The following is a 56,386-nucleotide window of genomic DNA, read 5'->3' as shown; positions in this document are numbered from 1 at the left end:
TCGGGCGGACCGTGCGGTTCGGCCGACAGTGCAGTCTACGCGGCCTGATCGGCGCGCAGTGACAGACACCACGTAAGGAAGGTTAACCGTGGGCGAGTCGGGGCCGATACCGCGCCCGTACGAATCGGCTCGTACGGGCGACGTCGATCAGCTCGCACGGGCGATGTCGAGGGTCTCGCGCGCCTCCTCGCTGCGATTACGGCGGCGGCGCATACGCGCGACCGCCGCCGGTAGTCCGAGCTTGGTCAGCTCGTTGACCTCGGCGTTGCTGGCCTTGTCCAGGTAGGCCTGGACTTCCTCGTCGGGCTCGAGAAGTTTGCGCAGACGGTTCTCCACCCGTTCCATGCCGAGTGCGAACAGCATCAACACCACTGGGAAGAGCACCACAGCGAGTCCTTGCATGCCGGGTAGTTAACACTGTCGAGGTCTCAGATGGAATACGGGAGTAGAACTGAGAAGGCAACGTTGTCGGACGGTTCCGTATGGTGGACGGGTGCGTACCTCCCCCTCAGAAACCGTCGGAAGCGACATTTCCGGCACTGCCGAGGCGGCTGTCGTGCGTCCGGCCACCGGCGGGGCGCGCACCCGTGAATCCCGTACCCGACCGGCGGAAACACGTTTGGGTCTGGTGCGCCGCGCGCGCCGGATGAACCGGCTTCTGGCACGTGCATTTCCCGACGCCCATTGCGAGTTGGATTTCGGTACTCCGCTGGAACTCGCGGTGGCCACGATCCTGTCCGCGCAATGCACGGATGTGCGAGTGAATATGACCACTCCGGCGCTGTTCGCCGCCTATCCGGACGCCCGGGCATATGCCGAGGCCGACCGTGCGGAGCTGGAAGAACTCATCCGGCCCACCGGTTTCTACCGCAACAAGGCGAATTCACTCATCGGCCTCGGACAGGCACTCCTCGAACAACACGACGGTGAATTACCTCACACGATGGCGGAGCTGGTCCGTTTACCCGGCATCGGCCGAAAAACCGCCAATGTGATTCTCGGTAACGCATTCGGAATTCCGGGTATCACCGTCGATACGCATTTCGGCCGGTTGGTGCGCCGCTGGGGCTGGACCACCGAGGAGGACCCGGTAAAAGTCGAACACGCGATCGGCGCGCTGATCGAGCGCAAGGAGTGGACGATGCTGTCGCACCGGGTGATCTTCCACGGGCGCCGCGTCTGTCATGCCCGGAAACCGGCGTGCGGGGTATGTCTGCTGGCCAAGGACTGCCCCTCGTTCGGTGCCGGGCCCACCGATCCGGAAGCGGCGGCCAAGCTCGTGAAGGGACCCGAGGCGCCGCATCTGCTCGAACTGGTGGGCCGGTGAGCCGCGTACCGGTTTTCTGGAAATGGGCGTTGACGGCGGTGATCGTGGCCTTGGCGGCTGCTGTCGCTTTCTGGCCGCGCGGTGGTTCGGAGAACGCCGGCCCGGCAACCGGGCCCACCCGCACGATCGAGCCCGGGCTGCGGGCCGCGTCCGGGGCCGCGCCGTGCCCCGCCGCCTCGGCCGCGGCGCAGCCGCCGGGGCCGCTGACGGATCTGGTGCTGAACTGTCTCGCCGATGCCTCACCGGCTTACCCGGGCCGTCTCACCGGTCGGCCCCTCGTGCTCAACCTGTGGGCGTACTGGTGCCAGCCGTGCCGTACCGAGCTGCCGATCTTCCAGGAATACGCCGACCGGGCGGGTGCCGCGGTGCAGGTGCTGACGGTGCACAGTGATCCGGACGAGGCCAAGGCGCTCGCGCTGCTGGCCGCGCTGAACGACGACCTGCGGGCGCAGGGGCACGCCGAGCTGCACCTGCCCGGTCTGCAGGACCCCGAAGCCCGGGTCCGCGCCGCCGCGCAGGCCCCGACGGCCCTGCCGATCACCGTCCTGGTCCGCCCGGACGGTTCGATCGCGGACTATGTCGCCCGTCCGTTGCGCGACGCCGACGATCTCGCCGCCAGTGTGGCCGGCGCCCTGGGAGTCACCGTATGAGCGAAGAACACCTGCCGCCCTGGCTGAGCGGGGCGGCCGGGCCCGCCCGGCCCGATTTCTCGGACACCTTGGGCCGGACGCGGACCCTGCGCCGCCCGGTGGCGGGTGAGGTCCGCGAGGCCGCGGTACTGGTGCTTTTCGCGGGTGATCCGGCCGGCGACCCGGATGCGCCCGGCGGGCTGCCCGCAGATGCCGAGGTGCTGCTCACCCAGCGTGCGTCGACCATGCGCCAACACCGCGGGCAGGTGGCCTTTCCCGGTGGCGCCGTGGATCCCGGCGACGACGGTCCGGTGGACACCGCGCTGCGGGAGGCATGGGAGGAGACCGGCCTGGACCGGACCGGCGTGCAGCCGATCACCACACTGCCGAAACTGTTCGTCCCGCCCTCGCGTTTCGACGTGACCCCGGTCGTCTCCTACTGGCGGACCCCGAGCGAGGTCCGGGTGATGGACCGGGCGGAGACCGATCGGGTGGTGCGGGTACCGATGGCGGAACTCCTCGACCCGGCCAACCGGTTCCTGGTGCGCAGTGCGCTCGGGTACCGGAGTCCGGCCTTCCAGGTGGACGGAATGTTGGTCTGGGGGCTCACCGGCGGCATACTGGCCGGACTCGTGACTTCACTGGGCTGGGAATCGGAATGGGACCGAACCGACGTGCGTGATCTGGAAGAGGCCTTGGCCGCGGTGGGGATGGTGCTGTGAGCTCCTCGGCGTGGCTCGACATAGCGGTTGTCATATTGGCGCTCCTGGCCGCCTCCTCGGGGTGGCGGCAGGGCGCGGTGGCCTCCGCGCTGGCTTTTCTCGGGGTGGTGCTGGGCGCGGTCGCCGGCATCCTGATCGCCCCGCACATTCTCGTGCACATCGACGAGGGCCGCAGCCGGGTACTGGCGGGCGTCCTGCTCATCGTGCTGCTGGTGATCGTCGGTGAAGTCGCCGGCATGGTGCTGGGCCGGGCGGCGCGCAGCGGGATGACCCATCCGTTCGCGCGCGGTGTCGACAGTGTGGTGGGCGCGGTGCTGCAGACCGGCGCGGTGCTGGTGACGGCCTGGCTGCTGGCGCTCCCGTTGGCGACCTCGTCGCAGCCCGCCATCGCCTCGGCCATCAACAGTTCCCGTGTCCTCGCCGACGTCAACCGGGTCGCCCCCGACTGGTTGCGCCACTTGCCCAACGAGTTCTCCAAACTGCTCAACACCTCGGGCCTGCCGGATGTGATCGGTCCGTTCGGGCGCGCGCCCATCGCCGCGGTGGAACCGCCGGATCCGAGCGTGCTGGCCAGTCCGGTGGCCGGTTCCCTGCAGCAGAGCGTGCTGCGTATCCGCGGGGTGGCGCCGAGCTGTCAGCGGGCACTGGAGGGTTCCGGGTTCGTGGTGGCGCCGGAGCGGGTGATGACCAATGCCCATGTGGTGGCCGGAACCACCAGTGTGACGGTGGATTCCGCGGCCGGGCCGCTGGATGCCACGGTCGTCGAATTCGATCCGTCCATGGATATCGCGGTGCTGTCGGTGCCCGGGCTGGTCGCTCCGGTCATCCCGCAGGCGCCGGAACCGGCGGGATCGGGTGAGAGCGCGATCGTGCTCGGCTATCCCGGCGGTGGTCGGTACACGGCGAGCGCGGCCCGGGTGCGCGAGACCCTGGACCTGACCGGTCCCACCATCTACCGGGACGGCACGGTGGAGCGTGAGGTGTACACCGTGCGTGGGTCGGTACGGGCCGGGAATTCGGGTGGCCCCCTGGTCGATACCGAGGGCAAGGTACTGGGCGTGGTGTTCGGTGCCGCGGTCACCGACGACGACACCGGCTACGTGCTCACCCTCGACGAGGTCCGGGAACGTATCGATATCGCGCCGTCGGCCAGTTCGCCGGTGGACACCGGTCCCTGCGTACTGAGCTGACGGCCCGCGGCGGCCGGGCCGCATCCGGCGTACCTCCGCCCCCGCTCTGCGGTGCGTCCGGTTGCGGACGGGTTCGGCCGGGCAGCGGCTCTCAGACAGCGCGGCCCGGTCTTCGCCGGTCCGTTCCGGCGAGCAGTTTCGCGATCTCCGCGGTGACCGCGTCCGGGTTCTCCTGATGCGCGAAATGCGCGGCGTCCCGGATGGTGACCACCCGGCGGTGCGGCGACAGCTCCGGGCCGCTGTGCACGGTGGCCGGCAGGATGTAGCGGTCGAACTCGCCGCGCATGGAGACCACCGGGATATCGATCGGCCGACGCATCACGGCCATGAACCGGCGACCGTCGGCGCGCCACTGGCTGCGGAAGGCCCAGCGCCGGTATTCCAGCCCGCAGTGGGCGGCCCCGGGAATCCGGATGGCCGAACGCATCCGGTTCGCGCTGTCGGCGAATTCCGCGGTACGCGCCCAGGACCGCGCGCCGCGGTCGGCCAGGATCCGCAGCGCACCCGCACCGTCGTCGCGGGTGAGCCGGTGTTCGGGGTAGCGGGGGAGCTGATCGCGCAGGAACTCCGGTAACCACGCTCGACGTTGGGCGTTGTCGCGCAGCACCGAACTCTTCAGGGCCGCCGGATGCGGTGAGGACACCACGGCGATCGACCGGACCAGCCGCGGGTGCAGCACGGCGGTCGCCCAGCAGACCAGGCCGCCGTCGGCGTGCCCGACCAGGGTCGCGCCGGTGTGCCCGAGGGCGCGGATCAGGCCGGCGATATCACCGGCCAGCGTCCAGCCGTCATAGCCGCGCGGTGGTTTGTCACTGTCGCCGTAGCCGCGCAGATCGACCGCGACCACATGATTACCGAGTTCGGCGAGCGCGGTGAGCTGATGGCGCCACGACCACCAGAAGTCCGCGAACCCGTGCAGCAGGACGACCAGCGGCGCCTCGGGATGCTCCGGCCCGGCGCTCGCGATGTGCAGCCGTATTCCGTTGGCGTGCACATCGCGGTGCGTCCAAGGGCCGCCGAAGCGCACGCTGGACGGGTCCGGTGGAAAGTTCGACGCCACGTCGTCCGAGCGTAGTGAACGCCGGGGCGTCGCCGTGTGCCGGTCCCGCCTACCGCTGCGTGGTCTTCTCCAGCGCGCTCGGCTCGTCGTGGCTGCCGAACCCGGAGGGCAGAACCGTGCGGGTCTGCCTGAGCGAATCGATGGTCTTCTCCGGTGCGCGCAGCTTCTTCACCTTGCGGTAGCCGAGGAACGCCAGCAGCGCGGTCACCAGGATCATGAGCGCGAAGACGATCCAGAACGCGGCCCATCGGGTGAGCCAGATGTCCAGCGTCTCGGCCACGGCGAAGAAGAAGAAGAAACTGCTGAACAGCAGCACGGTCAACGCGCCGATGAAGAAGACGCTGCCCTGCAGGCCCTTCTTGATCTCACCGGTCACCTCGGCCTTGGCCAGGGCCACCTCGGCGCGGACCAGGGTCGAGACCTGCTCGGAGGCGTCGCGGACCAGACTGCCGAAACTGGCCGATGCGTGCGGGTCGATCTCGGACAGCGGAATCGAGGTGACCGTGCCGCCTCGTACACCGTCTCCGTTACCGCCCTGTGTGACACTCACGTGGTCGACCCTCTCCCTGTCCCGATCCTGCTCGGTCTTACTGTTCTGGTTCTAGCGCATCCGCGTCACGCCGTGCTCGGTGGACACGCCCACGCCGCAACAGTAGCGCCGAACCGGCCAGCGATGCGGCCATGGACGTCACCAGGACCGCGGCCTTGGCGAGTTCGGCGGAATCGGGATAGTCCTCCAGTGCCAGTTCCGCCACCAGCAGGCTAACGGTGAACCCGATCGCGCCCAGCACCGACAGGGCGAACATGTCCCGATAACCCAGATGCGCGGGGCGTTCGGCGATTCCGGTGCGGACGGCCAGCCAGCTGATCCCGAAGATGCCGGTGGTCTTGCCGATCAGCAGACCGAGAATGATCGCCAGCGACAGCCGATCGGTGAACAGATCGCCGAAAACTTCCGCGTTGATCGGTACGCCGGCCGCGAAGAGCGCGAACAGCGGCACGCACAGCCCGGCCGAAATGGGTTGGAAGCGGTGCTCCCAGCGGGCGGCGGGGGCTTCGGCCTCACCCTCGTCCGGGCGGACCCGGGTGAGCAGACCACAGGCGACGCCCGCCAGCGTCGGATGGATATGCGCTTCGTGCAGCGCATACCAGCAGACCAGGGCCAGCGGAATGTAGATCAGCGGAGAGGTCCACCGTTTGTGCTGCGCGAACCACCAGCCCGCGCAGCAGGCCAGTGCGGCCGCCAGCCAGGTGAAAGCCAAGCCGGTGGTGAACAGTACCGCGATGAGCACGATCGCCATCAGATCGTCGACCACGGCCAGGCTCAGTAGGAAGACCCGTGCACTGGCCGGGATCCGGGAACCGGTCATGGCCAGTACCGCGAGGGCGAAGGCGATATCCGTGGCGACCGGAATAGCCCAGCCGCGGTCCATTCCGTCGACCCCGAAACCCACCGTGTAGGCGATCACCGCCGGCGTCACCACCCCGCCGGCGGCCGCGATGATCGGGAGCGCGGCGCGTTTGCGGTCGGCGAGTTCGCCCACGACGAGTTCGCGTTTGAGTTCGAGCCCGGCCACGAAGAAGAAGACAGCGAGCAGTCCGTCCTTCACCCAGTCGGCCAGGGTGAGGTCCAGGTGCAGCGGCGGGATCGTCAGATGGGTTTCGGTGAGTGTGAGGTAGCTCTGGCCCCACGGCGAGTTCACCCAGAGCAACGCCACCGCGGCCGCGATGAGCAGGAGTGCGCCACCGACGGTTTCGGTCCGCAGATATCGGGCGAGTTCCTGCCGGGGGTTGGTGACCACGGGAAAACCTTTCGGTCGCACGGACGTCTACCGCGCCCGCCGGGAAAGTCTCTTTCCGCAGACGCGCGCCCATCTCGCCGACCAGACTTCCCGGCACACCTTCCGCAATTCTATTGGCGACGCCTCCGACGCCGGGGGCGGGGTCCGCGCGACGCCGCGCACCGAGGTCCGCGCGACGCCGCGCACCGAGGTCCGGGCGGTCGGCCGAGAGCTCGGGCTGCGGGAGGAGATCGTGGCGCGGTAGCCGTTCCCGGGCACGGGGATCCGAATCAGGTCGGAGTTCGAGCCGACCGGTAAGGCGTAACGGCTGCCGTCCACGCGCCTCGCCGGTCGCGGTATCGCGGTCGTCTGCGGCCGGCCATGCGGAGAGGATGGGAAATGCGTGTGATCCCCCTAGACCGACCGGGAAGGTGCACGGTACTGCCGGGGCGTGGTGACTGCTGTGCTGCGAACAGTCGCCGGCAGCACCCCCGCGAAACGGGCTCGCCCCCGCGAGTCGGCCGACGGAAAGAGGCCGTGGCTCGCGTGGGCGGGTGCCCGGAGCGGTCTCGGTCAGTCGGCCCGACCGGCTCGGATGGCCTCGAAGACCTGCGGATCGACCAGGGTGGAGGTATCACCGAGTTCCCGGCCCTCGGCGACATCGCGCAACAACCGGCGCATGATCTTGCCGCTGCGGGTCTTGGGCAATTCGGGCACCACGTGGATCTCCCGCGGACGGGCGATCGGGCTGATCTCGCGCGCCACCTCGGCCTTGAGTTCATCGACCATCGTGGCCCCGGTGTCGGCTGCCCCGGCGGTGAGGATGACGAAGGCCACGATGCCCTGACCGGTCGTCTCGTCGCTGGCGCCGACCACCGCCGCCTCCGCCACACCGGAATGCCCGACCAGCGCCGATTCCACTTCGGCGGTGGAGATGCGGTGGCCGGAAACATTCATCACATCGTCGACCCGGCCCAGCACCCACAGATCGCCGTTGACATCGAGTTTGGCGCCGTCACCGGCGAAGTACCAGCCCTGGTCGCCGAAACGGTCCCAGTAGGTGGCCCGGTACCGCTCCATATCGCCCCAGATGCCCCGCAGCATCGACGGCCACGGCTGGTCCAGGACCAGATAGCCGTTGGCCTCGGTCTCACCACGCCGCACGGCCTTGCCCTCTTCGTCGACCACCGCGGCCGAGACACCGGGTACGGGAGTCATGGCGGCGCCCGGTTTGGTCGCGGTGATACCGGGCAGCGGCGAGATCATGATGGCGCCGGTCTCGGTCTGCCACCAGGTGTCCACGATCGGAGCGGTGCCGGAGCCGATCACGTCCCGGTACCAGCGCCAGGCCTCCGGGTTGATCGGTTCGCCGACCGACCCGAGCACGCGGATGCTGGACAGATCGTGCGCGTCGGGGATCTGGCGGCCCCATTTCATGAAGGTGCGCACCAGCGTCGGCGCCGTGTAGTAGATCGTGACGCCGTACTTCTCGATGATCTGCCAGTGCCGGTGCTCGTCGGGGAAATTCGGCGTGCCCTCGTAGAGCACCTGGGTGGCGCCGTTGGCCAGCGGGCCGTAGACGATATAGCTGTGCCCGGTCACCCAGCCCACATCGGCGGTGCACCAGTACACATCGGTTTCGGGTTTGTGGTCGAAGACCACCCGGTGGGTGTAGCTGGTCTGGGTGAGATAGCCGCCGCTGGTGTGCAGGATCCCCTTGGGCTTACCCGTGGTCCCCGAGGTGTACAGGATGAACAGGGGATGTTCGGCGTCGAAGGCCTGCGCCTCGTGCACCGGATCGGCCTGCGCGACCGTCTCGTGCCACCACAGGTCGCGGCCCTCGGTCCACTCCACTTCGGTGCCGACCCGGCGGACCACCAGGACGTGCTCGACGCTGGAGGGCACATCGCCCTTGGCGAGCAGGGCCTCGTCGACGGCCTCTTTCAGCGGTGCGGGATTACCGCGTCGCCATTGCCCGTCGACGGTGATGACCAGGCGCGCTTCGGCGTCGTCGATCCGCTGGCGCAGTGCGGTGGGCGAGAAACCGGCGAAGACCAGCGAATGCGGCAGCCCGAGCCGGGCACAGGCCAGCATGGCCACGATGGTCTCGGGGATCATCGGCATATAGATCGCGACCCGGTCGCCCGCGGTCAGCCCGAGTTCGGTCAGATAGTTGGCGGCCCGGCTCACCTCGGCGAGCAGGTCGGAATAGGTGACTGTGCGGGAATCGCCCGGTTCACCCTCCCAGTGCAGCGCGACCTTGTCGCCGCGCCCCGCCAGCACATGGCGGTCCACGCAGTTGTAGGCGACATTGAGCCGGCCGCCGACGAACCATTTCGCGACCGGCGCGTCGGTCCAGTCGAGTACCTGGTTCCACCGCTCGTGCCAGTGCAGGTGGTCGGCCTGCTCGGCCCAGAACGCTTCGCGGTCCTGCGCGGCCCGCTCGTAGATACCGGCATCGACATTCGCCGCGGCAGCGAACTCCGCACTCGGCGGGTAGGCGTCCGGGTGATCGGCGGTTTCGGTCATCTGAGTCACTTCCTTCGCATTACCTGCACCATAAGGGGCCAACTGTGACCCTAGACTCTCGCTCCGGGCCGCCGAGGTGATCCCGGGACGAATGGTCGCCGGTGCCCGGTGAGCGGCAGGCGGCGGCCGACGAACGGCCGTCCGGCGGCGCGGTCGTCGGTGCCGGAGTTCACGAACCCGGCAGGATCGCGCACCCGGCCCTATAGTCTGCTGACAACTCTGCGGGGTGCCGAGGCCGTGGTCGTGACGAGCCGGGAGGGTGTGTGAGGGGATCGTCGTGGGTGCTGCGGGCGGCCGCCCTGGTAGTGGTTCTGGTCGGCGCGACGGTACTGCCGGCCTGCGCGGTGACACCGGCCCTCGGCGCATCGATCGCGGTCAACGGGTCCGAACCGCAGAACCCGCTGGTGCCGTCGAACACCAACGAGAACGGCGGCGGGCGCATCGTGGACCGGTTGTTCGCCGGATTACGTCGCATCGCGGCGGACGGCGGTCTGCACGACGAGGTCGCCGAATCCATCGAAACCACAGATCAGCAGTTCTACCGCATCAGGTTGAAACCCGGCTGGACGTTCTCCGACGGTTCCCCGGTGACCGCACATTCGTTCGTCGACGCCTGGAATTACGGCGCCCTGGTCACCAACGCGCAGCTGCAGAGCTACACCTATGCGCCGATCGCCGGATTCGAGGACGTGCAGGCCGACCCGCCGCGGGCACAGACCATGTCCGGCCTGCGGGTGCTCGACGATCTCACCTTCACCGTCGCCTTGAAAGAGCCCACGATCGACTTCCGGACCCGGCTGGCCTACGCCCCGTTCTATCCGTTGCCCGCGGCGGCGTACGCGGATATGGAGGCGTTCGGGCAGCGGCCGATCGGTAACGGCCCGTACCGCTTCGCGGCCGCCGACGCCTGGCAGCACGATGTGAAACTGGATCTGGTGTCCAACGAGAGCTACCGGGGCGGGCGTCCGGCTCGCAACAAGGGCCTGACCTTCGTGTTCTATTCGGACTTCGACGCCGCTTACGCCGATCTGCTGGCCGGCAACCTCGATGTACTGGATACGGTGCCCGCCAGCGCGCTGACCGTGGTGGACGACGATCTGGGAGAGCGGGCGGTCTCGGCGCCGACCGCGCAGAACCAGTGGATCGGCACCCAGCCGGGCCTGCCGCATTTCGGCGGCGAGGAAGGCCGGTTGCGCCGGCACGCGATCTCGATGGCCATCCAGCGGCAGGCCATCGGCGACAAGATCTTCCGGGGCACCCGCGCTCCCGCCCGCGACTACACCTCGCGGGTGCTCCCGGGCTACGACGGTGATCTGCCGGGCGCGCGGGTGCTGGACTACAACCCCGACGAAGCGCGGCGGCTGTGGGCAAAGGCCGACGAGATCTCGCCGTGGTCCGGACGTTTCGAGATCGCCTACAACGCCGACGGCGACCATCAGGCATGGGTGGACGCGGTCGCCAACAGCATCAAGAACACCCTGGGTATCGAGGCCGTGGGCGCGGCCCTGCCGACATTCAAACAATTGCGCGATCAGATCACGGGCCGGACCGTCGGAAAAGCGTTCCGGTCGGGCTGGCAGGGCGACTATCCGACCATGCTCCAGTTCCTGGAGCCGGGTTTCCTCAGCAACTCCGAGACCAACGACTTCGACTATCACAGCCCCGAATTCGACGCGCTCATCGCGGCCGCGGAGGCGGCGCCGACGGAGGCCGAGTCGTGGGCGCTGGTGGCTCGCGCGCAGACGCTGCTCCTGCGGGATATGCCGACCATCCCGATCTTCGACTACGTCAATTCGGCGGGGTACTCCGAGCGGGTCCGCGGTGTCGCCTTCGCCTGGAACGGCCTGGCCGATTTCGAGAACATCGAGCTGATATGACTGCCGCCCGCGAACCCTCGTCCCGACCGCAGGAGTGCCCATGGCGTGGTATGTAGTGCGGCGGCTGCTGCAGATGATCCCGGTGTTCTTCGGCGCGACCCTGCTCATCTACTTCTTGATCTACAAGATCTCCGGCGGCTCGGTCGCCGCGCTGGCCGGTGACCGAACCCTCACGCCCGCGCTGGAGGCGCAGCTGAAGGCGCGCTACCACCTCGACCGCTCTTTCCTGGTGCAGTACCTCTACTATCTGAAGGGCATCTTCACATTCGATCTCGGCACCACATTCTCCGGTCGTTCGGTGAAAGACGAACTGGCCCGCGCGTTTCCGATCACTCTCCGGCTCGCGGTACTGGCACTGGTATTCGAGGCGGTGTTCGGGATCCTGTTCGGCACGCTGGCCGGACTGCGGAAGGGCAAGCTGTTCGACTCCACCATGCTGGTACTGAGCCTGGTGGTGATCGCGGTGCCGGTGTTCGTACTCGGTTTCCTCGCGCAGTACCTGCTGGGCGTCGAATGGGGGATCGCGCCGGTCACCGTCGGCGCCGATGCGAGCTGGGGTCGCTTGATCGTGCCGGCGCTGGTGCTCGGCTCGCTGTCCTTCGCCTATGTCCTGCGGCTGACCCGCAACGCCGTGGCGGAGAACCGGGACGCCGATTATGTGCGTACCGCCACTGCCAAGGGCCTACCGAGGCGCCGGGTGGTCCGGGTGCACATCCTGCGCAATTCGCTCATTCCGGTGGTCACCTTTCTCGGCGCCGATCTGGGCGCGCTGATGGGCGGTGCGATCGTCACCGAGGGGATCTTCAACATCCCGGGTGTCGGCGGCACCCTGTATCAGGCGGTCGTCCGCGGTGAGGCTCCGACCGTGGTCTCCTTCGTCACAGTCCTCATCGTGGTGTTCCTGCTCGCCAACCTGCTGGTGGACCTGCTGTACGCCGTGCTCGATCCGCGGATTCGCTATGCCTGAACAGGAGTGCGGTCATGTCCGATGAGAAGCCGGCCGGCCCGATCAGGCCCGACCGGCAACGCTGGGTCGCCGCGGCGGACGCGGTGACCGTCGAAACCACCGATCGCTTGCGCGTGGCGGGCACACCGCGGGGGTTCTGGGGGCAGGCCTGGCACGGTCTGCGCCGCAACCCACTGTTCCTGATCTCGATGACGATCATCGCGCTGGTTCTGGTGGTCGCGGCCTTCCCGGGGCTGTTCACCGATCAGGACCCGCGCTACTGCGTGGTCGACAACAGTCTGCTTCCGCCGAGTTCGGCGCACTGGTTCGGATTCGACCTGCAAGGGTGCGATATCTATGCCCGCACCGTCTACGGGGCTCGGGCCTCGGTCCTCGTCGGCGTCGGGACAGCCCTGCTGTTCGTGCTGATCGGCGCGACACTCGGCGCGCTGGCCGGTTACTACGGTGGGCTGCTCGATTCGGTGATATCGCGGATTTCCGAAATCGTCTATGCCATCCCGTTGATGCTCGCCGCCATCGTGCTCATGCAACTGTCGACCACGCGCACGGTCGGGCTGGTGATCGTCACCCTCGCCGGTTTCACCTGGCCGCAGGCGGCCCGGATCGCCCGTGGCGCGGTCATCGCCGCGAAGAACAGCGAATACGTGCTGGCGGCCCGGGCCCTCGGCGTCTCCCGCCTCGGCATCCTGGTCCGGCATGTGCTGCCGAACTCGCTGGGCCCGGTGATCGTGGTGACCGCGATCTGGCTCGGGGTCTTCATCGTCACCGAGGCAACCCTATCGTTCCTCGGTGTCGGCCTGCCGCCCACCGAGGTCTCCTGGGGCGCCGATATCGCCACCGGCCAGCAGCAGTTGCGCGGCGGCTCGCTGATCCTGTTCTATCCGGCCACCGCGCTGGCACTGACAGTGCTCGGTTTCATCATGCTCGGTGACGCGCTGGGCGACGCCCTGGATCCGAAGGGCCGGGCGTCGAAGTGATCCTCACTGTGCACGAGCGAATTCGAGGCGGGGAGCGGATATGAGTGACGACGCCCATGCGGAGCGTCCGCTGTTGCGGATCCGGGATCTGCGGATCGCGTTCGGGGACGGGGACCACCGGGTGGACGCGGTCCGCGGTATCGACCTCACGGTGTATCCGGGGGAGACGGTGGCGATCGTCGGCGAGAGCGGTTCGGGGAAATCGACCACCGCGCACGCGATCATCGGCCTGCTTCCGCGCGCCGGCCGGATCGTCGGCGGCGGTATCGAATTCGACGGAGCCGAACTCACCGGTGCGGCCGAATCACGCTTGGTGGAACTGCGCGGCACGAGAATCGGTTTCGTACCGCAGGATCCGATGTCGAACCTCGATCCGGTGCACAAGATCGGCTTCCAGATCCGGGAGACTCTCGCGGCCAACGGTATCGCGCGTGGCCGGGCCGCCCGGGACCAGGCGGTGGAACTGCTGCGTTCCGCGGGAATACCGGACCCCGAGCAACGGATCGACCAGTATCCGCACGAACTTTCCGGCGGCCTGCGGCAGCGCGCGTTGATCGCGATGGCCCTGTCGGGGCGGCCCGCGCTGCTGATCGCCGACGAACCCACCTCGGCCCTCGATGTCACCGTGCAGCGCCGGATTCTCGACCATATCGACAGCCTCACCGGTGAATTCGGCACCGCGATGCTGCTCATCACCCATGATCTCGGGCTGGCCGCCGAACGGGCCGAACATCTGGTGGTGATGTACCGCGGCCGGGTGGTGGAATCGGGACCCGCGCTGGAACTGCTGCGCGACCCGCGGCACGAGTACACCCGCAAACTGGTCGACTCGGCGCCCTCCCTGGCGGCCGCCCGGCGGCCGGAACGAGTGCGCGAGCCCGCCGCCCGGGACGCCGTCCTGGTGGCGGACCGGCTCACCAAGAGGTTTCGGACCCGCGGTTCGGTGCCGTGGCGGTCGGGGGAAGCCGTTGCGGTCGAGAACGTTTCGTTCACACTGCACCGCGGACGCACCACCGCCCTGGTCGGTGAGTCCGGGTCCGGCAAGTCCACGGTCGCGCAGCTGGTGCTCGGCCTGCTGGAACCCAGCTCCGGGTCGGTCGTCTTCGACGGCGCGGATATCGGTCGTCTGAGAGGCCGTGAGCAGATCCGGTTCCGCCGCCGGGTACAACCGATCTTCCAGAACCCGTACGCCTCGCTGGACCCCATGTACTCGATTCATCGGTGTATCGACGAACCGCTACGAACCCACGGGCTCGGCACCCGCACCGAACGGCAGAGCCGGGTCCGTGAACTGCTGGAGCACGTCGCACTGCCGAGCAGTGTGCTGGCCCGCTACCCCAACGAGCTGTCCGGCGGTCAGCGGCAGCGGGTGGCCATCGCGCGCGCCCTGGCCCTGGAACCGGAACTGCTGGTCTGCGATGAGGCGGTGTCCGCGCTCGACGTACTGGTCCAGCAGAACATCCTCGACCTGCTCACCCGCCTGCAGGACCAACTCGGCCTGACCTATCTGTTCATCACCCACGACCTGGCGGTGGTGCGTCAGCTCGCCGACGAAGTCCTGGTGATGCACCGGGGGCGGGTCGTCGAAGCGGCACCGACAGCGCAGATCTTCGATTCTCCGAATGCCGAGTACACCCGCCGCCTGCTCGAGGCCATCCCCGGTCGCGAACTGCTCACCGGCTGATCCTGCCGCCCGTGGCGGTGGTTCTCGCCGCGGGCCGGCGCCCGAGCCGGAACCCGGCGCGGTAGCGTGCTGATCCGTGACCGATCCGCTCGCGCCGCTCATCGAACTGCCCGGTGTCCGGGCCGCCGCCGACAAGGCCCGCGACGCGCTGGCCGAGGTCCATCGGCACCGGGCCAACCGCCGCGGCTGGGCGACCACCGCCGCCGAGGCATCGGTACGCGCCGCACGCTCGTCGGCGGCACTGGAAGGCGGCAGTACGGAACTGCCGGCCGACGGCACGATCACCGACCCGATCCTGACCGGCGCGTTGCGGGTGGGACAGGCACTCGACGGCGACGCACTGCGCAACCTGGTCGGCATCTGGGAACGCGCGCCGCTGCAGGCACTGGCCCGGTTACATCTGCTGGCGGCCGCCGACCTGGTGGCCGACGAGAGCGAATTGGGCCGCCCCCGCGCCGACGGAGGCGTCGCCGAACGCCTGGACATGCTGGCACAGACGCTGCTGAGCACCTCCGCCCCCGCGCCGGTCATCGCGGCCGTGGTGCACGGTGAGCTGCTGACCCTGAAACCGTTCGGTTCGGCCGACGGAGTGGTCGCGCGGGCCGCCTCCCGGCTGGTGACGGTGGCGAGTGGGCTCGATCCCCGTTCGCTCGGCGTGCCCGAGGTCTTCTGGCTACGCCGTCGCCAGGCCTACCTCGACGCGGCGGCCGGGTTCGGGTTCGGGACCGCCGACGGTGTCGGCGGCTGGGTGCTGTTCTGCTGCGCTGCGCTCGAGGACGGCGCGCGGGAAGCGACTTCCATAGCGGACGCCGCCACCGGTTGACCGGGCCTCTGCGCCCGGGCGTGGACCTTCCCGGAACGTCAAAGCGGGCGGCGTGGTCGTAAGACCTCACCGCCCGCGAGCACGGACTACCCGGTTACCATGCGTGCTGGTTTGGGTTGTGTTCTCCGGCCTCGGCGTTCCTCCGGGCTCCGCAGCAGCTCATCCCCGCAGCTATGCGAGGCCATCGCCGGCAACGGACCGGATTTCGCAGGCCCACAACGCTTCTGCCCTTGTCGCGGCGAGCTCCGCGTGGGTGCCTGGAGTCCGTGCTGGGAAGGGTGGGACGGGAGACTGAGCCTTCTCTTCCGGCTCCGCCTTGGCCTTCCTTCCTTCCGTGCCTCCATTTTTACACTGTGACTGCACTCACATCAAGGGTTGAGGCAACTTCGTAGAACAAATGGAGATCGGGCACAACGGTCGGAGTCTTATGCTATAAGCCCTGGTCGTGCGGGTGATCATCGCCGTCGCAGTATTCGGTAGGTCACCGCCCCCGCGACAAGGGCGCTGGCCGCGACGGCGAGTCCGGTGGCCACGGGTTTCGACGGCGCATGGAAGCGTGACCACAGCGAGACCGGGTTGGAGAAGCCGAGTATCGGCCAGCCCCGGCTCGTCGCCTCGCGGCGCAGACCGCGGTCGGGATTTACCGCGGTGGGGTGGCCGACGGCGGTGAGCATCGGCAGATCGGTGATCGAATCGGAATACGCGTAGCAGCGTGAGAGGTCGTAACCCTCGGCCGCGGCGAGCTTCTCGATCGCGGTGACCTTTCCGTCGCCGTAGCAGTAGAAGTCGACCGCCCCGGTGTACTTGCCGTCCACGACCTCCATCCTGGTCGCGGCGGTATGGGTGGCGCCCAGCGCTTCGGCGATCGGTGCCACCACTTCCTCGCCCGAGGCGGAGACGATCACTACATCGTGTCCGCGAATGCGGTGGTCCGCGATGAGATCCACGGCCTCCGCGTAGATCAGCGGGTCCACCAGCTCGTGCAGGGTATCCGCCACGATCGAGCGGATCTGGGCGACATCCCACCCGGCGACCATATCGGTGATGTGAGCCCGCATCCGCTCCATCTGATCATGATCGGCGCCGGAGAGCAGGAACATGAAGTGGGCGTAACTGCTCTCCAGTACGGCCCGCCGATTGATCAGCCCCTGGTCGAAGAACGGTTTGCTGAACACGTAGGTGCTCGATCTGGCTATCACCGTCTTGTCCAGATCGAAGAAGGCGGCGATGCGGCCGTTCTCGCGGTGCCGATCGCCGGGAGATGGTGTCGTTTTACCGGAGCCCGTCACCGCTCCAGGATAGGCAACAGCGCGTTGCGTGTCGTGCCCACTTTGCGCACATCTGCGCGCTGACCAGTGGTTTTACCGCCCGGTGGGAGGTGAGGGTGACCTGTGGAACTTCTTTGGCGTCGGGCTTGCGTTCCGGCCCGTTCTTGGGTGTAGTATTGCTGGCACCTGGACATGTTCCAGGCGTGTTCAGCCCGACCCCCCGGGGCTGAACCCCGACGGCCCCAGCCTCCTCCCCCCCCGGCTGGGGCCGTCCTCTATTCACAGGGCGGTCGCCGGAGCGAAAAAGTTCTCCACAGCCCGCGAGTTGTCCACAATCGCCGCGGCCACCGGTCCCAGCAGGTCCGATCGGGCGACGCTGGGTCCATGGATCACGACGCGACACCCACCGCCGGAGAGCCACCCGCGGTACTGGTGCTCATCCGGGACGAACGGTTACGCGAGGAAGTTCGCCGGGTCGCCGCCGCGGCGGGCCGGCGAATCGATGAATCCGAACCGCCCGTCGGCCGGCACCCGTGGTCGGCGGCACCGCTCGTGGTGCTCGACACCGAGGCCGCCGTGGTGTCCGCGGGCACGGCGCCCCCGCGGCGCAGCGGAGTGGTGACCGTCACCGACGGTGAACCCGGATTGGCCGATTGGCAGGCGGCCGCGGTGATCGGGGCCGAACGGGTGATCGCCCTCCCGGCCGCCGCGGTCACGCTCATCGAGAAATTCGCCGAATACGGGGAACAGCGCACCGATGGCGGAGTGGTGATCGCTCTGGCCGGCGCGGGCGGTGGCGCCGGGGCATCGGTTCTCGCCGCCGCGACCGCGCTGCGCTCGGCCAGCGCCGGGTTCCGGCCGCATACGGTCCTGGTCGACGGCGCGCCCCGCGGCGGCGGCCTCGATCTGCTGCTCGGTATCGAGGGCGCGCCGGGCCTGCGCTGGCCGGATCTGGTCGTGGACGATGGCCGCGTCGCCGCCGCCGAACTGCACAATGCGCTCCCCGCCGCGGGCGGCGGGCTCTCCGTGCTGTCCGGTGGCCGCGGCCGGGGACGGACCGGCCCCATCGGAGCGGCCGCGATGCACGCGGTCGTCGAAGCCGCACGGGGTGCGGGTGATCTCGTGGTCTGCGATATCTCCAGCGAGCGCGGGCCACAGACCGACCGGATCCTCGATGCCGCCGACCTCGTGGTGCTCGTCGTGCCCGCGCAGTTGCGCGCGGTGGCGGCAGCCGGTGCCGCGGCGGAATGGATCGCGCAGCGCAACCCGAACCGCGGTCTGGTGGTGCGCGGTCCGGCGCCCGGCAACCTGCGCGGCCACGATATCGCCGCCGTACTGGAACTGCCGCTGCTGGCGGCGGTCCGGGCGCAACCAGGGCTGGCCGCGCGGCTCGAACGTCGCGGTCTGCGGCTACGGCGCGGCCCCCTGCGGGACGCCTGCGATGCGGTACTTGCGGTGCTGAGCCCACCCGACCCGCGGCGGGCAGGATGAGCGCCGAACATCCGGGGGTGGTGACGACCGAACTGCTGGAACGGGTGCGCGAACGGCTGGCCGGAGACCGCGCGGAGCCCGAGCCCGCACGGGTCGCGGCGGCCATCCGTGCCGAAGCGGGCGGAATGCTGGGCGATACCGATCTGCTGCGCGCCTTGCGGTTGCTGCAGACCGAACTCACCGGAGCGGGTGTGCTCGAACCGCTGCTGCACGACCCCACGGTAGCCGATGTGCTGGTCACAGCTCCGGACGCGGTATGGATCGATCGGGGCCGGGGGGTCGAGCGGACCGCGACGACCTTTCCCGACGAAGCCGCCGTGCGGCGGCTCGCACAGCGCCTGGCGCTCTCGGCGGGCCGTCGCCTCGACGATGCCCAGCCCTGGGTCGACGGGCAATTGTCCGGCCGGGAACTGGTGCTGGGACAGAGCTTCGGCGTCCGGCTGCACGCCGTGCTCGCCCCGATCGCTCGCGGTGGCACCTGCCTGTCGCTCCGGATCCTGCGCCCGGCCACCCAGGGCCTGGACGCGCTCGCCCGGTCCGGCGCGGTGCCCTCCGGCGCGAAAATCCTGCTGCAACAGATCGTGCGTGCGCGCCTGGCCTTCCTCGTGGTCGGCGGCACCGGCGCGGGGAAGACCACCTTGCTCTCCGCGCTGCTCGCCGAGGTGGACAAAGGGGAGCGCATCGTCTGTGTCGAGGACGCGGCCGAACTCGCGCCCCCGCATCCGCATGTGGTCCGATTGGTGGCCCGGCCGCCCAATATCGAAGGGGCAGGGGAGATCACCTTGCGTGACCTGGTCCGGCAGGCGTTGCGTATGCGTCCCGATCGCATAGTGGTGGGCGAAGTGCGCGGTGCGGAGGTCGTCGATCTGCTCACCGCGTTGAACACCGGGCACGACGGTGGGGCCGGAACGATTCACGCGAACTCGATCCGGGAGGTGACCGCGCGGCTCGAGGCGCTGGCGGGGCTGGGCGGAATGGACCGGCCGACGCTACACAGTCAACTGGCCGCTGCCGTTCAGGTGGTGCTGCACGTCCGCCGGCGCGCCGACGGCTTCCGGTACCTCGCGGAAATCGGCGTGGTGCAGCGGGACAGCGCCGGCCGGGTAGAGACCCTGGCGGCATGGCGGGCGGCCGGCCCGGCGCCCGCCGCCGGGATTCTGCAGGCGGTGCTCGCGGAAAGGGCCGGATGATGTCCCCGGTGGCGGTCGGCCCGGTCGCGGCGGCACTGGGATGTACCACGGCGGCGCTGTTGCTCACGCCGGGTCCGGCGGGCCGGCGGCGATTCGGCAGGGTTTTCGAAGTCCGGACTGCACGCGTCTTTCCGACGCGGTGGGCGATACGCGGGGCAGCCGGTGTCGCATGTGCGCTGGCATTCATGCTGGGCAGTGGCAGCTTGATGGCCGCGCTGCTCGTCGCGGGCACCATGGCGGTCCGGCTGCGCCGCGCCCGCCGGGCCCGTCTGCACCGCACCGAATGCGGGCACCTCCTCGACGGGCTCGAAGCCGTCATCTCCGAACTCCGGGTGGGCGCGCACCCGAGCGCCGCGGCCGCGATCGCTGCTCGGGAGAGTGGCGGTATCGCGGCCGCGGCCTTCGCGGTCGGTTCGGCGCGCAGCAGGCTGGGCGGGTCCGGTGCGGAAGGGTTGCACCGCCCCGATTCGGTGATCGCCGCCGAGCTGGGCCGCGTGGCCGATGCCTGGCGGGTCGCCGAGCGCCACGGTCTGGCTCTGGCCGAACTCCTGGCCGCGGCCCGTGCCGACCTGGTCGCCCGGATCAGATTCCGGGCCCGGACCGAAGCTGCGCTGGCCGGTGCTCGCGCCACCGCGGCGATTCTGGCGGTACTGCCGGTGCTGGGTGTCGGGTTGGGGCAGCTGATGGGTGCCCGGCCGCTCCACGTGCTGTTCGTCTCCTCGGCGGGCCGTTTCCTCCTGCCGCTCGGCGCCGGCCTGGCCTGTGCCGGGTTGCTCTGGGCCGACGAGATCACCCGCCGGGTGGCCCCGCGGTGAGCCCGCACACGCTCCACGCCTCCGTCCCCTATGCCGTCGACCCTGTTCCGGCGAACGCGGTATGCGTAGCGGCACCTCGAACACGCCCGCTGATACCGGTACGGCGGCCACGCTCTGCGCCGGATCGGTGTCGACGCACCCGGCACCCTCGACAAAGGCCGAGAGGAAAATCGATGGCGGTTTACGCCTCGTCGTTCGTTCTCCTGTCGGCTGCGATCCTGCTGATACCGGCCCCGGTACCGGCAGTGGCACGGCTGGGACCCGGCCCGGCGCGCCGGAGGGTAGGGGCCCGGAAACCCGTCGCGGCCGCCGACCCGGTCGCGATCGCGACGCTGTTCGATCTGCTGGCCGCCTGTCTGCGGGCCGGTTTACCGACCGCCGCCGCACTGCGCGCCGTCGCGCCGGCCGCGGCCGATCCACTGTCGGATCGGCTGCGGCGGGTGGCCGATCTCCTTGCCCTCGGCGCCGATCCGGCCGTGGCCTGGGCTCCCACCGAATCCGGTGCCGCCACGGCACCGGAGTTCGACGCGCTGGCCCGGCTGGCGCGGCGCTCGGCACGCTCGGGCTCGTCACTGGCCGCGGCCATCGGCGAGCTCGCCGAGGAGCGTCGCACCCAAATGGAGGAAGCGGCGACCGCGCGAGCCGAACGCGCCGGTGTCCTGATCGGCGGACCTCTGGGCCTGTGCTTCCTACCTGCGTTCATCTGCCTCGGCATCGTGCCGGTGATCATCGGCCTGGCCGGTGGCGTGCTCGGCGGAGGCCTGCTGTGACACGGCGGCCCGCGGCGGATACCGAGATGTGCTCGTACGGAACGGCTGTACGAGCCGAGAAGAGAGGGGGTCGGGGTGCCGATGAGCCGAACGACGACGTGGAACGCGCGGGAGCTGCTGCGGGGAGCACAGCAAGAGGCGAACGCTCGGCTGTTGCGGGTGATGTCGGAGGAAGAGGGGATGAGTACGGTCGAGTACGCGATCGGGACCATCGCCGCCGCCGCTTTCGGCGCGGTGCTGTACACGGTGGTAACCGGCGAGAGCATCCCCGATGCGCTGACCGGGATCATCGAGAAGGCGCTGAACACCAGCGTCTGAGGTGGCCGGGCGGATCGCCGGACAGCGGAACCTCCGACGGCAAGGGCGTCGTCGGGGTGTTCCGGCGCCCGGTCGTCGACGAGACCGGGTCGGTGACCGTCGAGGCGGCGATCGCACTCGCCGCGATCGCCGCTACCGCCGCGCTGTGTGTGGGGGCGGTGCTGGCGGCGGTGACCCAGGTGCGGTGTGTGGACGCGGCACGTGAGGCGGCCCGGTTGGCGGCCCGCGGCGATCGCGGCACCGCGGAGGTCGCCGCGCGCCGGGTGGCACCGGAGGGGGCGGAGATCTCGGTGCGCTACGACGGTGATCGGGTGATCGCTGTCGTAGCGTCCGATTCCCCGCTGTTACCCGTTCTCCGGCTGCACGCCGAGGCGGTGGCGGCAACAGAGCCGGATGCTGCCCCATGAGTCGCCGAGACAGGCCGCCACCGGTCCTCGGTACTCGCTTCCGACCCGCGGTCCCCCCGGACCGGCCCACCCGTTCGGCCCGGTCTCGACCGCGCGCCGGGCGAAATCGGCGTCGATGCTTTCGGCGCGATCACCGGCACACAATGTCCGAACCCGGCGGGAGGTGGTCGCCGACCGGGGAGGTGGGCTCGGCGACGGTTACGGCATGTCTGGCGGTGGCGGGCCTGATCGTGGTGACGGTGCTCGTCGTCCAGTTCGGCGGGGTGGTCGTGGCGCGGCATCGGGCCCAGACCGCGGCGGATCTCGCCGCGCTGGCGGCGGCGGCCGAACTGTGGAACGGCGCGGAGGCCGGATGTGCGGCGGCCGAGGCACTCGCACGGCGGATGGCGGCTCATGTCGCGCGGTGCGAGATAGACGGCTGGGATGCCGTGATCACGATCGAAGAAAAAGTACCGTTGGGTCCGTTCGGGACGCGGAGTATACGAGCGGTTGCGCGAGCCGGGCCGGTCGGAGAAGCGCCGTGATCGTGCTATGCGGAATTTTGTTAACGACGAATACCGTATTCGCTTAGCGACGGCAATTAATGGCCGGTTACTCGAATTCGTCATATGTTCCATAATTGATACAAAGGCACCTTCTGTAGCTTACAACCGGCCCTTTGGCAACAATTCAGTTAATATAATGGTTATCCTCTTAATTCTGTAGGTCGACAGGCGTACCGTGCGCGCTCCCGCTCATCCGGCAATGCCGTGACCACCGGGTCGCCCCATCGCCGTGGCGCATCGACGTTCCGGATGGGCCGCCTCGGCGAGAATCGTGGTCAACAACCGGATCGCCCCGGCCTTGTCGAGGGGATTGTTGCCGTTTCCGCACTTGGGCGACTGCACGCAGGACGGGCACCCACTACGGCAGGAACACGCCTCGATCGCCGCGAGGGTCGCGGCGAGCCAACGCCGCAGCATCGTGTAGCCGCGCTCGGCGAAACCGGCCCCGCCGGGCTGCCCGTCGTACACGAAAACCGTGGGCAGCCCGGTATCGGCGTGCTGAGCTGTGGAAACCCCGCCGATATCCCATCGGTCGCAGGTCGCCACCAGCGGCAACAGACCGATCGCCGCGTGTTCGGCGGCATGCAGGGCGCCGGGCACCGCGGTGGCGTCGATCCCGGCTCGGTCCAGGAGGTCCGGTGTCACGGTGTAGAGGACGGCGGTGGTGGGCAGGGTCTGCTCGGGCAGGTCGAGTTCGACCAGGTCGAGGACCTCTCCGGTGACCAGGGTGCGCAGGTATCCCACCACCTGGCTGCGCACTGTCACGTCCGCGAAAGCCGCGGTGACCTCGCCGAAGGTCGTGCTCTCGTGCACCGTGTCCAGCGTGAGAGAGGTGACCCGGCGGGCACTGGTGGTCCAGCCCGGGGTATCGGCACGGACCAGCGCGACACCGCCCTCGAGATCCAACTCCTCGACCAGATAACTCTCGCCCTGATGCAGGTGGACCGCGCCTTCGTGCAGGGTCGCCGGGGCTCGTCCGGCATCCGCGGTGCCGAGCAACCTCCCCGTCTCGGCCACCACGATCGCGACCTGGGTGCCGATACCGCCGCGGACATCGACGTCGTCGTGGGGCGGTTCGGCGCCTGTATAGAACCAGCGGCTGTCCCCCCGGGCTTCCCGGCGCCGGACGAGTCCCCGACCTGCCAGTTCCACGAGTATTCGATGGGCGCGGAAGGCTTGTGCCTCCGCCTCGGTCAGCGGCAGTTCCATGGCCGCGCAGAGCAGTTGCGGCCCGAGTACGTACGGGTTCGCGGGATCGATGATGCTGGCTTCCACCGGGCGGTCCAGCAGGGCCTCGGGGTGGTGCACGAGATAGGTGTCCAGCGGGTCGTCACGGGCCACCAGCAGGGCCAGCGCTCCTTGTGTCCGGCGCCCGGCCCGGCCGATCTGCTGGCGGAACGAGGCGACGGTGCCGGGAAAACCGGCCAGCACCACGGCGTCCAGCCCGGCGATGTCCACCCCGAGTTCCAGGGCGTTCGTGGTCGCCGCGGCCAGCAGGGATCCGTTCGAGAGTCCTGTTTCGAGCGCTCGCCGGTCCTCGGGCAGATATCCACCGCGGTAGGCGGCGACACGTTCTGCCAGTTCGGGGTCGATTTCGATGAGTCGCTGCCGGGTGTGGACGGCGATCAGCTCGGCCGCCCGGCGCGACCGCGCGAAGGTCAGCGTCCGCGCTCCCTCCAGGACCAGGTCGGCAGTGATGCGGGCCGCTTCCGTGGTGGCACCGAGCCGGACGGGCGCACCGTTCTCCCCGGTCACCGCGGTGAGCAGCGGGGGCTCCCAGAACGCGACGGTACGCGGACCCCGCGGCGAGCCGTCTTCGGTCACCGCCACGCAGTCGGCACCGACCAGCCTGGATGCCGCCGCGGCCGGGTCGGCCGCCGTCGCGGAACAGAGGACGAATACCGGCTCGGCGCCGTAGTGGGTCGCCAACCGGCGCAACCGGCGTAGGACCAGCGCCACATGGGAGCCGAACAGTCCCCGGTAGGCATGGCATTCGTCGATCACCACGTAGCGCAACCGACGAAAGAACCGAGACCAGCTTCGGTGCGAGCGCAGCAGGCTCAGGTGCAGCATGTCCGGGTTGGTGAACAGCCAGCGGGCCTCCGCGCGCACCCACTGCCGGATCTCGGTCGGGGTGTCGCCGTCGTAGGCGGCGACGGGGATCCGGCTCAGCGGCCCGTGCCGGGTGAGGTCACCGACCATCCGGAGTTGGTCGGCGCCGAGGGCCTTGGTCGGGGCGAGATACAGCGCGGTCGCCCGCTGGTCCTCGTGCAGGGCGGTGAGCACGGGGAGTTGATAGCCGAGCGATTTTCCCGACGCCGTCCCGGTCGCCACCACCACATGCCGGCCGCGGGCGGCATGGTCTGCGGTGGCGGCCTGATGGCTCCATGGTGCGTCGATACCCTCCGCACGCAGTGCGTCCACGACCTCCGGCGCCGACCAGGACGGCCAATCGGTCGGTGCGGCGGCCCGTCCGGGTACCTCGGTGATATGGGTCAGTCGCGAATCAGTGGCCGGAATGCCGTCGAGGACACGATTCAGCAACGATCGCCCATAGGACTGATCGGGCTGGATCTCTCGAGTCATGCCTGGGCGCCTTCCGCGTCATCAATCGGTGTGAAACACCGTCGTCCGCCTCGTTCCACCTGCGAGTTCGATACCCAATAGCGATCTGGGTCACAACGGGGTGCGCGGTCCGGACGCTGGTTATCGGAAGGCAAACATACCGGAAGTTCAGATTCGGGCGCGCTATCCCTTACCCCTGCATTCGCTAGATCATTTTTTTTGCAAATTGTCGGTAACTCCGCTGTTGAATTTCCCAAAGACATGGTTCACTGGGTCTCGGTCGAAAGCTTCTGTGTTCGAGGGGCGGATGCAAAGTCCAAACCCTGGCAGGATCGATGTTGCGAACGGCATACGTTGGCCCCCACGGGAGTCCAGAGTAGCGCCGACCGCAACAGGCCCGGTGGACGAAACCCAGTTGTCCGCCGTTCCCAGTAAGAAAAGAGAAGGAACAGAATGGCACAGGGAACTGTGAAGTGGTTCAACGCGGAGAAGGGCTTCGGCTTCATCGCGCCCGAGGACGGCTCTGCGGACGTCTTCGTCCACTATTCCGAGATCCAGGGTTCGGGTTTCCGTACCCTCGAAGAAAATCAGAAGGTCGAGTTCGAGGTTGGTCAGGGCACCAAGGGCCCGCAGGCCACCGGAGTTCGCGCGCTCAGCTGAGCGAGTCCACCTCCCAGTCCGTCCCTCGCCTCCCGTAACGGGAGCGAGGGACGAACTATATGTGGAGTATGCGAACCTCCGCATCCGCTCCGGCCACGCGCTTTCTGCGTACCCGGGCGTCCGCCCCGGCCGTGCGTTTCGTGCCCGCCTCGGGCGTGCGTATTGCGCAGACTCCGGCGTCCGCTCGGACCATGCGTTTCGTGCGTACTCGGTCGTTCGTTCCGGCTGACCGTTTCGGGCGTATCCGGCCGGTGTCGGCTTCGGCCACCCGCTCCGGGGCGGGCCGGGCGGTCCCTCCAGCGGCCCCGTCGCGGTCGGCTCGGGTGTGCGCGGCGGTCGCGTCCGCTGAGTTCGGCCGGGTGTCGACCTCGGCCGTGCGCGCGGGGCGTCGTTCGCTCATGGTCCGAGGCGAGCGGTCCCGGTGCTCCGCAGTGGCGGTTCCGGCCATGTGTTCAGGGGCGGCTGCTCGCTTCGTGCGCTCGGTCGACTCCCGGGCCGACGCACCGCTCGTGAGTTCGAGCGACTCCCGGATGCACGCTTCCCAGGTGCGTCCATCGCCCGGCGGCGCGTCCGCCATGCGCGTTCGGCATATCAGCGCAGCCGGCCCGGCGAGCTCTCCGCGCGCCGGAGTATCGGTGGACAGCGTGCTCTCCGCGCACGGCGGTTCATATGCGGCGGGCTGTCGGCGGAGCTCCGCAGCTGTTGCGGACCCGCGCTTTCCGGAACCGGCCCCCGCCGGCCGCTCGGCGGGTGGTGCGGCGGTGTCGGGAAGCAGGGGGTGGTACGCCGCTCTCCGGCACGGCGCTGCGATCGCCCGCCGGTCGTACCCGTCGAACGTGCTCCGCGCCACGCGCGGGGCGGAGGCGGATCGGTGTCCACGCACACCGGTCAAGTCGATACCGCGCGGATTCGTGACGCACCGTGCGTGCCGACTGTCGGCGCGGCCCTGCATACTGAACGGCATCGACGCGCCATCGCCCGATGGTCGCAACCGTTCGACCACGCGCGGCGTCGAGGTATAAACGTGACTGGTGGTGATGTAAGGCGTCACCATCTGCTCAATCAACCGCGTCCTGCGTACCGAGCAGTGTTCAGCGGGTCGAGAAGGAAAGGGATTCGCCGGTGGCAACACGAGACCGAAACGCAGCCGAGGCGGGTCGTCCCGTGCGTCGTCTCGTCATCGTCGAATCCCCGACGAAGGCCCGCAAAATCGCGCCCTACCTGGGGCGGGACTATACGGTCGAGGCATCGGTCGGCCATATCCGGGATCTGCCGCGGGGTGCGGCCGATGTCCCGGCCAAGTACAAGGGCCAGGACTGGGCGCGGCTCGGGGTGGACGTCAACAACGACTTCGAACCCATCTATGTCGTCAGCCCGGAGAAGAAGGGGAAGGTCACCGAACTCAAGGGCCTGCTGGCCGACGCCGACGAGTTGTATCTGGCCACCGACCCCGACCGCGAGGGCGAGGCCATCGCCTGGCATCTGCTGGAGACGCTGAAGCCGAAGGTGCCGGTCCGGCGGATGGTCTTCCACGAGATCACCGAGCCGGCGATCCGCGCGGCCGCCGCCGACACCCGCGACCTGGACAACGACCTGGTCGACGCGCAGGAGACCCGGCGCATCCTGGATCGGCTGTACGGCTACGAAGTCAGTCCGGTGCTGTGGAAGAAGGTCATGCCGCGACTGTCCGCGGGCCGGGTGCAGTCGGTGGCGACCCGGGTGATCGTGCAGCGCGAGCGGGAACGGATGGCGTTCCGGTCGGCGGAGTACTGGGATATCGCCGCGAAACTGGATGCCGGCGGCGAAGCCGACTCGGCCAATCCGCGGGTCTTCTCCGCCCGACTCGTCGACGTGGACGGCTCGCGGGTCGCCACCGGCCGCGATTTCGGCTCCGACGGCCGGCTCAAGGCCGATTCCCGGGCGCTGGTCCTGGACGAGGCCCGCGCCCGCCGCCTGGCCGAGGCGCTGCACGGCGCGGATCTGGTGGTGACCTCCGCCGAGTCCAAGCCCTACACCCGCAAACCGTATGCGCCGTTCATGACTTCCACGCTCCAGCAGGAGGCCGGCCGCAAGCTGCGGTTCACCTCGGAACGCACCATGCGCACCGCGCAGCGGCTGTACGAGAACGGCTACATCACCTATATGCGTACCGACTCGACCACGCTGTCGGAGTCGGCGATCAATGCCGCGCGCACCCAGGCCACCCAGCTCTACGGCGCCGAATTCGTGCATCCCACCGCCCGGCAGTACACCCGGAAGGTGAAGAACGCGCAGGAAGCGCACGAGGCCATCCGCCCCGCGGGCGACACCTTCGCCACCCCGGGGCAGTTGCACGCGCGGCTGGACAACGACGAGTTCCGGCTCTACGAGCTGATCTGGCAGCGGACCGTCGCCTCGCAGATGGCCGATGCCAGGGGCACCACCCTCACCCTGCGGATCACCGGCACCGCCGGCACCGGTGAGGAATGCGTGTTCTCCGCCTCCGGTCGCACCATCACCTTCCCGGGCTTCCTGAAGGCCTATGTGGAAAGCGTCGACGAGGAGGCCGGCGGTCAATCCGACGACGCCGAGACCCGGTTGCCGCAGCTCGCCGAGGGCGAAGGCGTCACCGCCGTCGAGTTGAACCCCGACGGGCACAGCACCAACCCGCCGGCTCGCTACACCGAGGCGTCGCTGATCAAGACGCTGGAGGAGCTCGGCATCGGGCGGCCCTCCACCTATTCGTCCATCATCAAAACCATCCTCGACCGCGGCTACATCTACAAACGAGGTAGCGCCCTGGTGCCGTCCTGGGTCGCCTTCTCGGTGACCGGGCTGCTGGAGCAATACTTCGGCCGCTTGGTCGATTTCGATTTCACCGCGGCCATGGAAGACGATCTGGACGCCATCGCCGGTGGTCGGGCGCAGCGCGGAAACTGGTTGTCCAGCTTCTATTTCGGTGGTGACGACGGAGCCGAGGGCTCGGTCGCCCGGGCCGGTGGCCTGAAGCGGATGGTGGGGGAGCGGCTCGACGATATCGACGCCCGCGTGATCAATTCCATCAAACTCTTCAGCGACGAGGCCGGTCGCGATGTGGTGGTCCGGGTGGGCCGGTACGGGCCGTACCTGGAACGTATGGTCGCCGACCCCGATAATCCGGATGCCGAGCCGACCTCCCAGCGCGCCAATCTCCCCGATGATCTGCCGCCCGACGAGCTCACCCCGGAGGTGGCGGAGAAGCTCTTCTCCACTCCGCAGGAGGGCCGGACGCTGGGCAGCGATCCGGACAACGGACACGAAATCGTCGTCAAGGAAGGGCGTTTCGGCCCCTACGTCACCGAGATCCTGCCGGAGCCCGACGAGGACCAAGCGGCCAAGAAGACCGCGAAGAAGAGCGCGCCGAAACCACGCACCGGGTCGTTGTTCAAATCCATGGATCCCGCCACGGTCACCCTCGAGGACGCGTTGAAGCTGCTGTCACTGCCGCGCGTGGTCGGGGCGGATCCGGCCTCCGGAGAGGAGATCACCGCGCAGAACGGCCGGTACGGGCCGTATCTGAAGAAGGGCACCGATTCGCGTTCGCTGGCCACCGAGGACCAGATCTTCAATGTGACCCTCGATGAGGCCCTCAAACTCTATGCCGAACCCAAACGCAGAGGTAGACAGGCCGCGGCAGCCGCGCCGCTCCGGGAACTCGGCAACGATTCCGCCACCGGGAAGCCGATGGTCATCAAGGACGGGCGCTTCGGGCCCTACGTGACCGACGGTGAGACCAATGCCAGCCTGCGCAAGGGCGACGAAGTGGAGTCGATCACCGACGAACGCGCCTCCGAACTGCTGGCCGACCGGCGGGCGCGCGGTCCGGTGAAGAAGGCGGCCAAGAAGACCGCCAAGAAGGCTCCGGCCAAGAAGACCGCCGCCAAGAAGACCACCACCGCGGCGAAGAAGACGACCACCGCGAAAGCGGCCGCGAAGAAGACAGTGGCCAAGAAGGCCCCCGCCAAGAAGGCGCCGGCGAAGCAGTCCTCGGGCCGGTCGTCTTCCCAGGGCGAAGACTAGGCGTCGGCTGTCTGTCGGACCGTCGCAGTAACGTCGCGCGCGAATACCGCCTGATGACAAGGAGCGCCGATGCCCGGTAGCCGGGAACGCGAGGATCTCGTTCAACTGCTCGACGAACAGCGTGAGATGTTCCGGATAACGTTGCGGGGTATCGACGACGAGCAGGCGCGCCAGCGGACCACCGCCAGCGAACTGACTCTCGGCGGCCTGCTGCATCACATCGTCCGCTGCGAGCGAGATTGGACGAAGGTGCTGGTCGAGCGGGACGAGAACGCCGAAACGAAACTCGAGGACTACGCGGGCGAGTACGCCATCGCAGACGATGAGACGGTCGCCGGACTGCTCGCCGAATGGGAGCGCGTCGCCGCGAACACCGCCGAACTCGTGCGCTCGGTGGACGATCTGGACGCCTCGATTCCCACACCCACCAACCCGTGGGTTCCGGGCCGCGTGTGGTGGTCCGCGCGCTTCCTGATCCTGCACATCCTCCGTGAGATCGCCCACCACAGCGGGCACGCCGATATCATCCGCGAGCAGTTGGACGGGGCGAACACCACCGCGCAGCGCGCCGGGTAGCGCGGCCGGCGGAGTCCGGGCGGTCGGGAGCCAAGCCACACCCCATACGCGTCAGGCTTCCTTCGCGAACGTCGTCACCCGAATAGATCGACTCGGCGATTACTGCTGCCGGCACGTCCGCGGCCTCGTCGGCAGCGGAGGTCGGCTACTCCGTGACCGCGGGTGGGCCTGGGTGCCGCGTCCCGGCGATGCGTCCCACCGGGCTCGGGAGGGTCGTGCCGGTGCCGCGCTATCCGTGCGGCGAGGCACGCCGGAAGCATTCCGACGGGGGCGGTTGTGGTCGGTCGAGCGTATTAGGGTGTGAGCGTGGTGGGTGTCTTCGAGCGTCTCGTGGGTCAGAGTTCGGTGGCCGCCGAGCTGGCCGCTGCCGCGGTCGCCGGTCGATCCGGAGTGGCCGAGGGCGCCATGACGCATTCCTGGCTGTTCACGGGCCCGCCGGGGGCCGGTCGCGAGGTCGCCGCGCTGTGCTTCGCGGCCGCGCTGCAATGCACCGACCCCGACCGACCGGGCTGCGGCCGCTGCCACGCCTGCACCACCACGATGGCCGGAACCCACGGTGATGTTCGCCGGGTGGTGCCCGAAGGCCTCAGCATCTCCACCAAGGAGATGCGCGGCATCGTGCAGATCGCGGCCCGGCGCCCCAGCACCGGACGCTGGCAGGTGGTGGTGATCGAGGACGCCGACCGGCTCACCGAGGCCGCGGGCAACGTACTGCTCAAGGTCGTGGAAGAGCCGCCCGAGCGCACCGTGTTCCTGCTCTGCGCCCCCTCGGTGGATCCGGAGGACATCTCCGTCACCCTGCGCTCCCGGTGCCGGCACGTTCCCCTGATCACCCCCTCCGCTCCCGCGATAGCCCGGGTTCTGCGCGAACACGACGGCCTCGACCCGGAAACCGCCGACTGGGCGGCCGCCGTGAGCGGCGGCCATATCGGCCGCGCCCGCCGCCTCGCCACCGACGACGAGGCCCGCGCCCGCCGCCGCCGCGCTCTGGACGTCGTGACCGCGGTTGCCCGCGGCACCGCCTACCTCGCCGCCGACGAACTGGTGAAGGCCGCCGAAGACGAGGCGAAACAGCTCAGCGCCGAACGCGACGAACGCGAACGCGAAGAACTCGCCACTGCCCTCGGCGCCGGTGGGACCGGCAAGGGAGCCGCGAGCGCCACCCGCGGCTCCGCCGGCGTCCTGAAAGACCTCGAACGCCGCCAGAAATCCCGCGCCACCCGCACCGGCCGCGACGCCCTCGATCGTGCCCTCCTCGATATAGCCGGCCTCTACCGCGATGCCCTCGCCATTTCCTTCGGCGACCCCGCCGGTATCACCATGACCCACCCCGATATGGCCGACCGCGCCCGCGACCTGGCCGAACGGGTCCGCCCCGAAGGCCTGCTCCGCTCCATCGACGCCGTCCTGGCCTGCCGTGAAGCCCTCGACCAGAACGTCAAGCCCCGTTTCGCGGTGGCCGCCATGGCCGCCACCCTTATCGTGCAAACCTCCTGACCAGCCGTTTTCGCGTTCTCAGGGCCGAGACGATAGACTCGCCACGCCGAAAGGCACGCCGCCTTAGCTCAGTCGGTAGAGCGCTTCACTCGTAATGAAAAGGTCAGGAGTTCGATTCTCCTAGGCGGCTCCAGGTCAGAGGGCATTTTCAGCTCTCCGCGCGACGGTTCCACCGGGCCACTGTGCCAACAGTGTGCCAACGCGCGGGGAGCATCCCTTTCAGATCACCCGAAGAGAGCGGCCCCCGCCGCTTTCAAATCCTCGGGCTGCGCATCGCTGTAGATAGACAGAGACACCGCCGGGTCGTGGCCGTGCCAGGCCGCGACGATATGGACCGGGATGCCGAGCGTGAGCATGAGACTCACGGAGGTGTTGCGCAGCCCCTTCAACTGGATACGCCGGAGTCCGGCGCGTTTGCTGATCCGCTGGAACTCATCGGAGTACCACTCCGGCCGCAACGGCGTTCCGTCTTCACGTACTGCGATGAGCCGATCCTCGGACCACGGCACGCCGAGCGCCAGGGCTTCCCGTTTCTGCGCCGCCTTCAACGCGCGCAGTGCTTTCGGCCAGATCGGCGGGCGGCGGGAGGGTGCGGCGGCTGCGTCGGGACTTCGGCAAGTTCTCCTCGGTCTCCGACCCGATGGCCGCCCGGCCCCGGCGGACCCGCAACGCTTCATCATCGAACCGGTTCCACCGCATGCCCAGCACTTCCGAGCGGCGCATGCCGTAGGTCGACATCAACCAGCACGCATGAAGGCGGTGCGCTGCCGCCGCCTGGCGGAACTGCTGGACCTCTGCCACGGGTGGGATCCCCATCGAACCCACCGGCTTGGGCCCCGAGGTGGACGCCCGGGTAGCGAAATCACCTACGCTCACGGCGGCGATTCGCGATCTTCAGCGTGAGGGGTGGTCGATCCGATACGGCTTCGCCAACGGTAGCTACACAGATCTCGGGTTCGACAGCACTCGAAACACCAAGCGCAAAGAGATCATCCTCGATGGTAGGAAGGCAACCGACGCAGTTCGTGCGACGGGGACTCTTGCGCACGAGGTCGGCCACGCCCGCTACGGGCGCGAGCCGCACGTGTCGAAGGCACGAAGAACGAAGGCGGAATGGTTGCGATTGAATGTGGACGCGCGTCTCAGAGACGAAGGCGAGGCCGTGCTCGTCAATGCCCAGGTCCGGCGAGAGGTACTGGGCGACGACGATGGTCCGGACATCGGTATAAGCGGCCGGTATTCCAAGGAATACATCGAGATCTACGACAGACACGCGCGTGACGAGCTGTCTCGATCACACGCGGACAACGAGCTGTCTCGATCACACGCGCGCGACGAGATCGCCACGCTCTACGGGAGCGAACGCAGAAGTACTGACGGCAAGTACTACCGCGACTATCTGATGCAGTACTGGAACGACCACTGGGATCGCTGGGAGAAGCTGCGTACAGGAGGGTCCTGAGGCGCACCCGTTCAACCAGGACTTCGACCAGCGTGGACACGCTCAAGGGGGGATCGGCCAAGGTAAGCCAGAAACCGGCAACGAGGTGATCTCGAGCGAGATTTCCTGGGGGTTCCCGGAGAACTCGCCGAATTTCGGGCGAATATGCCCTACTCGGTGGGTAGGTAGGGCTTCCTCGATCTCGTAACCAAGGTTTGAGACGATGCGGGGTGGATGCGCTGCCCCGGGCCCCGGGTCAGTCTTGAACAGCTCTCCTCGAGGTGGTACCCCTACGGTCGGTGCAGTTAGGGCGCTGGTAGTGATCGCACGGAAACAACGACAGTGGCCCCCAACCCACAGCGATGGTGGAATGTGCCGGAGATCCTGGTTGGGTTACCACGCCACACCGCACCCGGCCTGGGTTTTTCAGCGGCGCCTTCCGATCTTCGGCACCCCCGTTTGCCGTAAGGTTGCCTTCTCGGCCCGTGGCGCGAAGGACGACATCCCGCGGGCTTCGGTCGGTGAGGTGTAGTCGGTGGGTCCGGATGAACTATCAGGAAAACCGCTGCCTCACGTGGTGGAGCAGATGGTGGCGAGCACCGCCCGGTCTATGGAGTCGGTCGCCGATGCCGCGGCGGGCCGGTTCCGAAAGTTCGGCGATACGCTCGACCTGGGTGAAAGCCACGCGGCCGGAGTGGACCGGTCCTCCTTCTCCAGAGGAGAGACGCCGACCCTCGATCTCCGACGCTCGATTCCTGATAACGAAGCCGAAGGTGTTGATTATTGGGATCCCGATAGCGATGCCTGGGGCGAATCCAGCGGTGGGCGATTCGACACCGTGGATATGGGGGACGGTCACATCGGTGAGGACATACCGGGGCGCGTCAGCGACACGGGTGTGCGGTACCTGCGCACCGAGGCCGAACGGCGCCCGTTCCGCCTCGACATCCGCGACGGCCTTGTCCGCGACGCCAACGGGAACCTGTTCGATACGACGAACGCGAACGTGAGAGACGCTTTGGGGCGCCGCTTGAGGCGAGCGATATTCGTCATGGATGAACATGGAAATATTTACGCCTCGCTGTTTGCAAAGCGGCACGTATTCCAGCACTCCAGCTTTCTTGCGGGAGGGCCGGTCGCGGGAGCCGGTGAGCTCGAGGTGGTGAACGGTGAGATCCGCCTGATCACCGACCAGAGCGGCCACTATCTGCCCACGCAGCATCTCATGAGGCAAGTGCTGACCCGGCTGGAGGAATCCGAAGTGCGTCTCCGGCCCGACCAGGTGCGGATGCTCGCCACAGAGTGAGTCGCCCCAGAGCCGACCGACGCCAAGAGAGTGCACCGCAGCTCACTGGCCTGTTCATGAACCGATCGATTGATGGACAACGAGCTCTCATCGGAGTCACCAGGGGATTCAGGCCAAAGTCGCTGTTCAACAATCGTGTCGCGAGAACGACAGGTGAGCCGCTGTTCTGTAGACGACTGTGGGTTCGGCCGTCGTAGTTCTGCTCATCTCGAGCGTGTGTCCTTGTGTGCGCTCGTCGACGGCCCGGTAGGCAGATTCACGGAGCAACTCGACTTCGAGCTCGCAGAGCATGAACATCATTTCGATGGTGGTGTCCATCGGTTCCTGGGTCTTCTGCCCTTTCCTTCGACGATGGGCCAGCTGCCTGCACGCGGAGCTGCAGTACTCGGGCCGGCGGCCGCGGCCGGACTCGGTCAGCGTTCCGCTGCACGCCTTACACAGTCTCTGGCGGGCTGACGGCGACTCCTCTGCAGTGAACACCGCTCTCAGTTCGGGCTGCCGTAGGACCCTGAGTACCTGGCGCAACTCAACGGACTCACTCGCTGTTTGCTGGCTCTGCTCGATCACTTCGAGTAGCCCGGGTAGGTCGTAGGTGAAGCTCGGGAGCATCTCGGTGAAGTATTCACTGGCGGTCTTCCAGATGAGCTGGTGGGTGACGCGATCACCCACCGAGTCTCTTTGGCCGTGTTTGCGGGTCATCGGTTCCTCTGGCTGGAGTTCTGCCGACCCTCTATTTCGTGCCGAGCTCGGCGTTTGGAGACGGGCCGGCGCCCGAACGCGGCCGCGAATGCTTCGAACACTCTGGGCACGTCCTCCGGGCGCGCTCGGCGCAATGCCGTAGTGGCCACAATGATGACTGCTACGGCGAGGACGAGGACAGGCAGCTGGATCCAGAACACTGCCCATTCCCCGGCGATAGCGCTGACCGACGTGAGCCTCCTTCCGAAATGACAAGGCCCCCGGCATCGCCAGGGGCCTGATGAGACGAAAAAAGCCCCAACCAACGAGGTTTGGGGCTTTGGGCACAGATATGCCCTACGAGAGGAAGGGTATGCGCGACAGGCATCTCCTGTCAAAGCCAACGATAATCGCAGGTAGGGCGGTGTTTTTCTTCAACTCCGCACGACGCGGGCAGCAGGCAATTACGTAACGCCGTGGCCTATGAGGCAACCATTCGGACGCCTCGGAGGTCAGAGCATTCCCTGCGTTGCCGCAGCGCGTAGGTAGTTGTAGACGGTCTGGCGCGTGATGCCGAACTCGGCGGCCAGCACCGACTTCGATTCGCCGGCCTCAGCCCGGCCCCGCAGCTGGCCGATCTGGTCGGCAGTGAGTGCCGGCGCGCGACCGGTGTAGGCGCCGCGGGCCTTCGCCGCGGCGATACCTTCGCGTTGGCGTTCCAGGATCAGGGCGCGATCGAATCGGTGAATTTCACGCAGCAGAGGATTGCCTTCCGTGTGGGTCCGCAATTTCCGGGCAGCAGCGGCCTCGCGTCTGTGCGGTCAGGGTCTATCGGGTCGGGTAGAGCACTGCCCAGACCAAGACGCCCAAGGGTAGGCCGATCACCGCCGCCCACCCGATCACGATCACCGGCGGCGGTCCATGTCGAACACCGGCCACCGATACCCGCGCGGGTACACCTGCATCGGGGTCGCCAGCGCCGCCCGTTCGGTGATCATGTTGCGCACCGCGTCGGCGTGCTCGAACGACGCGACGACGACAGCGGTGGCGTTGTGCTCCACCAGGGCGCCGGTCAAGATGAGCGCGGTCGCCAGCGGCCCGCAGTCTGCATAGACCGTCCACACCAGTCGATATCCGTAGCGCTGCGCTACCTGGTGGATATCCACTCCGTTGCCGTGCGCATCCCTGCGAACCAGGCCGATCGCCTTCGGTGTCTACGAACCAGACACCTACATCGGGCAGCAGGTCCGCCAGATTCGCGCCCGGCGCGGTATCTCCCAACAGGTACTCGCCGACCGGGCGCGGCTGTCCGGTCGGTGATCGCCAAATACGAAACCGGGCTACGGCCGGTCGATTCCCGCCGCACACTGCTGGCACTGGCCGGTGCGCTCGGTTGCACGCTCGCCGACCTCACCGGCGGCGACGACCGGATAGACCCGTCCACCAGCATGTTTCACCGGTGGGTAGCCGATATCGAAACCGCACTGTGGACACAGGGCAATGTCACCGACACCCGGGTGCCGCGCACCCTGGACGAACTGGCCGCCGCCCCGGCCGGGCACAGCTCCGCTCGTAACCGGACATTCGGCGCGGCGAATGTCGCTCTGTGGCGGATGAGTTCGGCCGTGGAGCGGCGCGAGCCCGGGGAAGCGCTGCGGATCGGGGAGACACTGAACCCGACCGCCCTCCCGAACGGGGTGCGGCACGCACAGTTCTTCGTGGAGCTGGGCCGCGCGCACGCGATGAAGCGTGACCACCGGGCGGCGCTGCACGCTCTGTTGCGCGGTGAGCACGCCGCACCCCAGCACGTACGGGGTATGGCGCCGGTGCGGGAGCTGGTGGGTTCGATGCTGCGCAAGGCGCAGCGCGACCTCACCACCGGCGAGCTGGGACGGTTGGCGCAGCGGGTAGGTGTGGTGCCCTGACCAAGTGCCGGCCACTGGGCATTCGTAGCCGACCACCACGACCCGTTCCGACAGCCCGTAGACGGTGTTGTTGAACTCCGGCTCGACGTGGTTTGCCGGTGGTCACCACCTGTTCGAACGGCACATTGCGCCAGACGTGGACCGGGCCGGTGGCGACCAGGGTGTTTTCCAGGACATCGGCGTACCCGCCGCCGAACGCCCAGCGGTGCGCCAGAGGAGTCGAGAAGAACGGCCCGCCCTGGTTGGTCCAGGTGTACCGCGACGCCGGGGCCGCCCAGCGCCGGGCAGCGTGGATGACACCCTGGTAGCCCTGCTCGCCGAGGAATTCCTCGAGCACACCGATAGCGCTGCCCAGGTCCGGCACGACCGCCGGCGCCCCGGCATCGGAGAGCATCCGAGCGGCGAAGGCGGATTCCACCAGCAGTGGTTCGGTGAGTTCCCGGGTGTGCACCGCGCGGGCCAGCACTTCGGATTCGATCTGGTCGGGTCGGCACTCGCTCGCCGGGCGGCTCCACATTTCCCCGGGGATTCCGGGGCCGTTGACACCCGTTTTCGCACCGGTCACGCCCCGGAGTCACCGAGCAGGCCGTCCATACCGGCCACCGCTGCCGAGGTGAACACCGCGCGGGCGCCGAGACAATCCCGTCCCTATCGTGGACCGATGCCATCGGTCGAACAGGTCCAGTTCACCTTCGACTGCGCAGAGCCCGAGCGGGTCGCTCGTTTCTGGTCCGGGGTACTCGGCTACGAGCATCGGGGTTCGGCATGCGTCGATCCCTCGGGTGTGGGCCCGCGCCTGTACTTCCAGCGCGTTCCCGAAGGCAAGGTTTCCAGAACCGGCTGCATCTCGATGTGCGGGTCGGCACCGGGCTCGTGGGCGAAGCGCGCGTGGCCGCACTCGAGGCAGAATGTTCCCGACTGGTCGCGCTCGGCGCGGTACGTGTGCGGCTACTGCAGGCCGACGGCGACAACGAGTCGTGCCTGGTGCTGCAGGACATCGAGGGCAACGAGTTCTGTGTCGACCGAGTGGGCGCGCGGGGCGCCTTCGCGAGTTGTGCCCGTGCGGCAGTTTCAGCTGAGCTCTTCGGCCAATCCGACGATGATGTTCTCGGGGCCACGGACGTAGCAGAGCCGGTAGATGTTCTCGTATCGCACCACTTCGCCGACGAGTTCGGCGCCGTGGTCGCGCAGGCGGGCGATGACGTCGTCGAGGTCGTCGACGGCGAACATCATGCGACGGATACCCAGCGTATTCGCCGGTGCGTCTTTCGGTTCGGGGGTGATCGCCCGCGGCTTGTGGAACTTCGCCAGCTCGATTCGGCCGGGGCCGTCCGGGATCCGCAGCATGGCGACATCCTGCTGGACGTTGTCGAGCCCGATGACGCGTTCGGCTCCACGCCACTCGAGCGGACCTCTGCCTTCCAACTCCATGCCGAGTTCGACGAAGAACGCGATGACAGCGTCCAGATCCTCGACAACGATCAGCACGTTGTCCATACGCCGAATCGCCATATCAAGCCTCCTTGGATGTGGTGCGGCCACGATGCCCGCCTCTACCTCTGGGACGGAGCCGGCACGCCATTATCGACAATTCGGCCGCATCGGCTTCGGCAACATGGAAATGATCGTCGTCGTGGTGGTCTCGACGGTGACGAGCAACGATGAATGCCTACCTGTGGGTGGTCGATGGCAGGGCAGTCGGCGTGCCTTGGGCACGGAAACGCCCGGTGCCACCCGTCCGTGTCGGGCGGGTGGCACCGGGCGTGTCTCGTGTTCATTCGGCCAGGTGGAAGCCTGCCTCCTGGACTGCCGTGGCGATCGCGTCTCGGCCGACCGGTTCTGTGGCGGTGATGGTGACCAGGCCACCGGCCACATCCACGTCGACTGTCCGGACGCCCGCGATCCGGCCGACCTTGTCGCGAACCTTGCCGGCGCAGCACCCGCAGGTCATCCCGGTGACGTTGAGGGTTGTGGTATTCATCTCGCTGTTTCCCTTCTTGTTCAACGGATTTCGGGTCGTGCCGACCGGTTATGTCACCGATTCGGTGCGACGCATGGTCGCCGCCGTGACAGCGGCGCCGACGAGGGCGATGACGGCGGCGCCGATGAATGCCGCCGAGAACCCGTTGGTGAGGTCCGGCAGACTGTCGATACGGTCGGCGCCGAAGGAGGCGGCGACCGCGGTCATGGCCGCCAGTCCCAGCGCGGAGCCGACCTGGTAGCTGACGTTGACGATGCCGGAGGCCAAGCCGCCCTCCTCGGGGCGGGCCGCGGAGATGGCGGTGCCCAGCGAGGGCACGAAGGCCAGTGACATCCCGCCGGCCGCGACCAGCGAGGCCGGCAGGACGTCCATCCAGAAGTTTCCGGTCGGACGCACCAGCGACATGATCGCCAGGCCGAGTCCGAGCACGGTCAGCCCGGTCACGATCATCGGCTTGACACCGAACCGCTGCATGGCGCGGGGCGCCAGCACGATCATGCCCAGCATGATCAGGGTGGTCATCGGCAGCAGGGCCGAGCCGGCGGGGAAGGCGTTGTAGCCGAGTACCTGCTGGAGGTACAGGTTCAGGAAGAACCACATGGGCACCCAGGCCGCGCCGAGCAGGAGTTGGGCGATATTGGCGGCGGCGAGATTCGGCGCCGCGAAGATGCCCAGTCGCATCAGCGGTTCCCGGCGCCGCGCCTGGATCGCGACGAAGGTGGCGAGCAGTGCGGCGGCTGCGCCGAGGACACCCCACGTCTGTCCCGACGCCCAGCCGGCCTCCGGTGCCCGGACGATGCCGTAGACGGCCGCGGCGAGACCCGCGGTGACCGTTACGGAGCCGAGCAGGTCGACGGAACCGGAACGGGCCGGCGCGTCGGGCATGAGCGCGGGGACCGCGAGCAAGGCCAGCAGTGCGATCGGGATGTTGATGTAGAAGACCCAGGGCCAGCTGATGTATTCGGTGATGACGCCACCGAGGAAGACGCCGGCGGTGCCGCCCGCGGGGGCTGCCGCGCCGTAGACGGCCAGCGCCTTGGTGAGTTCTCCCGGCGTCGAACCGAACAGCATCATCAGCAGGGTCAGCGCCGCGGGGGCGATGAGAGCGGCGCCACCGCCCTGGATCGCGCGTCCGGCCAGTTCGATCGCGACATTGCCCGCCGCGCCCGCGAAGGCCGAGCCCGCGAGCAGGATCGCCCAACCGGCGGCGAACACCCGCCGCGCACCGAGCAGATCCGACAATCGCCCGCCGAGCAGCAGCAACCCGCCGAAGGCGATGACATAGGCGTTGAAAACCCAGGTGAGGTTCTCCTGGGAGAACCCGAGATCGGTCTGCATCTTCGGGAGGGCGATCCCGATGATCGATGTATCCATGATGACCATGAACTGTGCGGCGGCGATGACCGCCAGCGCCCACCACTTCCGCGTGGTGGTCCGCGTCTGCGTACTCATGACATTTTCCGTCCTCTCGGAGCCCTTCCGGGGTCGCTACCATACCCCCCTAGGGTATCTCTTCGTCAAGAGGGAATGTCGGCAGCGGGTGCATTCGGCTCGATCTCGAGGCCATTCGCCGACCGGACTTGCACATACCCCCCGGGGGTACTACGTTCATCGTCGTAACCGCAACATGATCGGAAGGCCGCGACTATGACCACTCGGACTCACGCCCATCACCACGGCGACCACACCGCTCATGCCGCTCATGCCGAGCACGTCGCACACGGCGACCACGCGGGGCACGGCACACACGCCGACCACGCGGGGCATGCCGGTCACACGGGGCATGCCGGTCACACGGGGCACGGCGAGCACGCGGGGCACGGCAGCGCCGTGCCGGGTGGCCTCCAGATCACCCAGGACGGGTACACCTTGGAGCTGGCGGAGCCGATCACCGGCACGGGTGAGATCGACTTCCGGTTCCGCATTCTGGGTCCGGACGGGAAACCGGTCACCGCCTACTCGGCTCTCCATGACCGTGATCTGCACCTCATCGTGGTGCGGCGCGAACTGACCGGGTTCTGGCATGTACACCCCGAGTTGGGCGCCGACGGCGTCTGGTCGGTGCGGCTGAATCTTCCGGAGGCGGGGGCCTACCGGGTGTTCGCCGATATCGCCCCGCGCGCGCTCGGCAGGACACTGACCCTCGGTGCGGATCTGGCGGTGGCGGGGCAGTACGCGCCGCGGCCGGTACCGGCGGCCGCGCGCAGCGCGATCGTGGACGGATACGAGGTAGCCCTCGAGGGCGATCTCGTGCCCGGGGAAGGTCGCCTGCTCACGCTCACCGTGCGCAAGGACGGCGAGCCGGTCACCGATCTGCAGCCCTATCTGGCCGCCTACGGCCACCTGGTGGTCCTGCGTGCGGGCGACCTGGCCTATATCCACGTGCACCCGAACGGCGAACCCGGCGACGGGGTGACCGCGCCCGGTCCGGACGTCACGTTCCACACCGCCGTACCCGGGCCCGGCACCTACCGCCTGTTCCTGGATTTCCGGCACGGCGATGTAGTGCGTACCGCTGCCTTCACCCTGCCCACCGTCACCCATTGAGCTCGTCGGTGGGTGGGTGCGCGGCGCGCCCGCCCACCGACGGCGAAGGAGTCCGGCATGTGCGAGTGCTGTTGTCGAACCACCCGTGGCCCACCCCTGCTCACCCCGAAGGAAGTATCCGCGATGCGCTCCGCGCCCCTGACCTCCTCACCGTTCCGAAACCGCGACTATCTGCGGCTGTTCACCGCTCAGGTGACCGGCCTGTTCGGCACCGGACTGACCACCGTCGCCCTCGGGTTGCTCGCCTACGAGCTCGCCGGTGCGGCCGCTGCCGCCGTCCTCGGCGCCGCGCTGACCATCAAGATGGTGGTCTATGTGACGGTCGCCCCGATCGTGGGCGCTTATGCCGACCGGTTCCCCCGCCGGCCGTTCCTGGTGTCCCTGCACCTGGTCCGCGCCGCTGTGGTGCTCGCGTTGCCGTTCATCGATCAGATCTGGCAGATCTATCTGCTGATCGCCGTCCTGCAAACCGCTTCCGCCGCCTACACTCCGACCTATCAGGCCGTCATTCCCGACATCCTGCCCGATGAGCGTGAATACACGCGCGCCCTGTCGGCGGCCCAGCTGGCCGCGACCATGGAGACCCTGCTGAGTCCCATGCTGGCCGCTGTCGCGCTGACCGTGATGAGCTTCCACTGGTTGTTCGTCGGCACCGCGATCGGCTTCGCCGTCTCGGCCGCGCTGGTGATCAGCGCCCGGATACCGGACGTGACGGCCGCGACCGAGGGTTCCTTCCGCGAACGGATCACGGTCGGACTGCGCATCTTCGCGGGTACGCCGCGACTGCGCGGCCTGCTCGGATTGAATCTCGTCGTCGCGGCCGCCGGATCCGTGGTGATGGTCAATACGGTCAACTATGTCCGCGATGTCCTCGGCGGCACGCAGTCCGGCGTCGCGCTGTTGCTGGCCGCGAACGGGTTCGGGACCATGCTCGTCGCCCTGGTGCTTCCTCGCGTCCTCCATCGCCTCGGTGCCCGGCCGGTCATGTTCACCGGCGCGGTGACCCTGCTCGCCGCACTCGGATCGGCCATCGCCCTGTCCTTCGCCGACTCCGGTGACTGGCGCGGGACCGCCGCCGTCGCGGTATGGGCAGGCGTCGGTGCGGGCACCGCGGCGATACTGACACCCACCGGGCAGGTACTGCGCCGTTCGTCCCGACCGGCCGACCGTCCCGCGCTGTTCGCGGCCCAGTTCTCGCTCTCACATGTGGCGTGGCTGCTCACCTACCCGATCGCCGGATGGTTGACCACCGTTGCCGGCTTCACCACGACCTGGGTGGTTCTCGCGGGGCTGGGTGCGGCGGGGATGGTGGTGGCACTGCGGATGTGGCCACGTCACGACCCGGAGGTGCTGACCCATCTGCACGAGGTCGGCACGATCGACCCCGCGCGCCTCGCCGACGCGGTACGCGTGGACGACCGCTACTACCGGCACACCCACGCGTACGTCATAGATGCCGAACATCCGCGTTGGCCGACGGCAGGGCGACGGCTGGTCGAGAGCGCCGCGGCCTGAACATCACACCGAACCGCGTCATCCGGCGGGCACCCGAAATCCGGGTGCCCGCCGCGGCGTCCCGCTCGGGAAACGGGTATCCAACTCGGTGTGGTGGTGTCCCGGTGGGGCCCTGAACCTGGACAGGAATACGCGCCGATGTCAGGATTCCGGGTCCCGTATTCGCGCAGTCGGTTCCGAAGAGACGCCGGCGAATCGGTCGGCGAGTAAGCGCGTGGCCCGGACCCGTGGATCGCGACCGGTCCGGGGGCGGGGAGGGTGACGGTGGAGGTGTCCGTCGGCGAACCCGCCGGGCGATTGCGCGGCGACAACCGCTGGCCGGGGTGGTCCGTGAGCTAGTGTCGGTGCTCGTGCTCATCGCTATCGCAGTGTTCGCGGCGGTTTCGGCGTTGCTCCATGTCTACATCTGGTACCTGGAGTCGTTCGCGTGGACCGGTGCGGCGCGAGCTGTATTCGGCACCAGCGCCGAGGAAGCGGCGGCGACTCGGGAACTGGCCTTCAATCAGGGCTTCTACAATTTGTTCCTGGCGATCATCGCGGTGGTGGGAATCGTGGTCGCGACGGCCGGGGACCGCGGTGTCGGGGTGGCGTTGATCTTCGCCGGTACCAGCGCGATGCTGGGTGCCGCGCTGGTCCTGCTGCTCTCGTCTCCGGACAAGCGTGCCTCGGCGGTGAAACAGGGGGCGGCGCCACTGGTGACCGTTGCGCTCGGGGCGATCTGGGCCTTCATCGGTTGAGCGGACGGTCCCGGCGGGTCACGAGTGCTGCGAAGGGCCGGCCTGTTCCAGTAGCCGGCTGAGGATCGCCAGCCGGTTCTCGCGCAGGCCGGGGCGCAGCCGTCGGCCGCGTTCGAGGGTGGCCAGGCCGTGCAGTGCGCTCCAGCCGGTCTCGGTGAAGGTTTCCACGTCCTGGTCTCCGGCGAAGGGCCCCAGTACGGAGACCAGTTCGGCGAACGCGTCGCGCAGGGTTTGCGAGGCGCCGGGGCCGAATTGCAGATCGGTGGACATGGCGAACATCGCGTCGTAGACGGCGGGGTGCTCGGTGGCGAATTCGATGTAGGCGCGGGCGAGTGCCGCCAGTGCGTCGGAATCCGACTCGGCGGTGATGCGGGCGCGGTGCAGAGCGGCGGCGAGTTCGGCGATGCCGTCCTCGGCGACGGCCGTGACGATGGCGCGTTTACCGGCGAAATGGCTGTATAGGACGGGCTGGCTGTATTCGATCCGGTCGGCCAGTTTGCGGACGGTCACCGCGTCCCAGCCCTCGGTCTCCGCCAGTTCGCGCGCGGTATCGATGATCAGCCGGTGGCGCTCCGCCCGCTCCCGTTCCCGCCTCTTCTGAACACTCATGCTCGAAACTCTAGCACTGCTAGACATGTAAGCGGGGTTAGATTAATGTCGCTCTCATACATAGCACTGCTAGATTTCGGAGCACTCATGATCACCACTCGGCGTCTCGCCACCGCACTCTCGCTGCTCGGTGCGGCGTTCATCCTCTACATCGGGATCAGCTACCTGATCTCTCCCGAATCGATCGCCCCCGGGTTCGGCCTGCCCGAGTGGCCGACGGGTGACGCTGCGGCATTCATGAATCTGAAGGGCATTCGCGATACGGCCTGCGGGATCCTCGTCCTCGTGCTGCTGGTGCTCGGGCAGCGTTTCGCGCTGGGCGTCGTCATGCTCGTCGTCGCACTGATCCCGATCGGCGATATGACCACGGTGCTGGCCTACGACGGCTCCACGGCGACCGCCTTCGGAGTCCACGGCCTCACGGCGCTGCTCGTGGGCCTCACCGGACTGCTGCTCCTCCGCGAGCCCGCGGCATCCGCCCCCGCTCCGGCGTAACTGCCCGACCACGACCACTGCCAGCTGAATCTGCAAGACACAGGAGCCCGATATGTCCGTATCCGTCCAGATCCTCGCCGCCGTCGCGATTCTCACCAATGCTGTCGTCTACGGCACCGATGTCTTGGCCGCGCTGGTCATGCGGTCGGTCTACCGCCGGCTCGACGACGCCACCATGACCCTCAGCGCGGGTTGGGGTCACTACTACGCCGATGCGCGTATGCCGCCGGTCGGTATCACCGGAGTGGTGGCGGCATTGGGGGCCGCGGTGATCGCCGCTCTGACCGGCTCCGCCGGTGCCGCTGTTTCGGCGGGTCTCGCGGTCCTCGCCCTCGTTGTGTGGCTCGCCCTCTACGCCCGGATCGCCAAACCGATCAACGCGGCACAGAAGGCCGCCGCTCGATCCGGTGTGACGCCGCCGAACGCCCGTGCTCTGCAGGAGCGTTGGGACAGCATCATCTATCCCCGCGTCATCCTGCAGGCCCTCGCTCTGGTCGCGTTGCTCGTCACCCTGGGCATCGCTTGAGCGCGAGAAAATTCCCGGCGGCCGGGTGGGACGACCGTCCCCCCGGCCGCTCACGTCCGCCGGTCGCACCGCGAGTCGCCGTCGCGTGAAGTCGCGTCGCGTACGGGTGGACCGGAAATCGGTTCCCCCGGCTCCGGTCGGCGTCAGAGCACGATGACGTTCTTGCCGCGGGTATGGCCCGACTGGCCCGCGGCGAAGGCATCGGCGACTTCCTCCAGGGAGAAGGTCGCCGCGACCGGGACCACCAGGTCGCCCTTGGCGGCGAGGTCGGCCAGGCGCTGGGTCTGGGCGCCGTCCGGGCGGACCCAGACCGCGTGGCCGCCGTGCTCGGTCACCGAGCCGTCGGCGATCGAGGCATGGCGGCCGTTCTTCGCCAGGACGGCCAGGGTGGTGTCGAGCTGGCCGCCGACGAAATCGGCCACCGCCTGCACCCCGTCCGGGGCGAGTTCGCGGATGCGTTCGATGACGCCCTCCCCATAGGCCACCGGTTCGGCGCCGAGTTCACGGAGGAAATCGTGGTTGTGTTCGGAGGCGGTGCCCAGGACGCGGGCGCCGCGCGCCCGGGCGATCTGGACACCCAGGCTGCCCACCCCGCCGGCCGCGGCGTGGATGAGCACGGTGTCCTCGCCGGTGACCTGGAGAAGATCGAGGGTGCGCAGGGCGGTACCGCCGGCCAGGGGCAGCGCGCCGGCCTGCTCCCAGGGCAGATCCGCAGGTTTGCGGGCCACGCGCGCCGCCGGTACGGCGACCAGTTCGGCGAAGGTGCCGTCCTGCAGGACGTCTTTGCGGGCGTAGGCCAGTACCTCGTCCCCGACCTCGAATTCCGGGGTATCGGTGCCCTTGCCGACCACGATCCCGGCGACATCCCAGCCCGGGATCACCGGAAAGATCGCATCGATCAAGCCGTCCAGCGCGCCCGACATGAGCTTCCAGTCGACCGGATTCACCCCGGCCGCGCGCACCTCGATCAGTACCGACCCCGGAAAAACCTTCGGTTTCGGCAGGTCGCGCACCCGGATATCGCTGTTGTCGGTGGTGTACCGGTCGTAGGTCGCTGCGCGCATAGTCCAGTCCTATCGGTTGCGGTCGTCATTGCGTGCAACGACGCGCCGCAAGCGGTATTCCGGAGTCCGTACGGCGGCGAACGACCGGTGCGGAGGGTCCGCCGAGCCGGGCGACGCTGACCGGACTCGGGGACTTCCCACTCAGCCCGCGGCCGCCGACCGAGAGCTGGTGCGGTTCAGGATGGCGGTCAGTTCATTGTTGAAATGGTCGATCCGCTCGATATTGCCCAGGTGACCGGTGGGCCAAACCTGATAGTCGGGCCGGTGACCGGCCTCGACCATGGTGTCGGCGATGAGGCGCGACATCCGTTCGGGGAGCAGGCGGTCGTAACGGCCGGCGATGATCGTGGTAGGTACGGTCAGGTTCGCCGCGGCCGCGCCCAACTGTAGATCCGCCAGGATGGCGGCATGCCGGCCGCGGGCCAGCGGGCGGCAGGAACGCACGATGTTCAGGGCGAATTCGGCCTGCTCGGTGGTGGCGCCGCGGGCCATGATGCGTTCTTTCAGGATCTCGCGGGCCGCCCAGCCGCCGGGCAGCGGGAGGGGCGTGGTGAGCAGGGACTCCGCGACGATCATCGGTAGCCGGATCGGCGAACCGAGCAGGCTCAGTGGCTGCTTTCCCAGGCTGAGCGGCTTGTTCAGCAGCGGCAGCAGATCGGTGTCGTAACGGATATTGCCCGAGGTGGTGTTGGCCAGCACGACCGCGCGGGCCCGCCGTTCCACCTGCTGCGGATGGCGGGCGGCCCAGGCCTGCAGGGTGATACCGCCCATGCTGTGCCCGACCAGCAGGGCCTGCTGACCCGGCCGTAGAGTCGCGTCCAGGACCGCGGCGAGATCGTCGGCGAGGGTGCGGTCGCCCAGCGGGGTCCGGCCGAGCGTGCTGTCGCCGTGGCCGCGCTGATCGTAGGCGATCACGCGGTAGCGGTCGGCGAAGGCGTTGATCTGGGGGTGCCAGTATTCGATGCAGCAGCTCCAGCCGTGGATGAGCACGATCGGCTCGGCATCGGCGGGACCGTAGGAGTGCACGCGCAGGCGGGCGCCGTCGACAGTGGTGACGGGAACGACCTCGGGATGGGCGGCCGGTGCGTTGTAGTGGGCCGATCGGAATCGGCGCGCGCGCAATGTAGCTCGGTACGGGGCGGTCAGAGCGCCTTGATGCGCCTGCGACAGCGCGGTTATCGATTTCACCAGCATCAGAACACTCCTTTGTGCCTGCTGACACGGTAACCCTGCAAGCTGGGTGCTTACAAGAGCAAGCGCCGTTCCGGTTCGCTTCATCCGGGAATGCCGTTGTTGTCCCGAATATCGCGCCGGTGCAGGGCTCTGTTAACTCCAGGTTGCCCATCCCGCGAACGTTCTATGCCTGTTCCGATGCGTCCACGGCCTGTTCCGATGCAACCGGAGCAAGCACCTCCGGAGGTTGTGGCGTCAACCCGCGGGCCGCGACTACCGTGAATGTCGTGAACGACTCGGACGCAGCAGACCCGCGCGAGCTCGTGGGCCCAGGGGCTCCGGCGGCGGCCGCGCCGGGAAACGGCGATGCCGGGTTGTCCGGGTGGCGTGGACTGCTGCTGCCCGGTGCGGCGGCGGTCGCGGGGGCGGCGGCGGTGCTGTTGCTGCACGTCCGCGACCCGCATATCGAGGGCTCGTACGGGCTGTGCCCGGTCTACGCGCTGTTCGGTGTGTACTGCCCGGGTTGCGGGGGTATGCGCGCAGTACACAACCTGACCGAGGGACATATCGTCGATTCCCTGCACAGCAACCTGCTGGCGCTGCCGGTGTTGACGCTCTACGTGTTGTGGGTGGGCGATTGGGCGATCCGCGCATGGCGAGGCGAGGGGCCCCGCCTGCCCGGGATCAGCAGCCTCACGATGTGGACGCTGCTCGGCTCGATCGCCCTCTACACGGTGGTGCGCAATACGCCCTGGGGCACCTGGCTGACGCCGGTCTGAGAGACGAGGTACAGATGCGCGATTCACTCAAGGACCGGGTACGCGGCAAATTGCTGCGCCAACTGACCGAGGACGGCCCGGAGGGTGCCGAACCCGAGGATCCACGGCTCATCTCGGTCGTCACCGACCTCGAGGCGCTGAACAGCGTCGCCGAGGACGATCCGCTCATCGAACAGCTCGCGGGCCGCTACCTGGTGTTCTGACCCGCGCTCCCACCGACCGGTGGCAGCTGCGGCAGCGGTTCGGCATACAGCCATTCCTGCCACAGCGGCTGCAGGGGTGCCACGCTGTAGTGGCCGACCAGGTCGGTGAACTCCTCGGTGGAGACCGAGGCGTGCCGGTGGCGTGCGGTCCAGTCGCGGATGAGCCGGAAGAACGCGGTATCACCCAGCTCCAGCCGCAGCGCGTGGAGCGTGAGGGCGCCGCGTTTGTAGACCCGGTCGTCGAACATCAGCTCGGGCCCCGGATCACCGACCACGATGTTCTGCGGCTCCCGGCGCAGGGTGTGCCAGGCCGCGCGGGCGAGCTGATCGGCGCTGGGCCCGTGCGCGGCCTCCGACCAGATCCACTCCGCGTAACAGGCGAAACCCTCGTGCAACCAGATATCGCACCAGTGCTGGATGGTGAGGCTGTTGCCGAACCACTGATGGGCGAGTTCGTGCGCGACCAGGCGTTCGGCGCCGCGGCGTCCGTCGCAGTGGTTGGCGCCGAAGACGGAGATGCCCTGGGCCTCGATCGGGATCTCGAGCTCGTCCTCGGTGACCACGACCGAATAGCTCTGGAACGGATACGGGCCGAACAGCTCGCTGAACACCGACATCATCTCGGGTTGCCGGGCGAAATCGTGGTCGAAGGCCGCGCGCAGCGACGCCGGTACGACCGCGTGGATCGGGACCGGCGTGTGCCGGCTGGTGAGCTGATGCCTGCGGTAACGCCCGATCTGCACGGTGGCCAGATAGCTCGCCATCGGCTCGGTCTGTTCGTAGACCCAGGTGGTCTGGCCGGCTTTGACCTGTTTACCGACCAGCTCGCCGTTGGCGAGGGTGAAGTACGGGGTGTCGGTGGTGATCGAGATCCGGTAGCTCGCCTTGGAGCTGGGATGGTCGTCGCAGGGGAACCAGGACGCGGCGCCGTTGGGCTGGCTGGCCACCAGTGACCCCTCGGTCAGTTCCTCCCAGCCGACCTCGCCCCAGGGCCCGCGGACCGGTTTCGGGGCGCCGGCGTACTGCACGGCCAGTTGGAGGATTCCCCCCGCGGGAATCCGCTCACGCGGGGTGACGGTGAGTTTGCCGCGCTGATGGGTGTACTTACCGGCTTTGCCGCCGTTGATCAGCACCTTCGATACCGCCAGCGCCTGGGACAGGTCGAGGGAGAAGCGTGGGCGCTCGGCGGTGGTGACGGCGGTGATCACCGCCCGTCCGGCGAGCCGGTTGCTGGACACCTTGTAGTTCAGGTCCAGTTCGTACCGCGATACCCGATAGCCCCGGTTCCCGTTCTGCGGTAGATAGTCGTCGATGGGGGCGTCGTAGAACCTGCTCCCCATCAGCTGTCCGCGTCGTCGTCGGCCGGATCGGATCCGAGGTCGGCCGCCGGGCCGGCCCAGGGGGCGATGGGATTGCCCCACCATCTGGTGGAGGCCGGGACGGTGTCGCCGCGCATGACCAGCGAGGCCGGGCCCACGGTGGCCGCCGCGCCGAGGGTGGCGGCGGGCAGGGCGACGCAGTGCGGCCCGAGAGTGGCGCCGGGCTCCAGGGTCACGGCGTCCATGGCCATGATGCGGTCGTGGAACAGGTGGGTCTGCACCACGCAGCCGCGTTCCACGGTCGCGCCGTCACCGAGTGTCACCAGGTCTGCCTCCGGAAGCCAATAGGATTCGCACCATACCCCGGTACCGATCCGCGCGCCGAGCGCGCGCAACCAGAGGTTCAATACGGGCGTACCGGTTGCCGCGCGGGCGAACCAGGGCGCCGCGACGGTTTCCACGAACGCGTCCGATACCTCGTTGCGCCAGACGAACGAACTCCACAGCGGATGCTCACCGGCCCGGATCCGCCCGACCAGCACCCATTTCGCGGTGACCGCGCTCGCGCAGGCCACCGCGCCCGCGACCATAAGGACCACCCCGGACAGCAGTGCCGCCGCCGGATAACCGAAACGATCGGCCAGCCGGGCCAGCGCCGACAGGACGCCGAGCCCGATGGCGAAGGTCACCACGACCGCGGCGAGGCGGCAGGTCTCGAAGGCGCCACGGAACACGCGCAGCCGCAGCGGCGGATCGAAGGTGCGGTCGGTATCGGCGGTCCCCGCGGCCCGGCGCAACCGGACCGGCGGACTGCCCAGCCACGACGAGCCGGCCTTCGCCTTGGTCGGCGCCGCCGACAGCACCGCGACCAGTCCGTTCTTCGGCACCCGCCGGCCGGGCGCGGCCATCCCGGAATTGCCGAGGAACGCGCGTTTGCCGACCTTCGCCTCCCCGATGTGCAGCCAGCCGCCACCGAGCTCGTAACCGGCGACCATGGTGTCGTCGGCCAGGAAGGCGCCGTCGGCGACGGTGGTGAACTTCGGCAGCAGCAGCACCGTGGAGGCTTCGACCCGTTTGCCCACCTTCGCGCCCAACAGCCGCAACCAGATCGGGGTGAGCAGCGAGGCGTAGAGGGGGAACAGGAAGGTGCGGGCGGAGTCCAGCAGACGTTCGGTGACCCAGACCTGCCAGCCGACCCGGCTGCGCACCGGGTGATAACCCTCGGTCAGTCCGATACTGAGCAGCCGGACCGCGACAACGGTCGCGACCGCGTAGACCACCAGGCTGAAACCGGTGGCCACCGGTAGCCACAGGAAGGCGGGCAGCAGGGCGTCCGCGAAATCCACGGTGTCCCGAATACCCCAGGCGATCACGGCCAGACCCGCCGCGAGCCCGAACAGCGGCAGCGCTCCCAGCGCCAGCGACCCGACGCCGAAGGCCAGCACCCAGTGCACCGCCCGCTCCGGTGTCTCCGCGGGCCAGCGGTGCCGGGCCTTCCCGACCTTCACCGCCGGTGAACCCGCCCATTCCTGACCGGCCTTCACCTTGCCGGACACCGCCGACCCCGCCGCGATCTCGGCGTCACGGCCGATCCGCGTACCGGGCAGCAGCACCGACCGGGCGCCCACCACCGCGCCCCGGCCGACCACGATCGAACCGATGTGCACGGTATCGCCGTCGATCCAGTACCCGGACAGGTCGACCTCGGGTTCGACACTGCAGCCGTCGCGCAGTTCGAGCATGCCGGTCACCGGCGGCAGCGTGTGCAGATCCACGCCTTTGCCCACCTTCGCGCCGAGGGCGCGCGCGAAGGGCACCATCCACGGTGCTCCGGAAAGGTTCTCCGCTCCGCTGGCCTCCGACAGCCGCACCGCCGCCCACAACCGCAGGTGTACCGAACCGCCGCGTGGATAGCTGCCCGGTCGCACGCCGGCCAGCAGGGTCCGGGCGCCCGCCACACAGATCGCCATCCGGCCGAGCGGGGTGATGAAGACCAGGAACAACAGCGTGGTCCACCACCACGACAGGCGCGGCAGCCAGGGCAGCAGATCGAACCATCCGGCCACCCCGGAGGCCACGGCCAGCCAGGTGACCCATTGCAGTCCGGTCAGCGTCGTCAGTGCGACGGTGGCCAGTACCTGGATCCACTGCGCGGACCGCGGGGTGGGGCGGACCGCCCGTGTTTCGGCGACAGCGGCCGGGGCGCTCTGGTCGAGGAGTTCGGTGAGCGCGCCGAGACGGGGGTGGTCGTACACATCGGCCACCGTGACCCGCGGGTATCGCGCCCGCAGTCCGGTGACCAGCTGCGCCGCCGACAGCGAACCACCGCCGAGTGCGAAGAAATCGGCGTCGGCGCCGGTGATCTCGGCGCCGAGGACGTCGGTCCACAGTTGCGCGACCCAGGCGGCGGTGCCGGTGAGCCCGTGGTCGGTTCCGGCGTCGGCGACGGGCCAGGGCAGCGCGTTCCGGTCGACCTTGCCCGACGTGCGGGTCGGCAACTCGGGGACCACCACCAGCCGGGGGATCAGCGGAGCCGGGAGGCGGCCGGCGAGCCGGGCGCGCGCGGCGGCCAGGTCGTAGTCCTCGGTGACACCGGTGAGGTACCCGATCAGGACCGGCGCGCCGGTCGCCGTGGCCCGGACCGCGGCGGCCGCGCCGCCGACTCCCGGCAGGTGCTGGAGCGCGTTGTCGATCTCGCCGAGTTCGATCCGGCGGCCGCCGATCTTCACCTGGTCGTCGGCCCGGCCGAGAAAGATCAGCCCGGCCTCTTCGTTGCGCACCAGGTCGCCGCTGCGGTAGGCGCGGTCCCAGCCCAGCGTGGGCAGGGGCGCGTACTTCTCGGCATCCTTTGCCGGGTCGAGGTAGCGGGCCAGCCCGACCCCGCCGATCACCAGTTCTCCGGTCTCACCTTCGCCGACCGGTTCGCCGTCGGCGTCGACCACCACCAGATCCCAGCCGTCCAGCGGGAGACCGATCCGTACCGGCCCGGTGCCGTCGAGCAGCGCGGCACAGGCCACCACTGTGGCCTCGGTGGGGCCGTAGGTGTTCCACACCTCGCGATCCGGGTCGGCCAGCCGCTCGGCCAGTTCCGGTGGCACCGCCTCACCGCCGAAGATGAACAACCGGACCGATTCCAGGGCCTCGGCGGGCCAGGTCGCGGCCAGGGTCGGGACGGTGGACACCACGGTGATGCCCTGCCGGACCAGCCACGGGCCGAGATCGGCGCCGGTGCGTACCAGCGCGCGCGGCGCGGGGACCAGGCAGGCGCCGTGCCGCCAGGCCAGCCACATCTCCTCGCAGGACGCGTCGAAAGCGACCGAGAGGCCCGCCAGCACGCGGTCGCCGGGACCCAGCGGCGCGTCCCGGAGGAACATGCGGGCCTCGGCGTCGACGAAAGCGGCCGCGTTGCGGTGGGTCACCGCGACACCCTTGGGCGTACCCGTGGAACCCGAGGTGAAGATGATCCAGGCATCGTCGTCCACCGTGGGCGCAGGGCCGGGTCGCCCGTCGACGGCTGCCGCCGCGTCCGTACGCCCGCCGACCGGCTGGATGCCGTCGGCCGTCACCACGGCCGTCACCCGGGCCTCGGTGAAGACCAGCTCCGCCCGCTCCGCGGGATCGTCGGCGTCCACCGGGACGTAGGCCGCGCCGGCGTGCAGCACCGCCAGAATCGTGAGGTAGAGCTCCCAGGTGCCCGAGGGCATCCGCACGCCCACCCGGTCACCGCGACCCACTCCGGCGGCGGCCAGTTCGCGGACCGAGCTCTCGAGTTCGGTGCGCAGCTCCGCGTAGGTGAGGGTGCGGTCCGCCGTGGCGATCGCGGGCGCGTCGGGATGTCGCGCGGCCGTCGCGGCGACGATATCGACCAGGGTGCGCGCCGGGGGCGCGGCCTCGGCCCGTCGTAGCGCGCTCTCCGCATGCACCTGCGCCCGCATCTGTCCGGCCCACCTTCCATCGCCCAGCCGACGGACTGGTTCTCTCATACGAGGGTTACCGCACGGCAAACAGCGGTCGACCGGGTGAACAGATTACTCGGCGACGGGTGACATCCGATGTCAGCGGGCGGGGCGAGGGCGGTTATTCCACGTCGTCGGCGAGCAGGGTCGGGCGGTGGTACCGGCCGTTGTAATAGAGCAGCGGGGCCGCGGACGCTTCGTCGCCGGTGTCGTCGTGTACCCGGACCACCCGGCCGACCACGAAGGTGTGATCACCGATCGGGATGAGCTGCTCCACGGTGGTGCGCAGCCACAGCGGGGTGCCGTGCAGGACCGGTTCGCCCGTGTCCAGAGTGCTCCACAGGGCGGGGTCGCTGAACCGGTGCGCGGCGGTACGGGCGAAACGCTGGGCCAGGTGCCGCTGGTGCTCGCCGAGGAAATGGATCACCACGGACTCGGCGGCGGTCAAAGCCTCCAGACTCGAGGATGTGTGGCTGATGTTGAACGAGACCAGCGGGGGGTCGAGGGACAGCGAGGCGAACGAGGTCGCCGTGAAACCGACCGGACCGGCGGCCGAGCCGAGCGTCACGATGGTGACGCCCGCCGGGTAGTGGCGCATCGAGGCGCGGTACTGCTCGGCGGTGATACCGCTGAGGTCGTCGGGGATCCGGATTCCGGTCTCGGGCCGTGGTACTTCGGTCACCTCGCCGACGCTACGCCCGGAACGGCCCGTCGCGGTGAGCTGGTCCATTGTCCGGGAGGGTGGTGGCGGGCGTCAGTCCACGTCGAGGGACAGTCCCGCGGTGATCCGCAGCAGCTCGGTGTAGGAGGTGCGGAAAACAGTTCCCGGGCTGCCACCGGCGGCCCACAGTTCGCGATGACTCGACAGCCGCGAATCAACCCAGGTGGGCAGATTCGCCGGATGACCGATGGGCGCCACACTGCCCGGCAGCTGCCCGGTGTAGCGCACCACCAGATGCGGTGGGGCGGGGATCAGCGCGCCCTCGAGGCGCGCGCCGGTGCGTTCCGGATCCACCTGGTGCGCCGCCGAGACGAGAAGCAGGATCGGCTCGTCACCGAGGAGAAAGACCTCCGAATGCACAAGCGCCCCGAGTTCCACCTCCATCGCCTCGGCGGTCTCCGCGGGACCGGTCGCCGATTCCGGCGCGGTGACGATCAACCCGTGGTGGCCACGGGCGATCAGAGTATCCGAGACCCGGCAGGTTATCTGTGGAAGCGACCTGCGCATGGGCACAGGGTAGAGCGATACACAGTGTCCCGCGCGGCTTTCCCCACTCACCGGACGAGGTCTTTTCGTCCCCGGTCGCGCCGGTGAGCCGCGGCCGGCCCGGTACCCGGCGCCCGACCTGCCCCCTTAGGCTGGGCAGATGACAGATTGGCAGGCTTTCACCGTCGAGACCGACGATCGCGTCGCCCGGGTGACCCTCACCGGGCCGGGTAAAGGTAATGCGATGGGCCCGGATTTCTGGCGGGAGCTGCCGGAGATCTTCCACGGCCTCGACGCCGACCCCGAGGTCCGCGCCATCGTCCTCACCGGCTCCGGGAAGCACTTCTCCTACGGCCTGGACCTGCCCGCGATGAGCGGCACCTTCGGCCCGCTGATGGCCGACCGCGCGCTGGCCGCCCCGCGGACCGATTTCCTCGCCGACATCCGGCGCCTGCAGGCCTCGATCACCGCCGTCGCCGACTGCCGTAAACCGGTGATCGCCGCGGTTTCCGGCTGGTGCATCGGCGGCGGTCTCGACCTGATCGCCGCCGCCGATATCCGCTACGCCAGCGCGGAGGCGAAATTCAGTCTGCGTGAGGCGAAGGTCGCCATCGTGGCCGATGTGGGCTCGCTACAGCGGCTACCCGGGATCATCTCGGAAGGCCACCTACGTGAACTGGCTTTCACCGCCAAGGACATCGACGCGGCCCGGGCGGAGAAGATCGGCCTGGTCAACGACGTCTTCGCCGACCAGGAGGCGGTACTGGAGGCCGCCCATGCCACCGCCCGCGAGATCGCCGCGAACCCGCCGCTGGTGGTGCAGGGCGTGAAAGACGTACTGGGACAGCGTAATTCCGCCGCGGTGGCCGAAGGCCTGCGCTACGTCTCGGCCTGGAACGCCGCCTTCCTCCCGTCCGAGGATCTGACGGAAGCCATCCAAGCGGTCTTCGAGAAGCGGCCCCCGGAATACAAAGGCCGCTGAACGCCACGACTCGGCAGGCCCCGACCTGTGGACCACGCTGGTACGGCTGCCCCCCACGACCCGATGTGAGCTCGGCCCGGCCGACCGCGCGGTCGAGTCGCCATCCGCCCCCAACGTCGAATCCCGACGCAACCCCCTGCGTCGAGTCTTACGAGACACCTCCAAGGGTTGAGGCCCGTCTCGCCGTTTCGGCCTCGAAAGCGCCCGCGCGAAGCGCAAGTCTCGAGGCCGAAACGG

General features: G+C 68.6%; 53 protein-coding genes, 1 tRNA gene and 2 pseudogenes. 34 read left to right on the top strand and 22 right to left on the bottom strand.

Annotation, left to right across the window (positions count from 1 at the left end; translation table 11 throughout):
- Positions 1-147: 147 nt before the first annotated feature.
- On the bottom strand, positions 148-402 hold the full coding sequence (locus ABZV91_RS02210) for a hypothetical protein (protein ID WP_058853391.1): 255 nt from the start codon (positions 400-402) through the stop codon (positions 148-150).
- A gap of 154 nt (positions 403-556) precedes the next feature.
- Between ABZV91_RS02210 and nth the strand changes: the two genes are divergently transcribed.
- Genes nth through ABZV91_RS02190 form a run of 4 tightly spaced genes read left to right on the top strand, consistent with a single transcriptional unit; the run spans position 557 to position 3,868 of the window.
- Positions 557-1,327, top strand: a complete 771-nt coding sequence (gene nth / locus ABZV91_RS02205) for an endonuclease III (RefSeq protein ID WP_355234418.1) — start codon at positions 557-559, stop codon at positions 1,325-1,327.
- Entirely contained in the window at positions 1,324-1,977 is a 654-nt protein-coding gene (locus ABZV91_RS02200) for a TlpA disulfide reductase family protein (protein WP_355234070.1), read from the top strand. Before nth ends, ABZV91_RS02200 begins: the two co-directional genes overlap by 4 nt.
- Positions 1,974-2,678 (top strand): CoA pyrophosphatase, encoded by a 705-nt coding sequence (locus tag ABZV91_RS02195; protein WP_355234067.1) that lies wholly within the window; start codon positions 1,974-1,976, stop codon positions 2,676-2,678. The genes ABZV91_RS02200 and ABZV91_RS02195 overlap by 4 nt, the downstream gene beginning before the upstream one ends.
- Positions 2,675-3,868, top strand: a complete 1,194-nt coding sequence (locus ABZV91_RS02190) for a MarP family serine protease (RefSeq protein WP_355234064.1) — start codon at positions 2,675-2,677, stop codon at positions 3,866-3,868. Before ABZV91_RS02195 ends, ABZV91_RS02190 begins: the two co-directional genes overlap by 4 nt.
- 91 nt (positions 3,869-3,959) lie before the next feature.
- Here ABZV91_RS02190 and ABZV91_RS02185 read toward each other — a convergent pair whose 3' ends face one another.
- From ABZV91_RS02185 to nhaA, 3 genes are read right to left on the bottom strand one after another with little or no spacing between them, the layout of a single operon-like run.
- Complete coding sequence (locus tag ABZV91_RS02185; RefSeq protein ID WP_355234061.1) at positions 3,960-4,928, bottom strand: alpha/beta hydrolase; 969 nt, start codon at positions 4,926-4,928, stop codon at positions 3,960-3,962.
- 49 nt (positions 4,929-4,977) lie between these two features.
- Positions 4,978-5,478, bottom strand: a complete 501-nt coding sequence (locus ABZV91_RS02180; protein ID WP_355234059.1) for a phage holin family protein — start codon at positions 5,476-5,478, stop codon at positions 4,978-4,980.
- Between the two features lie 37 nt (positions 5,479-5,515).
- Positions 5,516-6,730, bottom strand: coding sequence for a Na+/H+ antiporter NhaA (gene nhaA, locus ABZV91_RS02175; RefSeq protein ID WP_355234056.1), 1,215 nt, complete (start codon positions 6,728-6,730; stop codon positions 5,516-5,518).
- Between nhaA and ABZV91_RS02170 the strand changes: the two genes are divergently transcribed.
- The gene (locus ABZV91_RS02170) at positions 6,723-6,974 is read left to right on the top strand and encodes a hypothetical protein (RefSeq protein ID WP_355234053.1); all 252 of its coding nucleotides are present in this window, start codon (positions 6,723-6,725) and stop codon (positions 6,972-6,974) included. The genes nhaA and ABZV91_RS02170 overlap by 8 nt on opposite strands.
- 308 nt (positions 6,975-7,282) lie before the next feature.
- Here ABZV91_RS02170 and acs read toward each other — a convergent pair whose 3' ends face one another.
- The gene (acs, locus tag ABZV91_RS02165; protein ID WP_355234051.1) at positions 7,283-9,238 is read right to left on the bottom strand and encodes an acetate--CoA ligase; all 1,956 of its coding nucleotides are present in this window, start codon (positions 9,236-9,238) and stop codon (positions 7,283-7,285) included.
- Between the two features lie 284 nt (positions 9,239-9,522).
- Here acs and ABZV91_RS02160 point away from each other — a divergent pair, with 284 nt between their 5' ends.
- From ABZV91_RS02160 to ABZV91_RS02140, 5 genes are all read left to right on the top strand, one after another.
- The gene (locus ABZV91_RS02160) at positions 9,523-11,115 is read left to right on the top strand and encodes an ABC transporter substrate-binding protein (RefSeq protein WP_355234416.1); all 1,593 of its coding nucleotides are present in this window, start codon (positions 9,523-9,525) and stop codon (positions 11,113-11,115) included.
- 40 nt (positions 11,116-11,155) lie between these two features.
- On the top strand, positions 11,156-12,082 hold the full coding sequence (locus ABZV91_RS02155; protein ID WP_355234049.1) for an ABC transporter permease: 927 nt from the start codon (positions 11,156-11,158) through the stop codon (positions 12,080-12,082).
- Between the two features lie 14 nt (positions 12,083-12,096).
- On the top strand, positions 12,097-13,059 hold the full coding sequence (locus ABZV91_RS02150) for an ABC transporter permease (RefSeq protein ID WP_355234047.1): 963 nt from the start codon (positions 12,097-12,099) through the stop codon (positions 13,057-13,059).
- Between the two features lie 40 nt (positions 13,060-13,099).
- Positions 13,100-14,743, top strand: a complete 1,644-nt coding sequence (locus ABZV91_RS02145; protein WP_355234045.1) for an ABC transporter ATP-binding protein — start codon at positions 13,100-13,102, stop codon at positions 14,741-14,743.
- Between the two features lie 76 nt (positions 14,744-14,819).
- Positions 14,820-15,566: an oxidoreductase gene (locus ABZV91_RS02140; protein WP_355234043.1), complete on the top strand. Its 747-nt coding sequence runs from the start codon at positions 14,820-14,822 to the stop codon at positions 15,564-15,566.
- Positions 15,567-16,021: 455 nt separating this feature from the next.
- Here ABZV91_RS02140 and ABZV91_RS02135 read toward each other — a convergent pair whose 3' ends face one another.
- Complete coding sequence (locus ABZV91_RS02135) at positions 16,022-16,795, bottom strand: HAD-IB family hydrolase (protein WP_355234413.1); 774 nt, start codon at positions 16,793-16,795, stop codon at positions 16,022-16,024.
- A 423-nt stretch (positions 16,796-17,218) separates the two neighbouring features.
- Here ABZV91_RS02135 and ssd point away from each other — a divergent pair, with 423 nt between their 5' ends.
- From ssd to ABZV91_RS02100, 7 genes are all read left to right on the top strand, one after another.
- Positions 17,219-18,325 carry a septum site-determining protein Ssd gene (gene ssd / locus ABZV91_RS02130; RefSeq protein ID WP_355234041.1) on the top strand — a complete coding sequence of 369 codons (1,107 nt, stop codon included), beginning with the start codon at positions 17,219-17,221 and terminating at the stop codon, positions 18,323-18,325.
- Positions 18,322-19,515: a TadA family conjugal transfer-associated ATPase gene (locus ABZV91_RS02125; RefSeq protein WP_355234039.1), complete on the top strand. Its 1,194-nt coding sequence runs from the start codon at positions 18,322-18,324 to the stop codon at positions 19,513-19,515. Before ssd ends, ABZV91_RS02125 begins: the two co-directional genes overlap by 4 nt.
- A 185-nt stretch (positions 19,516-19,700) precedes the next feature.
- Positions 19,701-20,330, top strand: coding sequence for a hypothetical protein (locus tag ABZV91_RS02120; RefSeq protein ID WP_355234037.1), 630 nt, complete (start codon positions 19,701-19,703; stop codon positions 20,328-20,330).
- Positions 20,331-20,503: 173 nt separating this feature from the next.
- Positions 20,504-21,100, top strand: a complete 597-nt coding sequence (locus tag ABZV91_RS02115; RefSeq protein WP_355234035.1) for a type II secretion system F family protein — start codon at positions 20,504-20,506, stop codon at positions 21,098-21,100.
- Between the two features lie 81 nt (positions 21,101-21,181).
- Positions 21,182-21,418: a DUF4244 domain-containing protein gene (locus ABZV91_RS02110; protein WP_355234033.1), complete on the top strand. Its 237-nt coding sequence runs from the start codon at positions 21,182-21,184 to the stop codon at positions 21,416-21,418.
- A 56-nt stretch (positions 21,419-21,474) separates the two neighbouring features.
- Positions 21,475-21,825, top strand: coding sequence for a TadE family type IV pilus minor pilin (locus tag ABZV91_RS02105; RefSeq protein WP_355234031.1), 351 nt, complete (start codon positions 21,475-21,477; stop codon positions 21,823-21,825).
- Positions 21,826-21,968: 143 nt separating this feature from the next.
- On the top strand, positions 21,969-22,349 hold the full coding sequence (locus tag ABZV91_RS02100; RefSeq protein WP_355234029.1) for an Rv3654c family TadE-like protein: 381 nt from the start codon (positions 21,969-21,971) through the stop codon (positions 22,347-22,349).
- Positions 22,350-22,559: 210 nt separating this feature from the next.
- On the opposite strand, the gene ABZV91_RS02095 is transcribed toward ABZV91_RS02100, so the two are convergent.
- Positions 22,560-24,956, bottom strand: a complete 2,397-nt coding sequence (locus ABZV91_RS02095; RefSeq protein ID WP_355234027.1) for a DEAD/DEAH box helicase — start codon at positions 24,954-24,956, stop codon at positions 22,560-22,562.
- A 432-nt stretch (positions 24,957-25,388) separates the two neighbouring features.
- Between ABZV91_RS02095 and ABZV91_RS02090 the strand changes: the two genes are divergently transcribed.
- The 5 genes from ABZV91_RS02090 to ABZV91_RS02070 all read left to right on the top strand — a co-directional run bounded on the left by ABZV91_RS02090 (position 25,389) and on the right by ABZV91_RS02070 (position 31,839).
- On the top strand, positions 25,389-25,595 hold the full coding sequence (locus tag ABZV91_RS02090; protein ID WP_011206895.1) for a cold-shock protein: 207 nt from the start codon (positions 25,389-25,391) through the stop codon (positions 25,593-25,595).
- A 1,122-nt stretch (positions 25,596-26,717) separates the two neighbouring features.
- Positions 26,718-29,633: a type I DNA topoisomerase gene (topA, locus tag ABZV91_RS02085; protein WP_355234025.1), complete on the top strand. Its 2,916-nt coding sequence runs from the start codon at positions 26,718-26,720 to the stop codon at positions 29,631-29,633.
- A 69-nt stretch (positions 29,634-29,702) separates the two neighbouring features.
- Positions 29,703-30,209 carry a DinB family protein gene (locus tag ABZV91_RS02080; RefSeq protein WP_355234023.1) on the top strand — a complete coding sequence of 169 codons (507 nt, stop codon included), beginning with the start codon at positions 29,703-29,705 and terminating at the stop codon, positions 30,207-30,209.
- Positions 30,210-30,515: 306 nt separating this feature from the next.
- Positions 30,516-31,706 carry a DNA polymerase III subunit delta' gene (locus ABZV91_RS02075; RefSeq protein ID WP_355234410.1) on the top strand — a complete coding sequence of 397 codons (1,191 nt, stop codon included), beginning with the start codon at positions 30,516-30,518 and terminating at the stop codon, positions 31,704-31,706.
- 57 nt (positions 31,707-31,763) lie between these two features.
- A tRNA-Thr gene (locus tag ABZV91_RS02070) sits at positions 31,764-31,839 on the top strand.
- 91 nt (positions 31,840-31,930) lie between these two features.
- Here ABZV91_RS02070 and ABZV91_RS02065 read toward each other — a convergent pair.
- Positions 31,931-32,254: a hypothetical protein gene (locus tag ABZV91_RS02065; protein ID WP_355234021.1), complete on the bottom strand. Its 324-nt coding sequence runs from the start codon at positions 32,252-32,254 to the stop codon at positions 31,931-31,933.
- 569 nt (positions 32,255-32,823) lie between these two features.
- Between ABZV91_RS02065 and ABZV91_RS02060 the strand changes: the two genes are divergently transcribed.
- Positions 32,824-33,168 (top strand): hypothetical protein, encoded by a 345-nt coding sequence (locus tag ABZV91_RS02060; RefSeq protein ID WP_355234019.1) that lies wholly within the window; start codon positions 32,824-32,826, stop codon positions 33,166-33,168.
- 514 nt (positions 33,169-33,682) lie between these two features.
- Entirely contained in the window at positions 33,683-34,453 is a 771-nt protein-coding gene (locus ABZV91_RS02055; protein ID WP_355234017.1) for a hypothetical protein, read from the top strand.
- Between the two features lie 126 nt (positions 34,454-34,579).
- Here ABZV91_RS02055 and ABZV91_RS02050 read toward each other — a convergent pair whose 3' ends face one another.
- The 3 genes and pseudogenes from ABZV91_RS02050 to ABZV91_RS02040 all read right to left on the bottom strand — a co-directional run bounded on the left by ABZV91_RS02050 (position 34,580) and on the right by ABZV91_RS02040 (position 36,297).
- A complete protein-coding gene (locus tag ABZV91_RS02050; protein ID WP_355234016.1) occupies positions 34,580-35,152 on the bottom strand; it encodes a hypothetical protein in 573 nt (190 codons plus the stop codon).
- Positions 35,153-35,643: 491 nt separating this feature from the next.
- Positions 35,644-35,871 (bottom strand): annotated as a pseudogene (locus tag ABZV91_RS02045) (recombinase family protein); the annotation flags it as partial.
- Positions 35,872-36,036: 165 nt separating this feature from the next.
- Positions 36,037-36,297 carry a hypothetical protein gene (locus ABZV91_RS02040; protein ID WP_355234014.1) on the bottom strand — a complete coding sequence of 87 codons (261 nt, stop codon included), beginning with the start codon at positions 36,295-36,297 and terminating at the stop codon, positions 36,037-36,039.
- Positions 36,298-36,447: 150 nt separating this feature from the next.
- Here ABZV91_RS02040 and ABZV91_RS02035 point away from each other — a divergent pair, with 150 nt between their 5' ends.
- On the top strand, positions 36,448-37,056 hold the full coding sequence (locus tag ABZV91_RS02035) for a hypothetical protein (RefSeq protein WP_355234012.1): 609 nt from the start codon (positions 36,448-36,450) through the stop codon (positions 37,054-37,056).
- Here ABZV91_RS02035 and ABZV91_RS02030 read toward each other — a convergent pair.
- The gene (locus ABZV91_RS02030; RefSeq protein WP_355234010.1) at positions 37,004-37,621 is read right to left on the bottom strand and encodes a hypothetical protein; all 618 of its coding nucleotides are present in this window, start codon (positions 37,619-37,621) and stop codon (positions 37,004-37,006) included. The two genes, ABZV91_RS02035 and ABZV91_RS02030, sit on opposite strands and share 53 nt — an antisense overlap.
- A 96-nt stretch (positions 37,622-37,717) precedes the next feature.
- Between ABZV91_RS02030 and ABZV91_RS02025 the strand changes: the two are divergent.
- A pseudogene (locus ABZV91_RS02025) lies at positions 37,718-38,079 on the top strand (VOC family protein); the annotation flags it as partial.
- A 48-nt stretch (positions 38,080-38,127) separates the two neighbouring features.
- Here ABZV91_RS02025 and ABZV91_RS02020 read toward each other — a convergent pair.
- The 3 genes from ABZV91_RS02020 to ABZV91_RS02010 form a co-directional block, all read right to left on the bottom strand.
- Positions 38,128-38,568, bottom strand: coding sequence for a VOC family protein (locus ABZV91_RS02020; RefSeq protein ID WP_355234008.1), 441 nt, complete (start codon positions 38,566-38,568; stop codon positions 38,128-38,130).
- A 262-nt stretch (positions 38,569-38,830) separates the two neighbouring features.
- Positions 38,831-39,037 carry a heavy-metal-associated domain-containing protein gene (locus ABZV91_RS02015; RefSeq protein ID WP_355234006.1) on the bottom strand — a complete coding sequence of 69 codons (207 nt, stop codon included), beginning with the start codon at positions 39,035-39,037 and terminating at the stop codon, positions 38,831-38,833.
- Between the two features lie 48 nt (positions 39,038-39,085).
- Entirely contained in the window at positions 39,086-40,489 is a 1,404-nt protein-coding gene (locus tag ABZV91_RS02010; protein WP_355234004.1) for an MFS transporter, read from the bottom strand.
- Between the two features lie 195 nt (positions 40,490-40,684).
- Between ABZV91_RS02010 and ABZV91_RS02005 the strand changes: the two genes are divergently transcribed.
- From ABZV91_RS02005 to ABZV91_RS01995, 3 genes are all read left to right on the top strand, one after another.
- Positions 40,685-41,584 carry a hypothetical protein gene (locus tag ABZV91_RS02005; protein ID WP_355234002.1) on the top strand — a complete coding sequence of 300 codons (900 nt, stop codon included), beginning with the start codon at positions 40,685-40,687 and terminating at the stop codon, positions 41,582-41,584.
- 123 nt (positions 41,585-41,707) lie between these two features.
- Positions 41,708-43,099: an MFS transporter gene (locus tag ABZV91_RS02000; RefSeq protein WP_355234000.1), complete on the top strand. Its 1,392-nt coding sequence runs from the start codon at positions 41,708-41,710 to the stop codon at positions 43,097-43,099.
- A 350-nt stretch (positions 43,100-43,449) separates the two neighbouring features.
- Positions 43,450-43,836, top strand: a complete 387-nt coding sequence (locus tag ABZV91_RS01995) for a DUF1304 domain-containing protein (RefSeq protein ID WP_355233998.1) — start codon at positions 43,450-43,452, stop codon at positions 43,834-43,836.
- A gap of 18 nt (positions 43,837-43,854) precedes the next feature.
- On the opposite strand, the gene ABZV91_RS01990 is transcribed toward ABZV91_RS01995, so the two are convergent.
- Complete coding sequence (locus ABZV91_RS01990) at positions 43,855-44,445, bottom strand: TetR/AcrR family transcriptional regulator (protein ID WP_355233996.1); 591 nt, start codon at positions 44,443-44,445, stop codon at positions 43,855-43,857.
- Positions 44,446-44,532: 87 nt separating this feature from the next.
- Between ABZV91_RS01990 and ABZV91_RS01985 the strand changes: the two genes are divergently transcribed.
- Entirely contained in the window at positions 44,533-44,940 is a 408-nt protein-coding gene (locus tag ABZV91_RS01985; RefSeq protein ID WP_355233994.1) for a DUF4267 domain-containing protein, read from the top strand.
- Between the two features lie 52 nt (positions 44,941-44,992).
- On the top strand, positions 44,993-45,466 hold the full coding sequence (locus ABZV91_RS01980; RefSeq protein ID WP_355233992.1) for a DUF1772 domain-containing protein: 474 nt from the start codon (positions 44,993-44,995) through the stop codon (positions 45,464-45,466).
- Between the two features lie 143 nt (positions 45,467-45,609).
- Here the strand turns inward: ABZV91_RS01980 and ABZV91_RS01975 are convergent, their stop codons facing one another.
- Positions 45,610-46,530 (bottom strand): NADP-dependent oxidoreductase, encoded by a 921-nt coding sequence (locus ABZV91_RS01975; protein ID WP_355233990.1) that lies wholly within the window; start codon positions 46,528-46,530, stop codon positions 45,610-45,612.
- A 141-nt stretch (positions 46,531-46,671) separates the two neighbouring features.
- On the bottom strand, positions 46,672-47,724 hold the full coding sequence (locus ABZV91_RS01970) for an alpha/beta hydrolase (RefSeq protein ID WP_355233988.1): 1,053 nt from the start codon (positions 47,722-47,724) through the stop codon (positions 46,672-46,674).
- Between the two features lie 266 nt (positions 47,725-47,990).
- On the opposite strand from ABZV91_RS01970, the gene ABZV91_RS01965 reads away from it, so the two are divergent.
- Both ABZV91_RS01965 and ABZV91_RS01960 read left to right on the top strand, forming a co-directional pair.
- Positions 47,991-48,482 (top strand): DUF2752 domain-containing protein, encoded by a 492-nt coding sequence (locus ABZV91_RS01965; RefSeq protein WP_355233986.1) that lies wholly within the window; start codon positions 47,991-47,993, stop codon positions 48,480-48,482.
- Positions 48,483-48,496: 14 nt separating this feature from the next.
- Positions 48,497-48,685 (top strand): hypothetical protein, encoded by a 189-nt coding sequence (locus tag ABZV91_RS01960; RefSeq protein ID WP_355233984.1) that lies wholly within the window; start codon positions 48,497-48,499, stop codon positions 48,683-48,685.
- Here the strand turns inward: ABZV91_RS01960 and ABZV91_RS01955 are convergent.
- From ABZV91_RS01955 to ABZV91_RS01940, 4 genes are all read right to left on the bottom strand, one after another.
- Positions 48,670-50,025: a M1 family metallopeptidase gene (locus ABZV91_RS01955; RefSeq protein WP_355233982.1), complete on the bottom strand. Its 1,356-nt coding sequence runs from the start codon at positions 50,023-50,025 to the stop codon at positions 48,670-48,672. The genes ABZV91_RS01960 and ABZV91_RS01955 overlap by 16 nt on opposite strands.
- Positions 50,025-53,939, bottom strand: coding sequence for a Pls/PosA family non-ribosomal peptide synthetase (locus ABZV91_RS01950; protein WP_355233980.1), 3,915 nt, complete (start codon positions 53,937-53,939; stop codon positions 50,025-50,027). The genes ABZV91_RS01955 and ABZV91_RS01950 overlap by 1 nt, the downstream gene beginning before the upstream one ends.
- A 142-nt stretch (positions 53,940-54,081) precedes the next feature.
- Positions 54,082-54,558, bottom strand: a complete 477-nt coding sequence (locus tag ABZV91_RS01945) for a flavin reductase family protein (protein WP_355234407.1) — start codon at positions 54,556-54,558, stop codon at positions 54,082-54,084.
- Positions 54,559-54,714: 156 nt separating this feature from the next.
- The gene (locus ABZV91_RS01940) at positions 54,715-55,188 is read right to left on the bottom strand and encodes a YbaK/EbsC family protein (protein ID WP_355233978.1); all 474 of its coding nucleotides are present in this window, start codon (positions 55,186-55,188) and stop codon (positions 54,715-54,717) included.
- 139 nt (positions 55,189-55,327) lie between these two features.
- Between ABZV91_RS01940 and ABZV91_RS01935 the strand changes: the two genes are divergently transcribed.
- Positions 55,328-56,149, top strand: a complete 822-nt coding sequence (locus tag ABZV91_RS01935) for a crotonase/enoyl-CoA hydratase family protein (protein ID WP_355233976.1) — start codon at positions 55,328-55,330, stop codon at positions 56,147-56,149.
- Positions 56,150-56,386 lie beyond the last annotated feature (237 nt).

The sequence above is a fragment of the Nocardia sp. NPDC004568 genome (genome assembly GCF_040609955.1).
Taxonomy (GTDB): Bacteria; Actinomycetota; Actinomycetes; order Mycobacteriales; family Mycobacteriaceae; genus Nocardia.
Note: the sequence above shows the minus strand (reverse complement) of the source record. Positions and strands in the feature narration are given on the sequence as shown.

Coding starts and splice junctions, on each gene's coding strand:
- ABZV91_RS01960 (WP_355233984.1), top strand. CDS start 48,497: ATGCGCGATTCACTCAAGGACCGGGTACGCGGCAAATTGCTGCGCCAA.
- ABZV91_RS02000 (WP_355234000.1), top strand. CDS start 41,708: ATGCGCTCCGCGCCCCTGACCTCCTCACCGTTCCGAAACCGCGACTAT.
- ssd (WP_355234041.1), top strand. CDS start 17,219: ATGGATCACGACGCGACACCCACCGCCGGAGAGCCACCCGCGGTACTG.
- ABZV91_RS02110 (WP_355234033.1), top strand. CDS start 21,182: ATGAGCCGAACGACGACGTGGAACGCGCGGGAGCTGCTGCGGGGAGCA.
- ABZV91_RS01950 (WP_355233980.1), bottom strand. CDS start 53,939: ATGCGGGCGCAGGTGCATGCGGAGAGCGCGCTACGACGGGCCGAGGCC.
- ABZV91_RS02210 (WP_058853391.1), bottom strand. CDS start 402: ATGCAAGGACTCGCTGTGGTGCTCTTCCCAGTGGTGTTGATGCTGTTC.
- ABZV91_RS01975 (WP_355233990.1), bottom strand. CDS start 46,530: ATGCGCGCAGCGACCTACGACCGGTACACCACCGACAACAGCGATATC.
- ABZV91_RS02145 (WP_355234045.1), top strand. CDS start 13,100: ATGAGTGACGACGCCCATGCGGAGCGTCCGCTGTTGCGGATCCGGGAT.
- ABZV91_RS02090 (WP_011206895.1), top strand. CDS start 25,389: ATGGCACAGGGAACTGTGAAGTGGTTCAACGCGGAGAAGGGCTTCGGC.
- ABZV91_RS01990 (WP_355233996.1), bottom strand. CDS start 44,445: ATGAGTGTTCAGAAGAGGCGGGAACGGGAGCGGGCGGAGCGCCACCGG.
- ABZV91_RS02015 (WP_355234006.1), bottom strand. CDS start 39,037: ATGAATACCACAACCCTCAACGTCACCGGGATGACCTGCGGGTGCTGC.
- ABZV91_RS02020 (WP_355234008.1), bottom strand. CDS start 38,568: ATGGCGATTCGGCGTATGGACAACGTGCTGATCGTTGTCGAGGATCTG.
- ABZV91_RS02155 (WP_355234049.1), top strand. CDS start 11,156: ATGGCGTGGTATGTAGTGCGGCGGCTGCTGCAGATGATCCCGGTGTTC.
- ABZV91_RS01945 (WP_355234407.1), bottom strand. CDS start 54,558: ATGCGCCACTACCCGGCGGGCGTCACCATCGTGACGCTCGGCTCGGCC.
- ABZV91_RS02005 (WP_355234002.1), top strand. CDS start 40,685: ATGACCACTCGGACTCACGCCCATCACCACGGCGACCACACCGCTCAT.
- ABZV91_RS02095 (WP_355234027.1), bottom strand. CDS start 24,956: ATGACTCGAGAGATCCAGCCCGATCAGTCCTATGGGCGATCGTTGCTG.
- ABZV91_RS02125 (WP_355234039.1), top strand. CDS start 18,322: ATGAGCGCCGAACATCCGGGGGTGGTGACGACCGAACTGCTGGAACGG.
- ABZV91_RS02120 (WP_355234037.1), top strand. CDS start 19,701: ATGCTGGGCAGTGGCAGCTTGATGGCCGCGCTGCTCGTCGCGGGCACC.
- ABZV91_RS01935 (WP_355233976.1), top strand. CDS start 55,328: ATGACAGATTGGCAGGCTTTCACCGTCGAGACCGACGATCGCGTCGCC.
- ABZV91_RS01985 (WP_355233994.1), top strand. CDS start 44,533: ATGATCACCACTCGGCGTCTCGCCACCGCACTCTCGCTGCTCGGTGCG.
- ABZV91_RS02195 (WP_355234067.1), top strand. CDS start 1,974: ATGAGCGAAGAACACCTGCCGCCCTGGCTGAGCGGGGCGGCCGGGCCC.
- ABZV91_RS02050 (WP_355234016.1), bottom strand. CDS start 35,152: ATGACCCGCAAACACGGCCAAAGAGACTCGGTGGGTGATCGCGTCACC.
- ABZV91_RS01955 (WP_355233982.1), bottom strand. CDS start 50,025: ATGGGGAGCAGGTTCTACGACGCCCCCATCGACGACTATCTACCGCAG.
- ABZV91_RS02150 (WP_355234047.1), top strand. CDS start 12,097: ATGTCCGATGAGAAGCCGGCCGGCCCGATCAGGCCCGACCGGCAACGC.
- ABZV91_RS01970 (WP_355233988.1), bottom strand. CDS start 47,724: ATGCTGGTGAAATCGATAACCGCGCTGTCGCAGGCGCATCAAGGCGCT.
- ABZV91_RS02080 (WP_355234023.1), top strand. CDS start 29,703: ATGCCCGGTAGCCGGGAACGCGAGGATCTCGTTCAACTGCTCGACGAA.
- ABZV91_RS02010 (WP_355234004.1), bottom strand. CDS start 40,489: ATGAGTACGCAGACGCGGACCACCACGCGGAAGTGGTGGGCGCTGGCG.
- ABZV91_RS01980 (WP_355233992.1), top strand. CDS start 44,993: ATGTCCGTATCCGTCCAGATCCTCGCCGCCGTCGCGATTCTCACCAAT.
- ABZV91_RS01940 (WP_355233978.1), bottom strand. CDS start 55,188: ATGCGCAGGTCGCTTCCACAGATAACCTGCCGGGTCTCGGATACTCTG.
- ABZV91_RS02100 (WP_355234029.1), top strand. CDS start 21,969: ATGTCCGAACCCGGCGGGAGGTGGTCGCCGACCGGGGAGGTGGGCTCG.
- ABZV91_RS02115 (WP_355234035.1), top strand. CDS start 20,504: ATGGCGGTTTACGCCTCGTCGTTCGTTCTCCTGTCGGCTGCGATCCTG.
- acs (WP_355234051.1), bottom strand. CDS start 9,238: ATGACCGAAACCGCCGATCACCCGGACGCCTACCCGCCGAGTGCGGAG.